At 39.9% G+C, this 57051-nt stretch carries 61 protein-coding genes and 1 pseudogene (2 of these 62 running past the window's edge); 9 read left to right on the plus strand and 53 right to left on the minus strand.

Annotation, left to right across the window (positions count from 1 at the left end; genetic code table 11):
- The 17 genes and pseudogenes from ACVX3R_RS05160 to ACVX3R_RS05240 all read right to left on the minus strand — a co-directional run.
- Positions 1 to 836 (minus strand): annotated as a pseudogene (locus ACVX3R_RS05160) (PTS transporter subunit EIIC) (its annotated part extends 145 nt beyond the left edge of the window); the annotation flags it as partial.
- Between the two features lie 79 nt (positions 837 to 915).
- Positions 916 to 1227, minus strand: a complete 312-nt coding sequence (locus tag ACVX3R_RS05165; protein ID WP_000739188.1) for a PTS lactose/cellobiose transporter subunit IIA — start codon at positions 1225 to 1227, stop codon at positions 916 to 918.
- A 12-nt stretch (positions 1228 to 1239) separates the two neighbouring features.
- On the minus strand, positions 1240 to 2640 hold the full coding sequence (lacG, locus tag ACVX3R_RS05170) for a 6-phospho-beta-galactosidase (protein ID WP_458794457.1): 1401 nt from the start codon (positions 2638 to 2640) through the stop codon (positions 1240 to 1242).
- A gap of 10 nt (positions 2641 to 2650) precedes the next feature.
- The gene (locus tag ACVX3R_RS05175) at positions 2651 to 3487 is read right to left on the minus strand and encodes a PRD domain-containing protein (RefSeq protein WP_458794458.1); all 837 of its coding nucleotides are present in this window, start codon (positions 3485 to 3487) and stop codon (positions 2651 to 2653) included.
- Between the two features lie 232 nt (positions 3488 to 3719).
- Complete coding sequence (gene lacD, locus ACVX3R_RS05180) at positions 3720 to 4700, minus strand: tagatose-bisphosphate aldolase (RefSeq protein ID WP_458794459.1); 981 nt, start codon at positions 4698 to 4700, stop codon at positions 3720 to 3722.
- 1 nt (position 4701) lies between these two features.
- A complete protein-coding gene (locus ACVX3R_RS05185; RefSeq protein WP_458794460.1) occupies positions 4702 to 5631 on the minus strand; it encodes a tagatose-6-phosphate kinase in 930 nt (309 codons plus the stop codon).
- Positions 5632 to 5641: 10 nt separating this feature from the next.
- Positions 5642 to 6157 carry a galactose-6-phosphate isomerase subunit LacB gene (lacB, locus tag ACVX3R_RS05190; protein ID WP_001216921.1) on the minus strand — a complete coding sequence of 172 codons (516 nt, stop codon included), beginning with the start codon at positions 6155 to 6157 and terminating at the stop codon, positions 5642 to 5644.
- A 30-nt stretch (positions 6158 to 6187) separates the two neighbouring features.
- Entirely contained in the window at positions 6188 to 6613 is a 426-nt protein-coding gene (gene lacA / locus ACVX3R_RS05195; RefSeq protein ID WP_000029276.1) for a galactose-6-phosphate isomerase subunit LacA, read from the minus strand.
- A 275-nt stretch (positions 6614 to 6888) separates the two neighbouring features.
- Positions 6889 to 7785, minus strand: coding sequence for an aldose 1-epimerase family protein (locus ACVX3R_RS05200; RefSeq protein ID WP_458794461.1), 897 nt, complete (start codon positions 7783 to 7785; stop codon positions 6889 to 6891).
- 103 nt (positions 7786 to 7888) lie between these two features.
- Entirely contained in the window at positions 7889 to 9364 is a 1476-nt protein-coding gene (locus ACVX3R_RS05205; protein WP_000382524.1) for a PTS galactitol transporter subunit IIC, read from the minus strand.
- A 55-nt stretch (positions 9365 to 9419) separates the two neighbouring features.
- On the minus strand, positions 9420 to 9725 hold the full coding sequence (locus ACVX3R_RS05210) for a PTS sugar transporter subunit IIB (protein WP_000590551.1): 306 nt from the start codon (positions 9723 to 9725) through the stop codon (positions 9420 to 9422).
- 37 nt (positions 9726 to 9762) lie between these two features.
- A complete protein-coding gene (locus ACVX3R_RS05215; RefSeq protein WP_247951958.1) occupies positions 9763 to 10239 on the minus strand; it encodes a PTS sugar transporter subunit IIA in 477 nt (158 codons plus the stop codon).
- A 191-nt stretch (positions 10240 to 10430) separates the two neighbouring features.
- Positions 10431 to 11120, minus strand: a complete 690-nt coding sequence (locus ACVX3R_RS05220) for a sugar phosphate nucleotidyltransferase (protein WP_268710872.1) — start codon at positions 11118 to 11120, stop codon at positions 10431 to 10433.
- A gap of 11 nt (positions 11121 to 11131) precedes the next feature.
- Complete coding sequence (locus ACVX3R_RS05225) at positions 11132 to 12010, minus strand: DMT family transporter (RefSeq protein WP_125840216.1); 879 nt, start codon at positions 12008 to 12010, stop codon at positions 11132 to 11134.
- 1 nt (position 12011) lies between these two features.
- A complete protein-coding gene (locus ACVX3R_RS05230; RefSeq protein ID WP_458794462.1) occupies positions 12012 to 12869 on the minus strand; it encodes a phosphotransferase in 858 nt (285 codons plus the stop codon).
- 16 nt (positions 12870 to 12885) lie between these two features.
- Positions 12886 to 13908: a ribitol-5-phosphate dehydrogenase gene (locus tag ACVX3R_RS05235; RefSeq protein ID WP_000609901.1), complete on the minus strand. Its 1023-nt coding sequence runs from the start codon at positions 13906 to 13908 to the stop codon at positions 12886 to 12888.
- 4 nt (positions 13909 to 13912) lie between these two features.
- A complete protein-coding gene (locus ACVX3R_RS05240; RefSeq protein ID WP_084867179.1) occupies positions 13913 to 14620 on the minus strand; it encodes an IspD/TarI family cytidylyltransferase in 708 nt (235 codons plus the stop codon).
- Positions 14621 to 15042: 422 nt separating this feature from the next.
- Here ACVX3R_RS05240 and ACVX3R_RS05245 point away from each other — a divergent pair, with 422 nt between their 5' ends.
- Positions 15043 to 15342 (plus strand): YbaB/EbfC family nucleoid-associated protein, encoded by a 300-nt coding sequence (locus ACVX3R_RS05245; protein ID WP_000981516.1) that lies wholly within the window; start codon positions 15043 to 15045, stop codon positions 15340 to 15342.
- Between the two features lie 38 nt (positions 15343 to 15380).
- On the opposite strand, the gene ACVX3R_RS05250 is transcribed toward ACVX3R_RS05245, so the two are convergent.
- From ACVX3R_RS05250 to glmU, 7 genes are all read right to left on the minus strand, one after another.
- Positions 15381 to 17144: a glycerophosphoryl diester phosphodiesterase membrane domain-containing protein gene (locus tag ACVX3R_RS05250; protein WP_458794463.1), complete on the minus strand. Its 1764-nt coding sequence runs from the start codon at positions 17142 to 17144 to the stop codon at positions 15381 to 15383.
- 8 nt (positions 17145 to 17152) lie between these two features.
- Positions 17153 to 17743 (minus strand): 3'-5' exonuclease, encoded by a 591-nt coding sequence (locus ACVX3R_RS05255; protein WP_458794464.1) that lies wholly within the window; start codon positions 17741 to 17743, stop codon positions 17153 to 17155.
- An 81-nt stretch (positions 17744 to 17824) separates the two neighbouring features.
- Complete coding sequence (rocS, locus tag ACVX3R_RS05260; protein ID WP_000021249.1) at positions 17825 to 18319, minus strand: chromosome segregation protein RocS; 495 nt, start codon at positions 18317 to 18319, stop codon at positions 17825 to 17827.
- A 76-nt stretch (positions 18320 to 18395) separates the two neighbouring features.
- Positions 18396 to 19088 carry a 5'-methylthioadenosine/adenosylhomocysteine nucleosidase gene (locus ACVX3R_RS05265; RefSeq protein ID WP_033584167.1) on the minus strand — a complete coding sequence of 231 codons (693 nt, stop codon included), beginning with the start codon at positions 19086 to 19088 and terminating at the stop codon, positions 18396 to 18398.
- Between the two features lie 16 nt (positions 19089 to 19104).
- The gene (macP, locus tag ACVX3R_RS05270) at positions 19105 to 19416 is read right to left on the minus strand and encodes a cell wall synthase accessory phosphoprotein MacP (RefSeq protein ID WP_000517856.1); all 312 of its coding nucleotides are present in this window, start codon (positions 19414 to 19416) and stop codon (positions 19105 to 19107) included.
- Between the two features lie 11 nt (positions 19417 to 19427).
- A complete protein-coding gene (locus ACVX3R_RS05275) occupies positions 19428 to 19973 on the minus strand; it encodes an NUDIX hydrolase (protein ID WP_458794465.1) in 546 nt (181 codons plus the stop codon).
- Between the two features lie 9 nt (positions 19974 to 19982).
- On the minus strand, positions 19983 to 21362 hold the full coding sequence (gene glmU / locus ACVX3R_RS05280) for a bifunctional UDP-N-acetylglucosamine diphosphorylase/glucosamine-1-phosphate N-acetyltransferase GlmU (RefSeq protein WP_458794466.1): 1380 nt from the start codon (positions 21360 to 21362) through the stop codon (positions 19983 to 19985).
- A gap of 155 nt (positions 21363 to 21517) precedes the next feature.
- Between glmU and ACVX3R_RS05285 the strand changes: the two genes are divergently transcribed.
- The 5 genes from ACVX3R_RS05285 to lysS all read left to right on the plus strand — a co-directional run bounded on the left by ACVX3R_RS05285 (position 21518) and on the right by lysS (position 25999).
- A complete protein-coding gene (locus tag ACVX3R_RS05285) occupies positions 21518 to 22318 on the plus strand; it encodes a glycoside hydrolase family 25 protein (protein ID WP_458794467.1) in 801 nt (266 codons plus the stop codon).
- A gap of 105 nt (positions 22319 to 22423) precedes the next feature.
- Positions 22424 to 23266, plus strand: coding sequence for a DUF368 domain-containing protein (locus tag ACVX3R_RS05290; protein ID WP_458794468.1), 843 nt, complete (start codon positions 22424 to 22426; stop codon positions 23264 to 23266).
- Entirely contained in the window at positions 23266 to 23748 is a 483-nt protein-coding gene (locus ACVX3R_RS05295) for an aminoacyl-tRNA deacylase (RefSeq protein WP_247951946.1), read from the plus strand. The genes ACVX3R_RS05290 and ACVX3R_RS05295 overlap by 1 nt, the downstream gene beginning before the upstream one ends.
- The gene (locus ACVX3R_RS05300) at positions 23748 to 24371 is read left to right on the plus strand and encodes a histidine phosphatase family protein (protein WP_458794469.1); all 624 of its coding nucleotides are present in this window, start codon (positions 23748 to 23750) and stop codon (positions 24369 to 24371) included. The genes ACVX3R_RS05295 and ACVX3R_RS05300 overlap by 1 nt, the downstream gene beginning before the upstream one ends.
- Before the next feature lie 137 nt (positions 24372 to 24508).
- Positions 24509 to 25999: a lysine--tRNA ligase gene (lysS, locus tag ACVX3R_RS05305; protein ID WP_458794470.1), complete on the plus strand. Its 1491-nt coding sequence runs from the start codon at positions 24509 to 24511 to the stop codon at positions 25997 to 25999.
- 180 nt (positions 26000 to 26179) lie between these two features.
- Here lysS and ACVX3R_RS05310 read toward each other — a convergent pair whose 3' ends face one another.
- The 5 genes from ACVX3R_RS05310 to ACVX3R_RS05330 form a co-directional block, all read right to left on the minus strand.
- Entirely contained in the window at positions 26180 to 27019 is an 840-nt protein-coding gene (locus tag ACVX3R_RS05310; RefSeq protein WP_458794471.1) for an amino acid ABC transporter substrate-binding protein, read from the minus strand.
- Between the two features lie 9 nt (positions 27020 to 27028).
- Positions 27029 to 27658 (minus strand): amino acid ABC transporter ATP-binding protein, encoded by a 630-nt coding sequence (locus tag ACVX3R_RS05315; protein WP_458794472.1) that lies wholly within the window; start codon positions 27656 to 27658, stop codon positions 27029 to 27031.
- Positions 27659 to 27668: 10 nt separating this feature from the next.
- A complete protein-coding gene (locus tag ACVX3R_RS05320) occupies positions 27669 to 28310 on the minus strand; it encodes an amino acid ABC transporter permease (RefSeq protein WP_000121160.1) in 642 nt (213 codons plus the stop codon).
- A 136-nt stretch (positions 28311 to 28446) separates the two neighbouring features.
- Positions 28447 to 29676, minus strand: coding sequence for a tetratricopeptide repeat protein (locus ACVX3R_RS05325; RefSeq protein ID WP_458794473.1), 1230 nt, complete (start codon positions 29674 to 29676; stop codon positions 28447 to 28449).
- Complete coding sequence (locus tag ACVX3R_RS05330) at positions 29666 to 30832, minus strand: AI-2E family transporter (RefSeq protein WP_458794474.1); 1167 nt, start codon at positions 30830 to 30832, stop codon at positions 29666 to 29668. The genes ACVX3R_RS05325 and ACVX3R_RS05330 overlap by 11 nt, the downstream gene beginning before the upstream one ends.
- Positions 30833 to 30976: 144 nt before the next feature.
- Between ACVX3R_RS05330 and ACVX3R_RS05335 the strand changes: the two genes are divergently transcribed.
- Positions 30977 to 31990, plus strand: a complete 1014-nt coding sequence (locus tag ACVX3R_RS05335) for a lactonase family protein (protein ID WP_458794475.1) — start codon at positions 30977 to 30979, stop codon at positions 31988 to 31990.
- A 43-nt stretch (positions 31991 to 32033) separates the two neighbouring features.
- Here ACVX3R_RS05335 and ACVX3R_RS05340 read toward each other — a convergent pair whose 3' ends face one another.
- The 11 genes from ACVX3R_RS05340 to ACVX3R_RS05390 all read right to left on the minus strand — a co-directional run bounded on the left by ACVX3R_RS05340 (position 32034) and on the right by ACVX3R_RS05390 (position 41039).
- Entirely contained in the window at positions 32034 to 32453 is a 420-nt protein-coding gene (locus ACVX3R_RS05340; protein WP_000940837.1) for a F0F1 ATP synthase subunit epsilon, read from the minus strand.
- Positions 32454 to 32463: 10 nt separating this feature from the next.
- Entirely contained in the window at positions 32464 to 33870 is a 1407-nt protein-coding gene (atpD, locus tag ACVX3R_RS05345) for a F0F1 ATP synthase subunit beta (RefSeq protein WP_000094371.1), read from the minus strand.
- A gap of 85 nt (positions 33871 to 33955) precedes the next feature.
- Complete coding sequence (locus ACVX3R_RS05350) at positions 33956 to 34834, minus strand: F0F1 ATP synthase subunit gamma (protein ID WP_061414282.1); 879 nt, start codon at positions 34832 to 34834, stop codon at positions 33956 to 33958.
- 15 nt (positions 34835 to 34849) lie between these two features.
- Positions 34850 to 36355: a F0F1 ATP synthase subunit alpha gene (gene atpA / locus ACVX3R_RS05355; protein ID WP_458794476.1), complete on the minus strand. Its 1506-nt coding sequence runs from the start codon at positions 36353 to 36355 to the stop codon at positions 34850 to 34852.
- Between the two features lie 14 nt (positions 36356 to 36369).
- Positions 36370 to 36906, minus strand: a complete 537-nt coding sequence (locus ACVX3R_RS05360; protein WP_458794477.1) for a F0F1 ATP synthase subunit delta — start codon at positions 36904 to 36906, stop codon at positions 36370 to 36372.
- Positions 36906 to 37400 carry a F0F1 ATP synthase subunit B gene (gene atpF / locus ACVX3R_RS05365; protein WP_000558543.1) on the minus strand — a complete coding sequence of 165 codons (495 nt, stop codon included), beginning with the start codon at positions 37398 to 37400 and terminating at the stop codon, positions 36906 to 36908. The genes ACVX3R_RS05360 and atpF overlap by 1 nt, the downstream gene beginning before the upstream one ends.
- Positions 37401 to 37413: 13 nt before the next feature.
- A complete protein-coding gene (gene atpB / locus ACVX3R_RS05370; RefSeq protein WP_458794478.1) occupies positions 37414 to 38127 on the minus strand; it encodes a F0F1 ATP synthase subunit A in 714 nt (237 codons plus the stop codon).
- A 34-nt stretch (positions 38128 to 38161) separates the two neighbouring features.
- Positions 38162 to 38362, minus strand: a complete 201-nt coding sequence (locus ACVX3R_RS05375; RefSeq protein WP_001054555.1) for a F0F1 ATP synthase subunit C — start codon at positions 38360 to 38362, stop codon at positions 38162 to 38164.
- 229 nt (positions 38363 to 38591) lie between these two features.
- On the minus strand, positions 38592 to 38903 hold the full coding sequence (locus ACVX3R_RS05380) for a CHY zinc finger protein (RefSeq protein ID WP_458794479.1): 312 nt from the start codon (positions 38901 to 38903) through the stop codon (positions 38592 to 38594).
- A 14-nt stretch (positions 38904 to 38917) separates the two neighbouring features.
- Positions 38918 to 40204, minus strand: a complete 1287-nt coding sequence (locus ACVX3R_RS05385; RefSeq protein WP_458794480.1) for a peptidase U32 family protein — start codon at positions 40202 to 40204, stop codon at positions 38918 to 38920.
- Between the two features lie 136 nt (positions 40205 to 40340).
- Positions 40341 to 41039, minus strand: a complete 699-nt coding sequence (locus ACVX3R_RS05390; RefSeq protein ID WP_125389371.1) for a GntR family transcriptional regulator — start codon at positions 41037 to 41039, stop codon at positions 40341 to 40343.
- 140 nt (positions 41040 to 41179) lie between these two features.
- Here ACVX3R_RS05390 and guaA point away from each other — a divergent pair, with 140 nt between their 5' ends.
- The gene (gene guaA / locus ACVX3R_RS05395) at positions 41180 to 42742 is read left to right on the plus strand and encodes a glutamine-hydrolyzing GMP synthase (RefSeq protein ID WP_038806148.1); all 1563 of its coding nucleotides are present in this window, start codon (positions 41180 to 41182) and stop codon (positions 42740 to 42742) included.
- A gap of 82 nt (positions 42743 to 42824) precedes the next feature.
- Here guaA and ffh read toward each other — a convergent pair whose 3' ends face one another.
- The 5 genes from ffh to ACVX3R_RS05420 form a co-directional block, all read right to left on the minus strand.
- Complete coding sequence (gene ffh, locus ACVX3R_RS05400) at positions 42825 to 44396, minus strand: signal recognition particle protein (RefSeq protein WP_458794481.1); 1572 nt, start codon at positions 44394 to 44396, stop codon at positions 42825 to 42827.
- A 19-nt stretch (positions 44397 to 44415) separates the two neighbouring features.
- The gene (locus ACVX3R_RS05405) at positions 44416 to 44631 is read right to left on the minus strand and encodes a hypothetical protein (RefSeq protein ID WP_045617008.1); all 216 of its coding nucleotides are present in this window, start codon (positions 44629 to 44631) and stop codon (positions 44416 to 44418) included.
- A gap of 2 nt (positions 44632 to 44633) precedes the next feature.
- Positions 44634 to 44966: a putative DNA-binding protein gene (locus tag ACVX3R_RS05410; RefSeq protein WP_268704301.1), complete on the minus strand. Its 333-nt coding sequence runs from the start codon at positions 44964 to 44966 to the stop codon at positions 44634 to 44636.
- Positions 44967 to 45107: 141 nt separating this feature from the next.
- The gene (gene tuf / locus ACVX3R_RS05415) at positions 45108 to 46304 is read right to left on the minus strand and encodes an elongation factor Tu (RefSeq protein ID WP_001040717.1); all 1197 of its coding nucleotides are present in this window, start codon (positions 46302 to 46304) and stop codon (positions 45108 to 45110) included.
- A gap of 227 nt (positions 46305 to 46531) precedes the next feature.
- On the minus strand, positions 46532 to 47641 hold the full coding sequence (locus tag ACVX3R_RS05420; protein WP_000489822.1) for an AI-2E family transporter: 1110 nt from the start codon (positions 47639 to 47641) through the stop codon (positions 46532 to 46534).
- A gap of 103 nt (positions 47642 to 47744) precedes the next feature.
- On the opposite strand from ACVX3R_RS05420, the gene pbp3 reads away from it, so the two are divergent.
- Positions 47745 to 48980 (plus strand): D-alanyl-D-alanine carboxypeptidase PBP3, encoded by a 1236-nt coding sequence (gene pbp3 / locus ACVX3R_RS05425; RefSeq protein WP_458794482.1) that lies wholly within the window; start codon positions 47745 to 47747, stop codon positions 48978 to 48980.
- A 34-nt stretch (positions 48981 to 49014) separates the two neighbouring features.
- Here pbp3 and sdbB read toward each other — a convergent pair whose 3' ends face one another.
- From sdbB to pfkA, 8 genes are all read right to left on the minus strand, one after another.
- Positions 49015 to 49560: a thiol-disulfide oxidoreductase-associated lipoprotein SdbB gene (gene sdbB / locus ACVX3R_RS05430; protein ID WP_458794483.1), complete on the minus strand. Its 546-nt coding sequence runs from the start codon at positions 49558 to 49560 to the stop codon at positions 49015 to 49017.
- A gap of 12 nt (positions 49561 to 49572) precedes the next feature.
- Positions 49573 to 50280, minus strand: coding sequence for a thiol-disulfide oxidoreductase-associated membrane protein CcdA2 (gene ccdA2 / locus ACVX3R_RS05435; protein ID WP_458794484.1), 708 nt, complete (start codon positions 50278 to 50280; stop codon positions 49573 to 49575).
- A gap of 131 nt (positions 50281 to 50411) precedes the next feature.
- Positions 50412 to 51272 (minus strand): methionyl aminopeptidase, encoded by an 861-nt coding sequence (locus tag ACVX3R_RS05440; protein ID WP_000631555.1) that lies wholly within the window; start codon positions 51270 to 51272, stop codon positions 50412 to 50414.
- 15 nt (positions 51273 to 51287) lie between these two features.
- Positions 51288 to 52565: a CBS-HotDog domain-containing transcription factor SpxR gene (spxR, locus tag ACVX3R_RS05445; RefSeq protein ID WP_308687609.1), complete on the minus strand. Its 1278-nt coding sequence runs from the start codon at positions 52563 to 52565 to the stop codon at positions 51288 to 51290.
- The gene (locus ACVX3R_RS05450; protein ID WP_458794485.1) at positions 52558 to 53109 is read right to left on the minus strand and encodes a GNAT family N-acetyltransferase; all 552 of its coding nucleotides are present in this window, start codon (positions 53107 to 53109) and stop codon (positions 52558 to 52560) included. The genes spxR and ACVX3R_RS05450 overlap by 8 nt, the downstream gene beginning before the upstream one ends.
- 15 nt (positions 53110 to 53124) lie before the next feature.
- Entirely contained in the window at positions 53125 to 54384 is a 1260-nt protein-coding gene (locus ACVX3R_RS05455) for a UDP-N-acetylglucosamine 1-carboxyvinyltransferase (protein WP_458794486.1), read from the minus strand.
- 157 nt (positions 54385 to 54541) lie between these two features.
- Entirely contained in the window at positions 54542 to 56047 is a 1506-nt protein-coding gene (gene pyk / locus ACVX3R_RS05460; protein WP_084920963.1) for a pyruvate kinase, read from the minus strand.
- Between the two features lie 64 nt (positions 56048 to 56111).
- On the minus strand, positions 56112 to 57051 hold the 3' portion of the coding sequence (gene pfkA / locus ACVX3R_RS05465) for a 6-phosphofructokinase (protein WP_000820880.1). It continues 68 nt past the right edge of the window; the window shows 940 of its 1008 coding nt (coding positions 69-1008); the start codon falls outside the window, past its right edge; it ends in the stop codon at positions 56112 to 56114.

Here is a 57051-nt window from a genome sequence, read left to right on the forward strand (position 1 = left end):
AAACCAACTGTCAAAACATTTGAAGCCTGTTCCCCTGCTTTAACTAATTGAAGGTTTGCTTCAACATTTGCATAGATAACTGCTACAATCGCTGGTTCTACGATAGATGGTCCGTGTACACCTACAAACCAGAAGAGAGCCATAGCACCCCAGATAATGGCAATTCCTAGATAACCATCAGCGGCGCTGAATAACGGTTGCATTAAACTGATTACAGCCTCCGCAAATGAATGACCAAAGAAATGGCGGATAAGCGTATCAATAATGACTGCTGCAAAAACTGCAAATGAGAATGGGAAGATATCTCGGAAGGTTTGGGAGATAGTCCCTGGCACTTCTTTAGGCATCTTAATCGTAATATCTTTCAAAACACAGAATTTATACATATTTACTGTGATAAAAGCTGCTACGAATGCTGCTAGAATTCCCTTTGTCCCCATGTAACCACTAGCAAGCCCCTTGTCTATTTGATCAACACTTAATAGGAGAAAACTAACGATAGAAGCTAGCATCACGGATACTGCATTAATCTTTTTGTTTGCAGGCATTTTTCTATTGACAGATTCAGCTAAACAACGTGCGGTTGTGGCAGAAACTAGGAGAGCAACTACTCCCATTGAATAGTTATATATTTTCCAAAGCCAAGCTGAAACGTCTTCGGGCAATTTAACACCAAGAACATCCGGTATGGAAGCGATCAAGATAAAAATACTTGAAAATAATATCGCTGGCATAGCTGCTAGGAAACCATCACGGATAGCGCCTAGATAAATGTTACGTGAGATCTTCTCAAAAAAGGGTTTTCCTTTTTCAATTTGTTGAATGAGTTTATTCATGATAAAACTCCCTACAATCAATGCCTAGTAGAAAGGGAGGAAAATTCTACTAAGCATTGGTTATATCCTTTCTTTTAAATTAATGATTTTTATAAAGTTCTATAAAATCCTGAATTAAATCACGAAGCAACAAGGTTGTCATCAGGTGATCCTGACCGTGGATAAAGATAAAACCAATATCCAAATCTTCACCAGCGGCTTCTTCTGCTAATAGTTTTGTCTGAGCATTATGGGCTTTCGCTAGATTCTCGTCAGCATCACGCATAGCTCGCTCTACATTGTCAAAGTTTCCAGACCTTGCTTCTTTTAATAGTTGCAACAGTGTACTGCGAGCATCACCTGAGTATGCAACAATTTCAAATCCAAGCATTTGTAATTCATTTTTTTTCATGTTTCAGTTCCTCTATTCTACAATTTTGGTCGTACTGATGTGATTGTACCAATAAGCCGATGCCTTAGGATACCGTTTCTGTGTTTCAAAATCGACATAAAACAGACCATAACGTTTATTGTATCCATTTGACCAAGAAAACAGATCCATCAATGACCATAAGAAGTAACCTTTAACATTAACACCTGCGCTAATTGCTTTTGAAATTGCTTGTAGATAAACTTTAAGGTATTCAATTCGAGGTTGATCCATGATGATTCCGTTATCAAATTGATCTTTATATCCCATACCATTTTCAGTGATGAAAATCTTATTGTAATGAGGATAGTCCGATTTGATTCGGAGCAATAAATCATATAATCCTTCTGGATAAATAATCCAATCCCAGTCGGTTCTTGGAATTCCCTCTTTGTATATACGTTCTCCAATTCCTTTTACTTTATAAACAGAGGTCCCTTTATCACCAGTACCATTATGGTGAATAGCATTTTCACCTGTATAAGCCTTCACAAAGTGGCATTGATAATGATTAATTCCTAGATAATCATTCCGATGACTTGCCTTTTTCATTTCTTCAAAATCACTATCTAAGAATTCATATGTTGCCTGATTTGCTTGACAAATCTCCTCTAGTGCATCGAGAGTCTCTTTTGAGTAATAGCCTAAGTATGTAGCATCTAGCAAAAAACGAATTGAAAGGGCATCATCTAGAAATGCTGCATGTTTGTCTTCTTCACTATCACTCGCAGGATATTTTGTTTCAAGAGAATGTACTACTCCAATTTCTCCTTGATAGCCACCATCTTTAAACAAGTTAACTACTCTGGCATGTGCATACATCATATTGTGCAGGCATTGAATTACTTTTGAAAGGTCATATTTAATTCCTGGTGGAAAAATACCGAGAAGGTATTGGTTTGTTGCTACTGGATAGATTTCATTAAAAGTACTCCAATGTAGAACTTCTGTAAATTCTTCAAAGCAGAACTTTGCATAATCTACAAATGCTTCAATTGTATCCCTATTTAGAAAATCTCCATTATCAAATAATACTTTTGGCGTATCAAAGTGATGGAGGGTTACAAAAGCTATAATCTGTCTTTTTTTACATTCTGCAAATACTTTATGATAATAGTCCACACCTTCCTGGTTCACTTCACCAGTACCATTTGGAAAGATACGACTCCAAGCTATAGACAAACGAAGTCCATTGACACCAAACTTTTCACACAGTTCAATATCCTTTGGATACTGATGATAAAAATCACTAGCGGGATCTGGACTAAAGCGCCCCTGTTCTGACAAAAATTCATCCCAGGCCACCGGACCTTTTCCTCCTTCTTGTGTTGCTCCTTCAACTTGATAGGCGGCTGTAGCTCCACCAAAAATAAAATCTTCTGGTAATTTGTACATGTTTTTCTCCTTATTTTAACAAGCGTTGAATATGTAAAACGAGATATACACGCTCACTTCTCGATAAATCAATGTTTAGTTCTCTTTCAATCACTTGGTAAATTCTCTGTCCAATCTGATAGGCCTTAGGATAATCCAACTTAACATGCTCTTCCAATGGTATTAACGGAGTCATATCTTGTTTATCATTCTGAAGACGATTTACTAGATAGGACAAATGAATCATCAAGCGATCATATAAATTACTATTTTCAGTATTTCTTTCAATATGAAATTTTGATAGTTCATTTTCAACTATGCTTAAAACTCTCTTTGCAACATTCTCGGTTAACTCTTCTGATAATTCATACTCACCTTTTGCATTGATATAATGCAAGGCAATCCTAGCAATTTCATCTTCAGGAAACACAATCGATAATTTCTTATTTAAAATTTTAATTGTATCTCGAGCCATTGAAAATTCTGTGACATATTCATTTGAAATATCAGGAAGATGACTTTTTTGATATGAACCACTTAATAATTTTTTATAGACAGAGTATAGGTGGTCAGTCAAAGTAACGTAGAGATATTCTTGGATGGGAAAGTGATACTTTTCGACGACTTCATCAATCGTACTATAGCCTATCGTTAGTATATCTAGTGGAATATCTCTTAAGAGAGTCTGAAAGTTTTCTCTGGACTCTTCTGTCTTCATTCGAAAGATCTTCTCTACTTGGTTTTCAGAAATTAAATCCCCCTTCTTCTTTCCAAATGTAATCCCCTTACCAATCACAATCACTTCTTCTCCTTTGTCATTTCTGACAAGCGAGACATTGTGATTCATTGGATTTAGAATTCGATACATGGCAACCTCCTTTTGTATCTTAAAGGTATATGAGTACAAAAAATGACCACAAATGAGGTTAGAAAATCTACTATTTTCTAATTCATCTGTGATCATGCCTAATATTACTTAGTAACACTCACTACTATTAATTTATGGTTTAATTATACCACTAAGATAAAAGATTGTAAACACTTTCAATCAAAAAAATTCCATTTTTAGACGAAAATGATCAAACAGTCTAATTAAAATCTTACACACGTTCAGTCCATGAAGTTGCTGTTGTTTTGAGAACTTTGTTGAGTTCGTCAATGTTCTCAAATCCAGTTGTTCGAAGCCATTCACGAGCTGCTGCTTCACCGTCTTTGATGTAGGCTTCAACTGATCCAGCCCATGTTGCACGTCCACAAAGAACACCGTTGAAGTTTGCGCCTGATTCGTGGGCAAAGACAAGCGTTTCTTGGAAGAGTTTAGCTGATACACCCGCACTCAAGTAGATGTATGGAAGATTTGTTGCTTCGTCTTGCGCTTTGAAGAAAGCTGCCGCTTCTTCACGAGTATGCACGATTTCACCATCGCCAAAGCCTTCAACGTATTTGACGTTGACTGGAACTTCCACTTTCAAAACGTCGATGTTAAAGCGTGGGTCTGAGAAGACCTTCATAGCACCGATAACCTTGTGTGGTTTTACTTTGGCGTATTCTGCAGAGCCAGCATCAGCGATTTTTTCATCGTAAGCGAGGATTTCAAGGAAGAATGGAATGTCTTCCGCCACACACTCTGAACCAATGCGTTCGATGTAAGCTTGTTTTTGTTGGTTGAGTTCGTCAGAGCTGTCTACATCGTAGTAAAGCAAGAATTTGACGGCATCTGCACCTTGTTCCTTGATGCGTTTGGCAGACCAAACATCCAAACAGTCAGGCAAGCGTTTGGTGCTTGTTGTGTCGTAGCCAGTTTTCTCATAAGCTAGGAGAAGACCAGCATTTGGATCAAGCGCTTTTGTAGCCGGAAGTCCATACTCAGGGTCGAGAAGCATAGAGGATGCGTATTTTGTCAATTCATCTGCAACCAAGACCTTGAGCTCTTCCATTTGAGCAACTGTTGGTTCTTCTGTTTGGTATTGAGCCATGAGACGTTTCAAAGCACCACGTTGGTCAAAGGCAAGAGCTGAGATGATTCCATTTTCATCTGAAAGTTTTTCTAAGCGTGCACGCTTTTGTTCTGTTAAAGCCATTTTATACCTCTTTTACTATTAATTGATCATATAAAGCTTGATAGTTGGCCATATTGACATGACCTGTCATCTTTTCTTGAGCGTTAAGCATACCAAGGACATTTGCCTTGATGAGGAGTTCTGCATCCGATTCCTTATGAAGAAGACCTGATGAAATACCTGCAACAGTAGAATCTCCAGATCCGACAGGATTGACTACCTGAATTCTTGGAATATCTACCTTGTAGAAAGTATCACCGTGTTTTGCAAAAGCACCATTTGCTCCAAGTGAAACGATTATCCACTCAATCCCTGCAAATAGAGGCTCTTGAAGAACTTCTTTTAATTCATCCAAATCCTCAGAAACTTCTTTCCCAAGAAGCTGAGACAATTCTTCGTTATTTGGTTTAATAACTGTTGGTTTGTGGGGTGATTCAAGAACCGCCTGAAGAGCTGCACCTGAGCAGTCCAAGACTACAGGTTTTCCTGCGCGATTAGCAAGTTCTACTAAGCTTACATAGTAGTCAACTGGAAGACCAGCTGGAAGACTACCTGAAATGGCCACTACTTCTACAGTGTCAAGAAGATTCTCGAAATGAGCCAAGAAATCTTGCCCTTCTTGTTCAAGAACTTCGGGACCTTTTTCAAGGATTTCTGTTTGGTTTTCACCGTGTAGAATAGCGATACAGTTACGAGTCTCTCCTTGAATGGAGAAGAAACGTTTCGTTACTTTATCGTCGATATGCTCTACTAAAAACTCACCAAGTTTACCACCGACCAAACCAGTAGCAGCAACAGAATCACCAAATTCTGAAAGAACTCGTGTAACATTGAGACCTTTACCACCAGCTGTCTTGGTCACGTCCACCACACGGTTGACAGTGTCAATTTTTAATTCATCCAAAGGATAAGAAATATCAATGGATGGATTCATTGTGACTGTTAAAATCATGCGTCACCTCTTAGTCGTGGTATTCACCGCGATCCCATTTTTCAAGGAATTCTGTAAAGAAGTTTGCATCTGCTTGATGAGCATTGTGAGTTTCAACGTGCTCGATTTTCGCAATCAATTTTTTATTTTCTTCTGATGGTTTGTATTCAGCATTGATGAAAGCTTCAATGATGTCGCACATGAGCAATTCACCAGTGATTTTACCACCAAAACCAATAACGTTGGCGTTCAATTGTTCTTTTGCATAAAGAGCTGTTGTCATATCACGAACCAAGGCAGAACGAACTCCTGGAACTTTATTTACAGCGTTGTTGATACCAACACCAGTACCACAGATACACACCCCAAGATCAGCTTGACCGCTTGTAACGGCTTCACCAACTTTTTTACCAAAGATTGGGTAGTGAGTACGTGTGTGGTCATAGGTACCAAAGTCGATAACTTCATATCCTTTTGATTTCAAAAATTCTGAAACCGCCATTTTTTCATCTGTTACGATGTGGTCACATCCAATTGCAATTCTCATTTTTAACTTACCTTTCTTACTGTAATCTAATTAGCACATTTTGTTCAACATGTCGACCCGAATTTGGTGACGTCCACCGTCGTATTTGCCGTTAACAAAGCCTTTAGCAATGTTCTTAGCCAATTCATCACCAACGATTTCTGCACCCATAGTGATCATACGTGAGTTGTTGTGTCCACGAGTCATATAAGCTGAACGTTCATCTGAAACTTCTGCAGCAACCATTCCTTTAATTTTAGTTGCGACCATAAATGGACCAGCACCATAAGCATCAATCACGATACCAAGGTTTTGTTCTTCTTTGTTTACTTCTGCAGCAACGGCAAGAGTCACATCAACAAAGTCTTGACCTTCAGCTGTAACATCCACAACGTGGAAGTTTTCTTTTTCCAAGAAGTCTTTCACAACTTCTTTCAATCTCAAACCTGCAGCATCTGCACCGATAACAATAGACATATTGTTTACTCCTTTTTATTTTTCTAGGCTAGTAAAGACTTTTATAACCTATAAAAGACTTTCTAGCAGTTTAGTGACAAATTTGATTGAATGAGATGAATAACACCTTATCCAAGTCCAGGAAACCAATTTCCTAGAAATAATTCTTCTCCACGAAAGAGAATATAACAAGTGATTATTTGTTTGTTACAAACATCATTTGTTGTTTACAAACATAATATACTCCTATTTATAGAAAAAGTCAACAGTAAATGTTTGTTTTTGTGGTTTTTTATCTAAAATATTTCAATATCAAAGCCAATTTGATCGACTTGGCCAGCTTCTAAGAGACGAACGTTTTTCTTATCTTCTAAATGATCTCCTTCTTCAAGGGATGTTGACAATCCAGACCATGGTTCAAACGCTATAAAAGGTCCCTTATTCAAAGTTGACCAAATGATGAGATTTGAAAACTCTTGGAAGTGTACTTTTAATCCCTTCTCATGTTTACGAGAACGAAGCGCGATTGTTCTAGATTGCAACTCATCCAAAGTCACTGCATCAACACTAAACAGATCGTAACTGAGGTCCACTTCCTTTTGTGAATCCAACCATGGACTTCTATCTTGAAAGTCTAACATGCCAGTTTCTGGGAAAGGCCGGGGAACAGAGCAAGTCACTTCTTTCTCAAACTCTAAATAGTAATCTTCATAAGTTTCGCCATCTAGTAGAGGACAATTAAAGCCTGGATGTCCACCAATAAAGAATGGCATTACTTTATTGGTTTCTTTATTGAAAATCTTGTATTGAGTACGAACTGTCTTGCCAGTAACCTTATAAGTGATTTCAAGGCGGAAATGATAAGGATAGTTCTGATAAGTATTCTCATCATCTTCGATCGCAAAGGTTACGCTGTTTTCTGTTTGATCAACTAATTCAAATTCTTTTTTGCGAACCAAACCATGTCGAGGAATAGTTCCTTTCGTCTCAGGTCCATCTGCGTGACTGTAGAAGGCTGTATCCTCTCTTAAAGAACCACAGATTGGAAAAAGTACAGGAGCTTGCCCACTCCAATAGGTGGCATCTCCCTGCCACAAGTACTCAACGCCATCTCGATCCTTGATGGACGACAAGGCACCACCAAAAGTTTTAAATTGGACCGTCGATTGCTCTGATTTTATTTCAATTACCATTATTTTCTCCGATTTCTTGATAGTTTATAAAAAAACTAGGCTGTCACTCCCCATTAGGAAACTGACAACCTAGTTTTCACAATTTACATTTTATAGGAGCGAATTATTTAGCATTTGCTGCGTATTCTTCGTTACGTTTAATCATTTGTTTTCTATACCAAGCAAAGATACCTACATAGAATACAAGGAAGACTACTGCGCCAAGGATTGCTTTAATATCACCTGTTGTGGCATTACCAATTGCCCAACCAAGAAGTTTTTCGATTGGTCCTTCAAGAGTTGAGTGAGTAATCAATTGAGTTTGACTCACACCTTCTGGGAAGGCACCCACACCTTTAGCAAGTTCAGTTGCAAATGGTGCAATAAGTGTACCTGAAAGAAGGAAGAGTGGCAACAAGAGAGTTCCAAAGATGATCATACGGAGCAATTTACCACGAGTAACTACCAAGAGAGCTGGAGTTACACCCATTGCGATGATACCTGCAAGTGGCAAGATACCATTTCCGACTTTAGAAAGAAGTACAGCTTCTACTAGCATGATTGGAGCAAGTACGTTGGCACAAGCCCAGATTTCAGCACGACCAGCGATGAAAGGCCAGTCAAGACCGATGTTGAATTTACGTCCTTGAAGACGTTTAGTAGCAACGTTTGTAATACCTTGTGAAAGTGGTTCTACGGCTGCGATGAACCAAGATCCGATAAGTGAGAAGAGCTCCAAGCAGACACCGGCAGTCAAACCAAGGCTCAACCAACCTTTAATAACAAGTTCCCAAGATGCTGCTTCTTCTACTCCAGCAACTGGATGTGGAGTTCCCATCAAACCGATAACAATACCAAGGATGAAACCGATGAAGAATTTAGATCCCCAGAAACCGATTTTTTTGTTCAATTTTGCAGCGTCAAAGTCGTATTTATCAAGACCAGGCAATACTTTATCAAAAATCTTATCCAAAACCATGATAACTGGGTTCATCATGTAGTTCATGTGAGTTGAAGTCATTGGTGATGAACTTGGTGCGTTAAGAAGGTCATCGAATGTTGGTTTCATCAGGTCAGAGTTGATGATTTTTAAAATACCTACAAGGACAACTGCTGCAGTTGCGATGAAAAGTGAAACTCCTTGGCTAACTCCATTGTTGTCTGCATACCATTTGATCAAAAGACCAGTGATTGACAAGTGCCAGATATCAAAGATATCAACGTCAAGTGTATCTGTTTTCTTCATTGCAAGCATCACAACGTTGACAATCAACATCACAAGCAAGAAGTAAAGTGTCCAAGCAGATCCCCAAGTGATGGTAGCAAGTGGGGCCCAACCAACGTCAGTGATGTTCAATTGAATACCAGTGTTTTCGACGAATTTCGCAAGTGATGCTGAGAAAGCTCCGTTGAGCATACCGATGATGGCACCGATACCTGTAAGGGCGATGGCAAGTTTAATACCACCTTCAAGCGCTTTGGAGAATTTCACTCCAAAAAGTAGGGCCAAAACTGTCAAAATGATCAGCATGATGATAGGGCCACCCATAGCCAAGATAGGTTTGAAGATATCGTTGGCCAGATTGATAATGACATCCATAATAGTTCCTCCCGTTTTTCTAAGTTATATGAATGTTAACAAGATAAAGAATTAATTAGCTTAGTCCATGTTCTTTGATAGCTGCTTCAATATTGTCAAATACTGGAGCGCTCATCGCTGGAATACGGAACAAGATTGGTCCAGCTTCAATTACTGGAATTCCTGGTTCAAAACCAAGGTCAGTTGCAGCGATTGGAGTAAAGATATCGTAGCCCTTGATAAGGTCTTCGTTTACATCTTTCACCATGACTGCATCACAGTGAACGTCATAACCACGGTTTGAAAGTTCTTCTTCTAGAGCACTTTTAATTTGGTGACTTGAGTTAACACCTGCACCGCAGGCAGCAAGAATTTTAATCATTTGGATTTCCTCCGATTTTATATTTTAATAGACAAGATTAAGCGGTTGCTTCAGCAATATAAGCATAAAGTTTTTCTGGTTCAGAAATTTTTGATAGATCTTCTAGATGATCCTTCCCTGTAAAGAAATCCATCAACTGAGCCAGAATATTCGTCTGACTTGAACTTGAGTTGTTAATGATAAAGAAGAGCAGTGAAACTTCAACCTCTCTATCAGGAGCAATCATATTGTGAAAAGTTACTGGTTTTTCTAATCGAACAACCACTACTTTCTCAGCTAGATTATGAACAATATCTGTATGAGGAATAGCCACATTTGGTAGATCTTTCCCCAAAAATTCCATATCTAAACCAGTTGGAAATGACTTCTCACGCGCGATCAAGGCTTCACGATAAGTTGGAGTGACAATTTTTCGTTCTTCCAACAAACTTGCAACCTGATTAAAAAGTTGTTCTTGATTATCCGCTTCTAAGCAAAACACCAGGTTTTTGTCAAAGAAATGATCTAATCCCATAACCTTTTCCCTTCTTTCAATTATCTTTTATGGTATAAGTATAACACTATATGAAATCGTTGTCAATATTTTTTGTTTTATTTTGTTCATTTTTTTGTAATTTTTGTTTTGTTTAAAGAATACAATCAATATCAAACATTTCTGTCTTAAAATCTACAAAAAAAAGAAGAGCCAAGCCTTCTTCTCTTTCCTTACTCAATAGTAGATAAAATCTCTTCTAACTTATGGTAATCTTTTACACTATCAATTTCATAGATGCTATTCCCTTCTAATTCTTCGACATAGACATCCAATTCTTTGATATTATCCTTAACCATATTGTCCCAGTAGAGATCAACAAATTCACCACTTGCATATGCTTTGTCAATAAAGCCAACAATCTTCTCAGCAGTTGGAGCATCCCAGAATGAAACTCCGCTCAAAATGCGACCAGCTTTGCTGTCAACAATGATGTCTTGAACCTTATAGTCATCACCATAAACCAAGAACCACTCGTTCGTACAGTCTTCACGATAAACGCTAAAATAGGTAGAACGTTTAAGATCGTTTCGAAACATATTTTTGAAAAGATAGTTATCTGCATCGATGACGTAGCTGTTAGCCAAATCTTCTTTTACTAGATAAAGTGAGTAAAAGTTATTGTAATCAGCATACTTGTCGTTAAAGACTAAACGGACACCATATTTTTCTTTTAGGTAGTCAAATTGTTCTTTGAGGTAACCGACAACGATGATAATCTCATCAATTCCTCTCTCTTTCAAAAACTCAATTTGGTATTCTACCAAGGGTTTTTGATTAACCTTAACCAAAGCTTTTGGGGTATTTTCAGTCATAGGGCGCAGACGAGTCCCTAAGCCCGCTGCTAAAATAATCGCTTTCACACGAATCTCCTTTATTCTTTAATAATAATATAAACACCAGCCATAACAATAAGTGAAGTGATAATTGTCAGCATATCTAGCGGTGCACCTAAGAAAACAGCTGCAAATAGGACAGTCCAAACTACATAGCTCACATTCAAACCTGTCGCTTTCGCAGGTTGTAAGCGATTAATGGCGATATAATAAGCTAAGTAGGAAATCATATCAAAGGCCGCAAAGACAATCAAGAGGCCGAATAATTGCCCATCTGCCACTTCTGCAAATGAATGGTGAGAAAAGAGCACAATCACAAGATAGGACAAGAATGAGGTTACTTGTCGGATTAACAAGGCTTCAATTTCACTTAATTCACTTTCCATAGCATAGGAGCTGAGAACACTTTCGCTCCCCCAGGCAATGGCACAGATAAGGGCACAAAGAATCCCAATGTAAAACGAGTTAACTTGTTCAACCTTGTAGGTTTGAGCAATGATCGCTGCAATAATCAAGAAAACACCGAATACTGTATTCTTTGAAACCTTGTGTTTCAAAATGAAGAAGGCGAGCAAAACTGAAATTGCTGGGTAAATAGCCGATACAGATGAAGCTAGAGAACTACCGATATATTTAACCGCATAAAGATTGGCCTGCATACCAATTGGTCCTGCTAGTAAAGCACCGATAATTACACTTACATTTCGAATATTTAAGAAAATCGAGAGGCGAACTTTTCCTTCTTTTACTAAAAGAAAAGCTAACAAGATAAAGATACTCAAGAAATCATGAGCGGCAGCCACCACAAAAGGTGAAAGATTTGTAAAAATTGAAAAGATATAAGCACTAATCGTTAGGCCTAATCCCCAGAAGATACCAGAGAGCAGACCAAAAGAAACGCCATTTTTATTCTTCATCCTAACCTCCATAATAAGTCAAACCTTCGACAGCTCTTTGGTAACGATTAACACCGTAATCTCCAAAATCAGCTCCTTGAGCTTCTTTATACACTGTCCACAAACTCCAGATAGTATCTTGCAAGATTTTATAGATACGAATCTTCTCACGTGATACTGGAGTTTTGTCACTCTCATAGTAGGTTAGAAAATCTTCTTCTTCCTGATTTGTAAATTCAGACTCTAAGAAAAGAGCTGCCAAATCCCACATCGGGTCATTCATAGAAGAGTATTCCCAGTCAATCAAATACAAACGACCTTGTGGTGACTCGATAAAGTTTTCTGGTACCAAATCAATATGACAGGACTTTCTATCAACACCCAAATCAGCCAGTCTTTTCTCGAGTGAAAATACATCTTTTCTTACAGCTTCATAGTTTTCATAAGGGACAGCTCCCTCAATCAAGGATTCATATTTTCTGATTTCCTCAAAAGGAGCAAACTCTCCTCTTAATTCTTTCCCTGAAGCATGGATGGTTTGTAAAATTGGTGCAATCTTTTCAAACTTGGTCTTGATGGATGTCGAATCTAGAGTTACTGCCGATTCGATGTACTCATTTACTTTGATCCCTGACTCAATATCAAAGAGATAATTCTTGACATCAAGATTCAAGCCTTTTAACAATTCAAGATTGTATTTTTCATCTTGACGATTGATGAGCTTTTCAGTCCCTTTTCCGAAAAATTTAACGATATAGGGTTTGGAGGTTGTTTTAACCAAATAATTCTGATTGGTCATACCACCTAGCTGTTCAACACTAAGGACTTCCTCTTCATCCGATAGCAAAGAAGAAATTTTTTCTTTGATGAGTTTCTCCACAAATAACCTCCATCTTCTACACTTCCCACTTAAATACTGTTTTGAAAGCAGTATTTAGGTCTGTAGCAAAGACACGGTGAATGTCCTTGATTTCTCTCACAGGTTCTTCAACATAAAGGATATTCTTCAGTCGATTCGCAAACTTTTTGACTTCCATCATTTGAATGGCCTTCTCAAAATCGACGCGTCCTGATCGGGACGATCCCACTAATAACAATCCTTTTTCCAAAGCATCTCGTGTATTGATATTAACCTTGTATTCGCTCACTCCCATCATGAGGATCGTTCCCTGTGGGCGAATATAACGGATCAAGTCATTGATAGCTGGGCCTGTACCATCACCACCGCAACACTCAAATCCATGATCAAAGGTCAAATCCTCTGGGATATTATCCGTGATGTAGCACTCTTTTGCAAAAGAGAAGAGCTCCAGTTTTTCCCAATGGCGACCAATTACGATAATCTCTGCTTCTGGCAAGGTGTAATTGATAATATTTGCAACTACAAAGGCCAAACTACCATCTCCGATAACAGCGATGCGCTCTCGCTTGCTATGAGCAAGATGCAGGAATCGATCCATAGCATGCATACCAACACTCACAAACTCAGTAATGGCTGCAACTGTGTCCTCAATGTCATTATAAGACACAACACGATCTTTTGGAAGAGAGACAAATTCTCGCATAAAGCCATCATAGCCACTAGATAGGAAATAGGTTCCTGTCATGTAGTTCTCATAGAATTCCTTGTCACTCTGCATAGGCGGTTGATTTGGAATCATGACTACCTTTTGACCGACTTCATAAGTCCCAGTTGGATCAGAAATAACAGTTCCACAAGACTCATGTATCATAGCCATAGGAAGCTTTTTAGCCAATATCTTTGGATCGCGTTTTCCTTGATAATAACGTTGATCTGCATGACAAACCGCCATATAATTTGGACGAATAAGGATATGATTCTCCTGATCAATGTCCTCTTCTTGGTATTTTACATTGATAAACTTTGGTTTTGTCAGTTGATAAATTTGATTAATCATAGCCTTAGTCTTTCTCAATCATGCTTTTCGCGATTTTCAAGTCTGTTACAGTTGTGATTTTAAGGTTTGAATATTCCCCTTTAGCTAGGGCAACGTCCTTCCCCTTGATAACAAAAATCTTACATGCATCCGTCAGGATTTCCTTTTCTTGATCAGATAGGGAACCATACAAATCCATGAAATCCTTGCAGCGGAAGGTTTGAGGTGTTTGACCCTGATAGAGGTGAGCACGATTTGGAATATCCGTGATAAATTGGCCATTAGTGCTTTCAACAATGGTATCAACCGCTTCTACTACTGTGTCAACTGCATCATGATCTTGAGCGAGTTTGATATTGTCCTGAATCATGCGAAGTGTGATAAAGGGACGAACAGAGTCGTGGGTAATCACAATATCTTCTGGAGTGATTGGACGGTAGGCATCAATGGCTTCTATAATCTTCTCGATACTGGTATTGCGATCAGCCCCACCTTTGGTAATGATGATGCGATCCTTGTGGAGAGAAAGATACTTGTCAACTAGGTCCTCAGCGTGTGACACCCAGTCTCCATGAACTCCAACTACAATTTTTTCAATACTTGGTTCCAAAACAAATTTTTCGATTGTGTGGATCAAAATAGGTCGATCACCCAACTCCAAGAATTGTTTTGGTAAATTACTGATTCCCATGCGTGTGCCAGTTCCTCCGGCTAGGATTCCTGCATAGATCATATATTTTCTCCTTTGTTTATTCTAAAAAACTCATCACTGTCTATTATATCACAATATATGCCTATCATGAAGAAAAGATAAAGAGCCACTATGTGAATCGACTCATTATTTAAGATGAAAAATGAACAATATTCAACAAAATCTGAAAAACCATAACAAATTAAGAAATAAATTTAGGTTATTCTCTATCCCCCTCATTCAACGTTCGGTTAATATAGAGTTCTTTAGAATATAATAGAAACCTTAAAGAAAACTTAAACATATTTTTAGAAATACAAGAAAAAGCTAGGAAAATTATGGCATCCATTTTTGTAAATTTAAGAAAGCAATCTCTACGATGTTTTAAACTATTGTTAGACTTTTGCTCCTAAAATTGGTAAAATAAAAAAGAAAATAATAGAAAAAGGAAACTATAGACCGCTATGATGAACATGCAGAACATGATGCGCCAAGCACAAAAACTTCAAAAACAAATGGAACAAAGTCAAGCAGAACTCGCTGCCATGGAATTTGTTGGAAAATCAGCTCAGGACCTTGTCCAAGCAACTCTGACTGGAGACAAAAAAGTTGTCAGCATTGACTTCAACCCAGCAGTTGTAGATCCAGAAGATCTCGAAACACTTTCTGACATGACTGTTCAAGCGATTAACGCTGCACTTGAACAAATTGACGAAACGACTAAGAAGAAACTCGGTGCTTTCGCTGGAAAATTGCCTTTCTAATCCACAAAAAAAGAGAAACAGATGTTTCTCTTTTTTTCTTAGAAATCAAAGAATTCCATTGCTTTCTTTAAGAGTAATTCCGTGTATTCTGGATCGTCTTGAGCCATTGTGACTTGTGACTGGACCATTTCAAGATCATCCGTTATCATGCCATCTGCTCCAAGTCTGACTGCCTTATCAAAGGACTCAGAACTATTCACAGTCCAAACATATAGTTTCTGATCTGTTGTCCAAAGTTTATTGACAAAGTATTCATCCAAAGTTGAATACTCCATGGTATAGCCAGTCGCCTTGGTTCTCGGAAACACACTATTATATGGCAGAATGAAGTACACTGGAATTTCAGAATCATAAGCCAAGACCTTATCAATCACATGGTAGTCTAGTGACTGCATCTGGTGACCATATTTCTTGATCGTCGTTCCATACTTTTCAAGGAAATGGTCCATCATTTGTGGGCTATCTTTTTTACTGGTTTTAATCTCAATCAGCAATTTTTGGTTTAATGTATTTGCACGTTCTAAATAATCATCAAAACTTGAAATCTTTGTTTGATAACCATTCTCGTAAATATCTGTATTTGTTAATTCATCCAGAGTTAAGTCTTGCGGTGTAGCATTAATTCTTGCTAGCGATTTAAGGTTAGCGTCGTGCATCATCACGAACTGACCGTCTTTCGTTTCTTGCACATCCATCTCGACGAGGTCTGGTTTTAGTTGGGCTGTCTTTTCTAAAGACTGTACCGTATTTTGAACACCATTTTTATTACTTACTCCTCTGTGTGAAATCACTAAAGGTGTATTGGTATCCGGAGACTCCAGATAGATATAACCTTCTAAAGCAAAAAAGATACTTGCACACCCCATGACACCCCATCTCATCAGATGATCTTTTTTTCGCCTTGGCATGATCTCCAACTCTTCTCCTGTCAGGAAGGAAACAAACTTCACTAGGAAATAAGTCAGAGTCATGTAATGGAGGTTTTTAATCAAGATAAAATTAATCACACCAAGAATCAAGGATTCTTTTTGAGTAAAGTTATCCATTACTGCCTGAGCAAAGAGCAAGGGAATTAACAAAACAAAGAAGAAGAGATAAGTTTTAATGATAATGAGTAGGAGATGCCAAGAGAAGAAAAGGACGTTTTTCTTCGTCTTTTGGAGACTATATTGCACACTTTCTCTTACTGTCTTTCTTTCAAAGAGTATCTTAGGAAGGGCAAACATGAAGCGAACAGAAATGTAGAGAAAGATCCAAGCGGATGCTATGATCAACAGCCCTACCAGCCAGTTCTTATCTTCTAGGTATGTAACGATAAAATCAGGGATAATAATTTTGTTGAGATAGTAGATTTTTAAAATTTTCCTAATAAAGGGGAGAAGCAAAGCAATGTAAAAAAAGACAAAGGCCATCTTACAAAAGCTCAATCGTTTGACAAATAGAAAGCTCTGGTGAAAGACTTTCCGACTATATTCAATCAGGGTTCTCTTTTCATGATAGAGAAGGTGACGCGCCCCGATAAACAAAAGACAGATTTGAAAATAAGCCACTAAAAGATTGATTGCTATTAAAATGAGAAAGGCTAAACTGACAAAAGGCGAGCCTTGTATAATCGCCCAAAAGTTATTGTAGGAGATAAACAAGTAACCTGTTTGTCTTAGAAGTATGCCAGCTATCCATGAATTCAATGGCAACCAAACAAACTCTACCATCATGAAAATCAAGAAAAATAGAAATAGTATTTTATCTAGGTTATAGTAAATTTTCCTAAAACCTAGCTTTTTAGGTTTTTCAGGTTTCATAGGCACTCCTAGTCTAAAAATTGAGATAAGTCTAAGCTATTAAAGGGATTCATAGAAAAACTACTCTGGTCTTCTAATAATAGCTTTCCTTCATCCGATTCCAAAAAAGCTTCGTAAACACGCGCCGTCATGCGGGCATCTTCTAAACTATTATGTGACTTCCCGTGAAAGCCTAAAAAATTCGCAACAGTTTGTAATTTAAGATTGGCTATGCCGTGTAAGTCAGAACTACGCCGTTCAAAAGCCTCATCATATAGATCAACCTTATACTGGTCACGATAGTCCAAGCCATGCTCCAAGAGAATAGGCAGATCACTTTTGGACGCATTGTAACCAACCATAGGTAAATTACCAACAAAAATCTGAAAATCCCCTAAAACTTGTTCCACCATTGGCGCATCTTTCAAGGTTTCAGCTGTGATTCCAGTCAAGCCATTGATAAAACTCTTCAAAGGTGCTGTAGTATGAACATAAGAATCAAAGGCACCTATTTCTTGACCATTTTGAAAGCGAACTGCTGATACTTGAATTAAATGGGTAACCCCTTCGTATTGATTGAACTCCAAATCAAAGGCAATATAATCTCTTAATTTTTCCATCTTTTACCTCAGTTCCGACTCAATTTAAACCATAAATAATAAAAGAAGCTATCAGGTTAGTGAATAACCCAAACAGCTTCTTTATTTTCCTCCAAATAAGCGAGCAAAAAAGCCTTTTTTGGTAGCTTGAACTTCTTCTTTTGCTTGGTCCAACTCTAGTTTCAAACTTTCTTGATCCTTCATAGCTTGAAGAGTTAATTGTTGCTGTTGGTCCAATTGTTTGTCCTTTTCAGCAATCTGTCGATCTTTAACACGCATCTGTTCATCTTTTTCTGCTAACTGCTGATCTTTGGCCTTGAGCTGCTCATATAAACGAAGAATTTCAGCGTTTTTCTCATCGACTAAGATTTCCATCAGTTCGCGTTGTTTGACATCATCACTTACTGGTTCATCTTCAAAAATCGTTTTTTTATAGATTTCTTCTAGCTTAATCAAGCCACTTCGAGTAACTACAGTTACACCTTTGTCATTTTTTTTCGTGTCCTCTTCTGGAAGTTCTTTGACACGATTGTTGATTGCTTGACGAGAAAGTCCTAGGACCTCTGCAATCTCACTGACGGTCATTTCAATACTCATAATATCCTCTGAAACGTTTTCTAGCTTTTCTTTACTTAAATCTTATCATAAGCTAAATAAACTGTCAAATTTCCGCTTAATCCATAACCTTTAAAAAGGCCAGTAAAACTTGGGCAGAACGACGTCCAGCTTCAATGATAAACTCATCAAAAGAGATAGAAGCCTCGTGATTGGCATTGTCGCTCATGGCACGAATGACTAGGAAAGGTAGGCCAAGAGCCTGAGCTGCCTGTGCAATCGCTGCCCCTTCCATTTCAACTGCTAAAACATCCGGAAAGTGGGATTTGATACTAGCAATCTTATCATCTCCAGCTATAAAACTGTCCCCTGTAGCAATCAATCCTAGGTGCCAGGTCTGTTCTAATTGAGATAAATTCTCTTTAATCCTAGCGATAAAGTTCTTATCGGATTCAAAGTAAAGAGGTTGACCAGCCATCTGACCATAAGCATAGCCAAAAGCAGTTACATCCACATCATGGTAAGCCAATTTATCCGCAATCACTACATCTCCAACGGCAATCCCTTCTGCAACTGCACCTGCTGATCCTGTATTGATAACGGCATCCACTTGGAAATGGTCAGCTAACACCGCTACACTCATAGCTGACATGACCTTTCCAATCCCACTCTGAACTAGAACAACTTCTGTCTTGCCAACAGTGCCAGTGTAGTAAGTATTTCCGAGGACTTGGACTTCTTGTGCTCTGTCTAGATTCTGAGTCAAGTGTAGGAGCTCTTCTGGCATTGCTGCAATGATTCCAATTTTCATTTTATTTCCTTTTCTATTACAAAAGTTTCATCGCCAACACAAGTAAAATCAAGAGAAGGATGACTGTAAATAAGATTCTGTTTAGTTTCGAGTTAAAAACATTCCTCTTAGTATTCTCAATGCGACGGCTCTTATGAATCGTTGGCTCTACTTCGATTGTTAAAGTATCTTGAATAGAATTATAGTCTCTAGAACGTGAATAACCAAAGTTTTGTGAAGAAGTTGATAAAATTTTAGTTTCCTCGTCATCTTGAAGAGGTGGCCCAGAGATTTTCTCCCCACGATTGGCACGTTCGATTATTTCATCTGTTAACAAAGGTTTTCCCATGGGCTACTCCTCTATTTCTCTTGCAATTCCCAGTACTGGATTGCCATAATCGTCTTGGCATCACAGATACGGCCAGACTGAATTAAGTTTTTTGCTTCCTCAAGGCTGACCTCTAGAACTTCCAAGGTTTCATCATCATCTTGCGGACGAGGATTTTCCACCTTAGTTAAATCTCTTGCGAGGTAGAGTTTTAATTTTTCATTACAAAAACCAATAGCAGAGTAGAAATCATATAGAAGCTCTAACTTACCCGTATAGGCAACTTCCTCCTCCAATTCACGAAGAGCCGCCGACATGGGATCTGCATTTTCACCAATTTCCAGTTTACCAGCAGGAATTTCATAAGAGATAGCTTCAATAGCTTTTCGGTATTGCTTAACAAGGACGATTTTATCCTCAGCTGTCACAGCTAGAACACATACGCCTCCATTGTGAAAAATCAGATCACGTTGGGCAGTTCCCTTCCCTTCGGGTAGTTCCACCTGATCTTGCACTAGCTTAAAAATAGGACCTTGATAGATTTCCTTCCGGCTAATCGTTTTTTCTTCAAATTCCATGATAGACTCCTACTGATTCTTAGGATGATGAGGCAAACGTAGTGCATATTCATCTTTATTAACTTGACGTCCACGTCCAATAGCAATGGCGTCAGCTGGAACATCTTTTGTAATCGTTGAACCAGCTCCAACTAGTGAATTATCACCAAGTTCCACTGGAGCAATGATGGTTGAGTTTGATCCAACAAAGACATTATTGCCAATGACAGTCTTGTACTTATTCTTCCCGTCGTAGTTAACTGTAATCGTGCCTGCGCCAAAGTTAACATGGCTACCTACCTCACAGTTTCCGATATAGGTCAAATGACCTGCCTTGGTATTTTCACCGATTGAAGATCCTTTTACTTCAACAAAGTTTCCAATGTGAACTTGGGAAGCTAGACTTGAGCCTGGACGAATATGAGCATACGGACCGACTGTCACACCATCTGCAACTGTACTTTCCTCAATCATGGAATTCGTAATCACAGCTCCAGCTCCGATAGCGCTATCCACGATATAAGTTCCATTTCCCAAGACAGTTTCCGCCCCAATCTTCGTTTGACCTTTCAAGGTAACGTTGGCTTCGATTTGGACTTCAGGAGCAATCTCGACATCAACATCGATGTAAGTTGCTTCTGGATTGACAAAACTAACACCATTAACCATATGCTTTTGGTTGATACGACGGCGCATCACTGCTTCCGCAGTGGCAAGAGCCACACGGTCGTTTACCCCAAGACTTTCATCAAAATCCTTGAGAGTATAGGCGCCAACCTTCTCACCCGCATTACGGAAAATACCAATCACATCAGTAATATAGTATTCACCTTGGGCATTGTTGGTGTTGATGTTTTTAAGGGCCTCAAAAAGACGTTCATTGTCAAATACATATGTTCCTGTATTGATTTCCTTAATTTGCTTTTCAAAGTCTGTAGCATCTTTCTGCTCCACAATGCGAAGAACTTCAGCGTTATCGTTACGGACGATACGACCATACCCAAAAGGATCAGCTGCTTCAGCCGTTAAAATAGTCGCCACATTTTTGTGATTGATATGGAAATCCAAGAGGTTTTTCAAGCTTTCACCTGTAATCAGAGGAGTATCCCCAGCGATAACCAAGGTGTGGCCAGTACGATTTTGGAGAATGGGTTCTGCCATCATGACAGCATGCCCTGTGCCTAGTTGTTCTGATTGGGTAACAAAGTCTGTCTGACCAGCCAATACTTGCTCAACTAGCTCAGCCTTGTGACCAACTACAGTAACTGTTTTTTCAGGTTGAATAGCACCAACACTACGAAAAACATGTTCCAACATCGAAATTCCTGCTACTTTGTGAAGTACCTTTGGAAGATCTGATTTCATGCGAGTACCTTTACCTGCTGCTAAAATAATGGCATAATTTGACATAATCTTCTCTTTTCTCTAGAAATTCCCTTATATTATACCATAATTTACTTCCTTAGGAGTAAACAAACAGAGAAATAGGGGAAAACATGCTAGTTCATTCATCTTTTCAACGTTTTCTTTGATTTTTTTATCTATTTACGTTAAACTAATTAGATATGAGAAAAGAGATTCATCCAGCTATTATTTTTAGTCTATTCACCATTGTTATAGCTATTTTAATCTTTAATAAACCAGCTTATGAAGACCATTCGGTCAAGTCAAAAAGCAACACTGTCCAAGTTGAAAACCAGGCCTTGCATAATCTTGATAAACCCATTATTGACATTTCTGGTTGGCAAAGACCGGAGGAGATAAACTACGATATTTTATCTCAAAATATTTCTGGAGCTATTGTTCGTGTGCACAGTGGTACTCAACACACGGAAGCAAATGATGCGGCCTTTATCAACGGAGTTGATAAATCCTATAAAAATCACATTTCAGAATTTCAAAAGCGCAATGTCCCCGTAGCCGTTTATGCTTATCTAGCTGGTACGAACAAAGAAGAAATGGAAAAAGCGGCTGAAGTTTTCTACAATTCTGCTTCTCCATACAATCCTAGTTATTACTGGCTTGACGTTGAGGAAAAAACAATGGCCGACATGAATGACGGAGTCGAAGCTTTTCGGGCTAAACTTGAATCGCTGGGCGCTAAAAATATCGGGATTTACATTGGTGTCTATTTCATGCAAGAACATAGCATCAATACGGAAAATTTCTCTGCCGTCTGGATTCCTTCTTATGGGACAGACTCAGGCTACTTTGAGGCCACACCCAATACTGATTTAGACTATGACCTTCATCAGTATACTTCCAAAGGAAAAATTGCAGGATTTGAACATCACCTAGACATCAATCTCATTTCTACTGATAAGGAAAAAGAAGACACCTTCAGAAAGCTATTTTTAAAACCATAAAGCAAGTGAAAGTCGCAACTTTTTCACTTGCTTTTTCATTTTTTTGCCGTCTGTGTTATAATTGATAAGACAGAGAAAGAAATTTATGAAATTGAGGAGTCTAATATGTTTTCATGGATTGCACGAGTTATTAAAGGAATCGTCATCGCCTTAGGATTTATCCTACCAGGAATTTCTGGCGGTGTTTTAGCAGCTATTTTGGGAATTTACGAGCGAATGATTGGCTTTCTTGCTCATCCCTTTAAAGATTTTAAAGAGAATGTCCTTTACTTTATCCCAGTAGCTATCGGGATGTTGCTTGGGATTGGTTTATTTTCCTATCCGATCGAGTATTTGCTAGAAAATTACCAAGTCTATGTTTTGTGGAGCTTTGCTGGAGCTATCATCGGTACAGTTCCTAGCCTCCTTAAAGAATCTACTAGGGAGTCTGATCGTGATAAGATTGACCTAGTCTGGTTCTGGACTACCTTTATCATTTCAGGATTTAGCCTCTACGCTCTCAATTTTGTCGTAGGTTCACTCAGTGCTAGTTTTGTAAACTTCATCTTGGCAGGTGTTCTTTTAGCTCTTGGTGTCTTGGTGCCTGGTTTAAGTCCATCAAATCTACTCTTGATTTTAGGACTGTACGCTCCGATGCTAACTGGCTTTAAGACCTTCGATTTATTTGGTACCTTCCTTCCTATCGGGATTGGTGCAGGAGCAACTCTTATTATCTTTTCAAAATTAATGGACCATGCCTTGAACAACTACCACTCCCGTGTTTATCACTTTATTATTGGGATTGTGCTATCAAGCACCCTCTTGATTTTGATTCCAAATGCTGGAAGTTCTGAAAGCATCCAATACACTGGACTTTCTATCGTGAGCTATGTTCTCATCGCCTTCTTCTTTGCGCTTGGCATTTGGCTTGGTATCTGGATGAGTCAATTGGAGGATAAGTATAAATAATGGCAAAAAAAGTAAAGATTAAAAAAACTCTTGTCGAGCAGATCTTAACCAAAGCAGGAATTGAGCACACAGGGATTCAAATCAATGCGCTTGAGGGAGAACTTCCTTCGGAATATGATCGAACTCACATCTTTAAAACCTTGGCTCTATTAGGAGACAAAACGGGGCCAATCATCGGAATCGTTCCCATAACAGAACACCTCGCTGAAAAAAAATTAGCAAAGGTTTCTGGTAATAAAAAAGTGAGTATGATTCCACAAAAAGACCTAGAAAAAACGACAGGCTATATTCATGGGGCAAATAACCCCGTCGGCATTCGCCAAAAACACAACTATCCTATTTTTATTGATAAAACAGCTTTAGATTTAGACAAATTGATCGTCTCTGCTGGGGAAGTCGGGCATAGTATCATTATTGCTCCACAAGACTTGGCTAGCTTTGTGAAAGCAGATTTTGCAGATATCTTGGAGGAAAACAACTGATGAAACTCTATTTTGTGCGTCATGGCCGAACTATCTGGAATCTTGAAGGACGTTTCCAAGGTGCTGGAGGGGACTCACCTCTTCTTCCTGAGTCTATTGATACCTTAAAGGCGCTCGGTCAATATCTCAGCAATATCCCTTTCGATGAGATTTATTCAAGTGATTTACCAAGAGCGGTCAAATCTGCTAAAATTATCCAAAGTCAACTCCAGACGCAATGTCCTTTAGAGACTATTCCTGACCTGCGTGAATGGCATCTCGGAAAACTAGAGGGATTAAAAATTGCAACATTAGAGGCCATCTACCCACAACAAATCAAAGCTTTTCGTACAAACTTAGCTAAGTTCGATACAAGAATGTTTGAAGCAGAATCCCTCTACTCTACAACTCAACGTACCATTCAATTTATCAAATCTCTGAAGGGGAGTAAAGCTGAGAGAGTTCTAATCGTTGGTCATGGTGCGAATCTCACTGCTAGTCTTCGTACCCTTCTAGGTTATAAAGAACCCCTTCTTCGAAAAGATGGTGGTTTAGCCAATGCTAGTCTAACAGTTTTAGAAACCAAGGATTTTGAAACCTTCACTCTTGAAAGGTGGAATGACACTTCCTATCAAGGAAAATAATGGAACTTGATCTTAATGGTCAAGTTCTTTTTAGTTTTCAAAGAATATCCGTGAATTTCTTGACTATTTATGATAAAATGGGAGTATCGCAAAAAAGACTCATCGTATCAAATTTTGAGTAAAATTAGGAGGATTTCATGTCTACAGAACATATGGAAGAACTAAATGACCAGCAGATCGTTCGCCGTGAAAAAATGGCTGCGCTCCGTGAACAAGGAATTGATCCTTTCGGAAAACGTTTTGAACGTACTGCTAACTCTCAAGAACTAAAAGACAAATTTGCAGAACTCGATAAAGAACAATTACATGAATTAAACGAAACTGCTACTATCGCTGGACGTTTAGTTAGTAAACGTGGTAAAGGTAAAGTCGGCTTCGCCCATCTTCAAGACCGAGAAGGTCAAATCCAAATCTACGTTCGTAAAGATGCTGTTGGTGAAGAAAACTATGGAATCTTTAAGAAGGCTGACCTAGGAGACTTCCTCGGTGTCGAAGGTGAAGTCATGCGTACAGATATGGGAGAGCTCTCTATCAAGGCAACCCACATTACACACTTATCTAAAGCACTTCGCCCACTACCAGAGAAATTCCACGGTTTGACTGACGTTGAAACAATTTACCGTAAACGTTACCTTGATTTAATTTCAAATCGCGAAAGTTTTGAACGCTTTGTCACTCGTTCAAAAATCATCTCTGAAATTCGTCGTTATCTAGATGGACATGATTTTCTTGAAGTGGAAACACCTGTACTTCACAACGAGGCCGGTGGTGCTGCTGCCAAACCATTTATTACACACCACAATGCTCAAAATATTGACATGGTGCTTCGGATAGCTCTAGAACTTCATCTCAAACGTCTAATTGTCGGTGGTATGGAACGCGTCTATGAGATTGGCCGTATCTTCCGTAACGAAGGAATGGATGCAACTCATAATCCTGAATTTACTATGATTGAGGTTTACCAAGCTTATGCCGATTTCCATGATATTATGGATTTGACAGAAGGTATTATCCAGCATGCTGCAAAGGCTGTCAAAGGTGATGGTCCAGTCAACTACCAAGGTACTGAAATCAAAATCAATGAACCATTTAAACGTGTTCACATGGTGGATGCTATCAAAGAAATTACTGGTGTAGACTTCTGGCAAGATATGACTTTCGAGGAAGCCAAAGCTATCGCTGCTGAGAAGAAAGTTCCAGTTGAGAAACACTACACTGAAGTTGGTCACATCATCAATGCCTTCTTTGAAGAATTTGTCGAAGAAACATTGATCCAACCAACCTTCGTTTATGGGCATCCAGTAGCTGTCTCTCCACTTGCTAAGAAAAACCCTGAAGACGAGCGCTTTACTGACCGTTTTGAGCTCTTTATCATGACTAAGGAGTACGGTAATGCCTATTCTGAGTTAAACGACCCAATCGATCAACTTAGTCGCTTTGAAGCCCAAGCTAAAGCCAAAGAACTTGGTGATGATGAGGCAACAGGTATCGACTACGACTACATCGAGGCTCTTGAATACGGTATGCCACCAACAGGTGGTTTGGGTATCGGTATCGACCGTCTCTGCATGCTCCTCACTGATACAACCACTATCCGTGACGTATTGCTTTTCCCAACAATGAAATAATACTCTTCGAAAATCAAATTCAAACACGTCAGCGTTGCCTTGCCGTACTCAAGTACAGCCTGCGGCTAGCTTCCTAGTTTGCTCTTTGATTTTCATTGAGTATAAACCCTTATCCTCTGGTACTTGCCAGAGGATTTTTCGATACAAAAAGAGACTGAGGAAAAACTCAATCTCTTTTTCTTATTCTTGATTTTTAACTTGACTGGTGGCTACATCTTCCCCAAACCATTTCTGGCTGATTTCCTGGAATTTTCCTTCTTGGTATAGTGAGATAAAGGCTTGGTTCAAGGCAGCTAGCAATGTTTTATCAGCAGGTCTAACACCAACTGCAAAAGCTTCACTTTCAAATCCAGCTGAAAAGACATTATAGTCGCTTAATATCCCTTCGGACTGGAGATAATAATTAGCATATACCCGGTCAATCACCAAGGCATCAATCCGATCATTTTTCAAATCAATCAATGCTTCATTGAAACTTTGGTATTGATTGGCCTTCTGGTCTTTCACTCTATTCTTAAGTAGTTCTGGTTGTCCTTCAAAATTCAAATAACCAGAAGATCCAGCCTGAGCCCCTAAAACTTTGTCAGTCATATCCTGAACTGAGTGGATATTTTGAGACTTTTTAGAGACCAAAACTTGTTGATTTTCCATGTAAGGAATGGTAAAGGCAACCTTCTCTTTCCGTTCATCTGTAGCTGTATAGCCATTCCAGATGGCATCAATGGTACCATTTTGTAGTTCGGTTTCTTTCATATCCCAATCGATGGGTTGAAATTTAATCTGAATTCCTAGCTTTTCAGAGACAGCTTGGGCTAGGTCAATATCAAAGCCCGCGTACTGGCCATTCTTTTCCTCAAATCCCATAGGAACAAAGGTATTGTCAAAGCCAATGGTAATGCTACCCTGCTTTTGATATTTGGCCCAATTATCCTGATTTGGATCACTTGCCTTCTGAGTACAAGCTGTCAGGAAGAAGCTAAAGAACAGAGCAAGTACAAGGGCAATTTTCTTTCTCTTCATAGGCACCTCCTACTTTGGATCAACCTTAAGGATCTGATCAGCAATGTTTTCTGCAAACTGAAGGTCGTGGGTAACAACAATCTGAGTCATCCCACGCTCTTTATTTTGAAGGATAAGTTTTTCTACTTCTAATCGCAACTCTGGATCTAAGGCTGATGTAGGCTCATCATATCCAATAATTTCTGGGTTTATCATCATGGCGCGTGCTAAAGCCACCCGTTGTTTTTGCCCACCTGAAAGCGAGAAAGGAAAGGCATCTGCATACCCTGCTAACCCAAGTTGTTCTAACAAACCACGCGCCTTCTTCTCAGCAACTTCCTTCTCCATGTTCATTGTTTTTATAGGCGACAGAGTTAAGTTATCTAAAACTGACAAATGCGGAAAGAGTTGAAAATCTTGGAAAACAAATCCTAGAAGATTGCGCTTTTCTAGTTCGTCTATAGCTAGCGATTCGCCGTTATAGTAGATTTCTCCAGAATCGATGGTCTCCAGTCCAGCTAGCATACGTAATAGGGTTGTCTTTCCGCCTCCTGATGGACCTACGATTGCGAGGATTTGCTTCTCTGGAATTGATAGGCTGAAATTGGTTAAGATTTGTTTGCCACCAAAGGCTTTGTTGATGTTTCGTAATTCTAACATAGCAATCCTCCTATCTGTAATAACTGTACTTCTTCTCAAGTTTTTTCGCTACAATGGTTACAAGACCAATCATGATCAAATAAATCGCTCCAGCTAAAAACATAGGCACAAGGCTGGCATCTCGATTGGCTGCTGTACGACTAGCCAAAATCAAATCTGAAATCCCAAGGGCATAAACCAATGAAGTATCCTTGACCAAACTCATAATCTCATTAAAAACACTCGGTAAGACAATTTTTGTAACCTGAGGCAAAATAATATAGCGCACTGTGTCAAAAGGACTAAACTTCAAGACCTTAGCAGCCTCATACTGCCCTTTGGGAATGGTTTCAATTCCTCCACGAAAGATTTCAGCAAAGTAGGCTGCATAGTTCAATACAAAAGCAATTACAGCAGCTGGCAAACGATCTAAACGTATCCCAACACTAGGGAGCACATAGTAAATAAAGATTAATTGCAAAAGCAAGGGAGTTCCTCGCATTACCCAAATATAAAGGTCAATAAGATAATGGAGGGGTTTCCAACGGACCTGCAAAGCAAAGGCAACGACAATACCTAAGGGAATTGAAAAAATTAAAACTAGAGCAAAGACTTGAAGTGTCATACTTGCACCGTTTAACAAACTTGGTAATATCTCAAACATATAAGACATACTGCACCTCCTAAAAATAATTGTTCCTATTATAGCATAAATAAACAATTTAGCAAGAGTTTTTGTAAAAAAATTCCATTTCTCCTAAAAAAACGTATCTGACAAATTGACGGATACGTTTTTAAAGAGATAACTTTTAAAGTGTTTCTAAGAGTTCTTGCATCTGAACATCATCTGGAACGAGTTTTAAATAGGCTTCAACTTGTATCTTGGCCTCTTCAAAATATCCCAATTCACGCAAAAGATAAGTATACTGCTCCAGAAACTCAGGATTATCCTTGAGGTCAGACGATAACTCCTGATAAAGCTCATAAGCCTTATCTAAATCCTCAATTTTTTGGTAAGAACGTGCAATCATCCACCTAGTCAAGAGATTTTCAGGTTCTTGACTTTGGAGAGCAATGATATCTTCATACCGCTCTTGTTCCATATAAATAGTTGCAAGACGAAGGAAAATTTCTTCTGTATCCTCTGCATCATCCTTAGCAGTAATGAGAAACTGCTCTGCAGCACTAGGATCATGCAATTCGTACGAGAACTGAGAAGCAGCTAGTAAGAGCCGAGTCTCAAATGGATTTTTCTCCAGTCCTTTTTTAACGATACGAAGGGCTTCTTCCACCTGATGTTCCTTGTGCAAGGCTTGACTGTACCCGTATTCATATCCTTCAAAATCAGGTGAAATGGTATCAATCTGCTTAAAGTAAAGAACAGATTTTTGATACTCTTCTTGGTCAAAGTAAAGACTAGCCAGTTCAAAGGCAGTTTGATCATCGTATTCTAGTTCTAAGGCTTTTTCTAAGAATTCAGTTGCAGCTTCAAACTTACCTAACTGGGCATAAGCATAGCCAATTCGCTGATAAGTTGAGACGCCCGTTTGCTCATAGATAGAGCGATTGTCTAATTGAGCATAACCCTGAATAGCTTCCTGATAATTCCCTAACTCGCTATCCAACTCAGCCAAACCAAAAACTAATAAGGGATCGTCTGAGTAGTTTAAGGCTTCCAGTAACTTTTCTCGTGCTACATCTGTCAATCCTTCCAACTGGTAGAGGTCTGCCTTCAAGGTCAAGGCCGATACGTACCAGTCACTTTCGGGTATGATTTCCTCAAGGTAAGCAAAGGCTTCCTCAACATTGCCATCCTCGCTAGCAATGCTGGCTAAGTTCAGATTCACTTCTGGAAATTCTGTAACGATATTTTGGTAAATTTCTTTTGCTTGAGGATAAAAGCCAATTCCCTCTAGATAGCTTGCTAGTTCATAGAGAACCTCACTTGAATCTGTTTCAAGGGCTTTGTGAAAACACTGATCTGCTTTACTTAAATCTTGTTCATCCAAAGCCTTGAGCATACGTTGACTATTGTTCACTCTTGATTTCCTCTCCTTCTTCTTCATACAAACCGCTGACTTCTTTATACCAGTTAAAGATAGCTGAGATAACGACCTTGGCAGAGGCATAGACAGGAATTCCCAGCAAGACTCCCCAGATACCAAACATAGATCCTGAAGTCAGGAGAACAAAGAGGACATTGATCGGATGGATGTTTAACTGACTACCTAAAATAAGCGGAGAAACGAAGCGACCTTCAATCGTTTGTTCAACAATAAAGACAATAATCACTTTCAAAAGCATGACAGGCCCCGCTATTAAGCCTAAAACCAGAGCAGGCAACATCGCTAGAAAACTACCTAGGTAAGGTACTAGATTGAGAATACCAGCCGTAATCCCCAGGGTCACAGCATATCTGAGACCAATAATCTTAAAGAAGATAATAAACATAATCGCCACGATAATAGCAACTGTAACCTGCCCTCTGACGTAGTTTGACAACTGTTTATTAACATCTGACAAAACTTGTCCTACTGGTTCCTTTAACTTCGTAGGAATAAACTTGGTCAAATAATCTCGCAAACCTTTTCCATCGCGTAAAAGATAAAAGAGCATGAAAGGTACGATAATGACCGCTACAATAACCTGGGATACACTGCTGACAAAGGCACTCACCCAGTTAACGGCTTGGGAAGAGATTTTGCTCGCCCACATGGTCGCCTCAGTAGAAATATTGGCAAGAACCTGCTCCAACTGTGGCCTAAAATCATCTGGTAAACGTTTAGTTACAAGGTCATTGATCACCTTATCAGCATCTTCCAGGTATGTCGGCACATTCTTCGCAAAATTTAAGACTTGACGTTGCAGATTTGGAATAGCAACCGCCAGCCCCCAAATGATAAAGAGACCAATTATAACAAAGAGAATACTAATGGCAAGAACACGATTGATTTTGTGTTTCTCCATCCAGTCAACAATCGGATTGAGGAGATAATAAAGTAAACCAGATAAAATAACTGGCAACATGACAACTCCTAGAAAATCTAAAACTGGTAAAAAAATAAAACTAATCTTACTTAGAATGAAAAGGTTCAAGCCCAGTAACAAGGTTACCAAGAATACAGTAATAGCTTTATTATCTAAAAACCACTTGAAGAACCAAGATAGGCTAAAATGTTTCTCTTTATGTTCCATAAATACATCCTTTCTGTCATTCTCTCATTATACCATTTTTAGACTAAAATAACTCTTTTTTAAAGTGCTTACATAGATTAAATGAACACTTCCTGACTGTCATTTTGTGGTATAATAAATTTATCATTATTAAGAGGTATGGACATGAAAGAAACTGTTTATTTTGGAACTTACACTCGTCGCTTATCTAAAGGGATTTACAAGGCAGATTTTAATACAGAAACAGGCCAGCTTACAAATCTTGAACTCTTTGCTGCTGAACCAAGTCCGACCTACCTTGCCTTTGACCAACAGCAACACTTATACACCGTAGGGAGCCAGGATGGTTTGGGTGGAATCGCTGCTTACAAGACCGACGGCACCTTATTAAATCATGTGGTGGAAGAAGGCGCTCCTCATTGTTATGTGGCAGTAGATGAAAAACGTAGTCTCGTTTACGGAGCCAACTATCATAAGGGGCAAGTACTGGTTTATAAACGTCAAACGGATGGTAGCCTCATCCAAACGGATCTAGATCAGCATAGTGGACAAGGTCCTCATGAAAATCAAACTTCTCCTCATGTCCACTTTACAGATCTAACACCTGACCAGTATCTCGTCACATGTGATTTAGGTACGGATGAAGTAACGACCTACGATGTTAGTCCAGAAGGAAAACTAAGTAAACTCTATACTTATCATAGCCAAGCTGGAGCAGGGGCTCGCCATATCGTTTTCCATCATCATTATAAGATTGCCTACCTCATCTGTGAACTCAACAGTACCATTGAAGTCTTGATTTACGATGGTGTTGGTGAATTTGAACGCATGCAAGTCATTTCGACCTTGCCAGACGGATATGAGGGATTTAATGCTACTGCTGCCATTCGTCTTTCAAAAGACGGCAAATACCTCTATGCATCCAACCGAGGTCATGATTCCATTGCAGTCTATACAATTCTCGCTGATGGTAGTTTGGAATTATTAGAGATTGTTCCAAGTCATGGTAAAACACCACGTGATTTCGACCTTACTCCTGACCAAGAATTTCTAATTGCAGTTCACCAAGATTCAGATAATGCAACCGTCTTTAAACGTAATCCCGAAACTGGTCGATTAGCTGAGCTTTCTAACGATTTCCAAGTTCCTGAAGCTGTTTGCATCACATTTAAACATTAATGTAAAATAAAAATGAACTTGCTTAAGCAAGTTCATTTTTATTTTATAGTTTATTTCCGACATTGATACGGTTAATGGCGCGTTGCAAAGCAACCTTAGCTCGCCGTTCTTGGTCAATCAAGTGTTTATCTTGTGCTTCTTCAATCTCACGTTCAGCACGAAGTTTAGCACGTTGAGCACGGCTAATATCGATATCACGAGCACGTTCTGCTGAGTCTGCTACAATAGTAATGATGTCATTGGCAATCTCGATAATTCCTCCGTTCACTGCAATCCAGTTCACATGAGTATCATCATCAATTCGTTTTACCTTTACTTCATCAACTGCTAAAACCGCAATCATATTTTCATGTCGTGGCAAGATCCCCATCTCACCATCCAGAGTTCGTACCGATACAAAGCTGGCATGGTGATCATAGACGAGGCCATCTGGTGTCACGATCTGGACAGTTAAATGAGCCATAGATCACCTCTTAAAATCCCATTTTCTCAGCTTTTGCAATCACATCTTCGATTGAACCGACACCACGGAAGGCATCTTCTGGTAGATGGTCATGTTTTCCTTCAAGGATTTCCTTAAAGCCGCGAACTGTTTCCGCTACTGGTACATAAGAACCAGGTTGGCCAGTAAATTGTTCGGCAACGTTAAAGTTTTGAGACAAGAAGAACTGGATACGACGGGCACGAGCAACCAAAGTCTTTTCTTCATCAGAGAGTTCATCCATACCAAGGATAGCAATGATATCTTGCAATTCATGGTAACGTTGAAGGACACGTTTGACCTCAGCAGCAACTGCATAGTGCTCCTCACCAACAATCTCAGGTGCCAAGGCACGAGAGCTTGAAGCTAGAGGATCAACGGCTGGGTAGATACCCAACTGTACCAACTTACGTTCCAAGTTTGTAGTTGAATCCAAGTGAGCGAAGGCTGTTGCTGGCGCAGGGTCAGTATAGTCATCCGCTGGCACGTAGATAGCCTGAATAGAGGTTACAGAACCCTTCTTCGTTGATGTGATACGTTCTTGCAATTGACCCATTTCCGTAGCAAGTGTTGGTTGGTAACCAACGGCTGAAGGCATACGACCCAAAAGGGCAGATACTTCTGAACCAGCCTGAGTGAAACGGAAGATATTATCGATAAAGAGAAGCACATCTTGGCCTTCTACATCACGGAAGTATTCAGCGATTGTCAAACCAGTAAGGGCAACACGCATACGTGCTCCAGGTGGTTCATTCATCTGACCAAATACCATGGCTGTTTTCTCGATAACACCTGATTCTTTCATTTCCCAGTAAAGGTCGTTCCCTTCACGAGTACGTTCCCCAACACCAGTAAATACTGAAATACCACCGTGTTCTTGGGCAATATTGTGAATCAATTCTTGGATCAAGACAGTTTTACCAACTCCGGCACCACCGAAAAGTCCAACTTTACCACCTTTTAGGTAAGGGGCAAGAAGGTCGATAACCTTGATCCCTGTTTCCAAGATTTCAGATGAGGTAGACAATTCATCAAAAGTTGGAGCTTTCTTATGAATTGGCTGACGCTCAGCGTCTTCAGCGAAAGGAGCATCCAAGTCAATCGTATCTCCCAAAACGTTGAAGACACGTCCCAAAGTTTCTTTACCTACTGGTACAGAGATTGGACGGCCTGTGTCCAAAACTTCCATTCCACGAGTCAAACCATCTGTTGATTCCATGGCGATCGTACGAACCATACCATCACCCAACTCCAAGGCTACTTCAAGGACGATTTTTGTTTTTCTTTCGTCATTTTTGTAGACGACAAGTGCATTATTAATCTCAGGAAGTGTTTCACCTGCTGCGAACAAGACGTCGACAACGGGTCCAATAACCTGAGCAATTTTACCTGAACTCATCTCCTTCTCCTATTCTATATAAGATACTGTCGGTTCCTAGTTCACCTAGGTCCTAAGTTCATTTTGATACGAGAGAGGCAAAGCCTTATTCTAAGGCACTAGCCCCCGCTACAATTTCTGTAATTTCTTGTGTAATCGCCGCCTGTCTGGCACGGTTATACTGGATTGTCAAATCATTGATGACTTTCTTGGCATTATCAGTCGCCGTTTGCATGGCTGTCATACCTGCAGCATTCTCAGCTGTCTTGGCATCGATTATAGCCCCGTATATCATACTTTCTGCAAACTGAGGTAACAACTGCTCTAGAATCTCATCACGACTCGTTTCCAACTCAAAGGTCAAGCTATACTCTTCATCCGCTTCATTTGGATCTAAGTCAACAATCGGCAGCATTTGTTCCACACGCATTTGACTTGTGAGAGTATTGACATGATGATTGTAGCAGACGTATAATTCATCAAAAAGTTCGTTTTGGTACATCTCAATCGTTTTTGAAATAATTTTACGAACTTCATCAAAACTAGGTTGATCTGCCAAGCCACGTAGTTCATAGATTGGCTGAATGCCACGAGCCTTAAAGAAATCAGCTCCCATCCCACCGATACAGATTATCTCAAAACCTTTACCATCTGGATGGTATTCTTCTTTCAGCTCCATAACGGCTTTAAGGATGGAAGCATTATAACCTCCAACCAAGCCACGGTCTGAAGTGATAACGATATAGCCTGTTTTCTTAACTGGACGACTGATGAGCATCGGATTGGTTGAACCACCAGATCCGTTACCATGCAGAATATCCGTCAAAAGCTTACGAACTTTCTGAGCGTAAACTTGGAAGTTGCGAGCCGCTTCTTCAGAGCGACCTAGTTTAGCAGCCGATACCATTTGCATGGCATTAGTGATTTGACTAGTATTTTTTGTTGAGGCGATTTTTGTTTTAATATCATTTAGAGATACTGCCATCTGACACCTCTATTCTTATTGGAAGCTGGATTGATTGAGAAACTCTGTAATCGCAGCATCCAAGACTGCTTCTTCTGGCAAGTCTTTTGTTTCACGAATAGTTTCCAAAATCTCTGGATGTTGTGCATCAAAGAAATCATGAAACTCTTCCTCAAAACGAACAATGTCATCTACAGGAATCGTATCCAAGAAACCATGTGTCAAAGCATAGAGAATGGTTACTTGTTTCTCAACAGGTAATGGTTTGTGAACTGGTTGTTTCAGAACTTCAACGGTACGACGTCCACGATTTAACTTAGCTTGAGTAGCCGCATCCAGATCAGAACCAAACTTAGTGAAGGCTTCCAACTCACGATATGAAGCAAGGTCGATACGAAGTGTACCAGCAACCTTCTTCATAGCTTTGATTTGTGCAGAACCACCTACACGAGATACAGATGAACCCGCATCGATGGCTGGACGAATACCTGCATTGAAGAGACCATCGCCAAGGAAGATTTGACCATCTGTGATTGAAATCACGTTGGTTGCGATATAAGCAGAGATATCTCCTGCTTGTGTTTCGATAAATGGTAGGGCTGTGATTGAACCACCACCAAGCTCGTCAGAAACTTTAGCTGAGCGCTCAAGCAAACGGCTGTGGAGGTAGAAAACATCCCCTGGGAAGGCTTCACGACCTGGTGGACGACGAAGCAAGAGAGAAAGTTCACGATAAGCTACCGCTTGTTTTGAAAGATCATCATAAACGATCAAAACATGCTTACCTTGGTACATAAACTCTTCTGCCATAGCCACCCCAGCATAAGGAGCTAGGAAGAGCAATGGAGATGGTTGTGAAGCAGAGGCTGTCACAACGATTGTGTAGTCCAAGGCACCGTACTGACGAAGTGTTTCTACTTGCGTACGAACTGTTGATTCTTTTTGTCCAATCGCTACATAGATACAGATCATATCTTGACCTTTTTGGTTCAAGATCGTATCAATTGCAATAGTTGTTTTCCCTGTCTGACGGTCACCGATGATCAACTCACGTTGACCACGACCAATCGGTACAAGGGCGTCAATAGCTTTCAAACCTGTTTGCAATGGTTCTGATACAGACTTACGCTCCATAACACCAGGAGCTGGTGCTTCCACTGGACGAGTCTTGTCAGTATGGATTTCTCCAAGACCGTCAACTGGACGACCAAGTGGGTCAACAACACGTCCAATCAGGCTATCACCCACAGGGACCTCCATGATTTTACCTGTACGGCGAATGGTATCACCTTCACGAATATCTGTAAAGTCTCCAAGGATGATAATCCCAACGTCTGTAGACTCCAAGTTTTGCGCCATCCCATAAGAGCCGTTTTCAAAAATCAACAGCTCTCCACTCATGGCATTTTCAAGACCGTGAGCACGCGCAATTCCGTCCCCGATATAGGTTACAACACCTGTTTCAGACACATCAAAATTGGGTTTGAAATTTTCAATTTGTTGCTTAATTAAAGCGCTGATTTCTTGTGCGTTAATTGCCAAAAGAACACCACTTTCTATTTCAAATTTTCTTTAACAACTCGAAGTTGTTGTTTAATACTCACATCAATTGTCTTGTGATTAGCAAAAATGACAAAACCACCAATGAGTCCTTCATCAATTTGTTCTTTGATACTCCGTACTTTCAGAGACATTTTTTTCTCTATCAAGGGAAGCAAACGTTCCTTCTGTTCGTCCGTTAAAGGATGAGCTGAAGAAATCGTAACTACAAAATGATTGGTTTCTCTTTCAAGACGATTCAAACAATCAACAATGATATCATAAAAAAGATTTGCTCTGTGATTGTAAATCAGAACCTGAATAAAGTTTTGCATTAAAGGTGAGACAGAGTCTTGAAAAAAAACAACTGTTTTTTCCTTATCAGACTCATCAACTGCCACCTGAGCTAAAAAAGAAGGTAAGCCCGTTTCTTCTGCGACTTGCTTGATTTGATCCAAGTCTGAAAAAATCCGGTCCTCTTCTCCTTTTTCAATCACTAATTGGACAAAAGGCATGCTGTACTTTTCAATTACCTTTGCTGTTTTCTTGTCCATTAGGCTTCTCCTAGCTGATCGATATATTGATCAATGAGTTCCTTATGAGCATGACTGTCAAGGTTTTTTGAGATGATTTTACCAGCGAGACTAATCGTCAAATCTGCCACCTCGCCCTTAACACTTTGCAAAGCTTCAGCTTTATTCTGAGCAATTTCTTGATTCGCCTTCTCTTTTAAGCGACCTGCTTCTACTTTAGCATCAGCCAGAATATCTGCTTTGCTCTTTTCTGCAGTCTCTTTAGCATTTTCAATGATTGTTTTGGCTTCGTTGCGACTACCAGCCAATTCATCTTCACGTTTTTGGGCAAGAGTTTCTGCTTTTTGACGAGCCTGTTCAGCTCCATCAATATCAGCAGCAATTTTATTTGCCCTTTCTTCGAAGACACTTGTCAAGTTTGACCACGCATATTTCTTAACTAAGACAATCAAAAGGATAAAAGAGCCAGCGATTAAAATAAAGTTACCAATTAATTCACCTACTGTTACGTGCATCTGTTACTCCTTTCTACTCTTCATCATTAATTTTATTTCCTAGATACATAGAAGACAAGACTGTGAATACATAAGCCTGAACACAGGAAATAAACACAGAAAACGCCGTCCAGACTAGATTGGTAACAAATGCGACTGGATACCAATAAAGAGCCTGATGTGAAAGTGTGATAAGCAGACTAGCCATCACTTCTCCGGCAAAGATATTTCCGAATACCCGCAAAGCAAGTGATAGGAAATTCGTGACTTCTTCAAGGAGATTCATCGGTGTCATAAATCCTGGGGTAACAAAGCCTTTCAGATATTTTTTAACACCACGGCGACGAATTCCTTCTATATGGGTCATCAGGATAATTCCAAATGACAAAGCCAAGTCAAACTGGAGATTTGCAGTTGGCGATGTCCAAAGGTTTGTCCCATCTGTAGTTTGAAGTTTCGCCATCAAACCAAGATTGTTTGCGATAACCATAAAAAGAAATAAACACAAGTAAAAGAGTGAGTAATCTTTCATGTACCGAGAACCTACGTTGGGTTCTGTAAATCCGACTACAAAGTCATAGAGATACTCTAGTGCATTTTGCTTTCCTTTGGGTTTCACAGTCATATTACGACTTGCCCAATAGATAAAGCCAAAAATCAGTGCCACAGACAACAAAGTCAATGCTGTCAAGGTTAAATCAAAGGTAACAGGACCAATATTGATGGTTGGATTGATACTTTCTTCCATCTAGAATCCTCCCTTTTCCATTTTATACTTCTCTTTATTTGATGATAAATGAAAATACGAGAGTTACAAAGAATGTTCCTTCGATAAAGGCAATCCCCATGATCATTAAGCTACGCAATTGTGGAATGATGTCTGGTTGGCGAGCTGCTGACTTGAACAAACCGTTCATCAACATACCTTCTGCAAGGGATACACCCATACAGGCAAGACAAAGACCGAAAAATGTTAAATTCATGATGAATTCTCCTTTTATTTAAAATTTACTTATTTAGTTTAGTCCTAAAATTTTGATTTGTCAACTTTTTACTCATATTGAAAGCGTTTCAGATGATTTATTTCTATTTTTGCCATTTTTATCCTATTATATAGAAAAATTTCTCATTTTAGAGCGAGTGTTTTTCCACTTTCACTCTGTTTTCCTAAATAAAATGCAAAATCCAAGTTTAAAACTTGGATCTTGCATTTTATTTGAAATAGTAGGAATAGTGTTGTTTACAACCTGGATTAAATGGGGATTTGCAATAAGGGCAAGTTATCTGCTTTTGATATTCTTGAAATGTTATTGTCCTCTTACAAGCCCCACATAAAATCGGTCGATCCTCCGCAAGCGTCAAGGGGTAAGGTGAAAACAAATGCGTTTCTATAGCATTGTGGCACTGATAGCAAGCATAGTATTTTTTACACTCATAGCACTGGAGGGAAATAATATCCTTTTCACCGTGATAGTGAACACATCTGCTTTCATTATCTACCAACAATCCTTGCACTTGAATCATTCACTTTTCCTTCTCTAGGCACGAACTGTGACACTTGTCCCGTCTTCCTTATAGAGATTGATAAGACCTTCCTTAAGAGCGCGGACCATGTCACCTGCCTGAACAGGTTGGGGAACCTTGATGGTCAAGAGTTCCATTGGATTTGGAGCACGGTCGATTTTATTTCCTTTAGAATCGTGAAGATTTTCGATATAGGTTTCAAAATGACGGAAACCTGGTCCGTAAAACTCAACTTGATCGCCTTCGTTAATTACATTCCGTTGACGAATAGTTGCTGTCTGGGTTGCTTCATCATAAGCTACCACTTCAGCAACAAACTTGTATTCAGGGATTTTACGGCGTGCACCAAACAACTGTTCATTTTCTGTAGGTGTACTATAATAGAAACCTGTTGCCAATTCACGTTGGGCAACCTTCCACATCTCATCTACCAAGTCTTGTTTGATAGCTTCAAATTTTTCTGGGCTTTCAAGGTAAGCATCCACAGCCGCCTTGTAACAGTTGGTCACAGTTGAAACATAGTGGATGGACTTCATACGACCTTCAATTTTTAGACTATCTACACCATTTTCAATCATATCTGGAATATGGTCAATCATAGACATGTCAACGGCTGACATCGAAAATTCTTCTGGGATTTCACCCTTAAGGCTCTTACGTTCTTGGCCAAAAGGCATATCGTAGAGATCGTATTTCCAACGGCAAGATTGAGAACAACCACCACGGTTAGCATCACGCATACTCATGTGGTTTGAAAGCGTACAGCGACCTGAGTAAGAAATACACATGGCTCCATGGACAAAGGCCTCAATCTCCACGTCTGTACGTTTGCGAATCTCTGCCAATTCTTCCATTGAAACTTCACGAGCCAAAACCACGCGAGTTAGACCAAGTTCTTTCCAGAACTCTAGCGTTTCATAGTTAGTCGCACTGGCTTGAGTTGAAAGATGGATTTCAAGACCTGGTGCTTCTGTTGCTGCAATCATGATCAAGGCCGGATCTGACACGATAACTGCCGCAATCCCAATGTCTCGCAACTTACGGAACCACTCACCAGCCCCAGCTTCGTTTCCTTCGTGCATAACCATGTTGGCAGCCACATAGACCTTGGCACCATGCTTGGCAGCGAACTGCACACCTTCTTCCATCTGTTCAAAAGTGAAGTTTCCTGCACGGCTACGAAGACCATAAGCTTGTCCACCTATAAAAACAGCATCAGCTCCATACCGAACAGCCACTTTTAGCTTCTCTAAAGTCCCTGCAGGCGATAAAACCTCAGGACGTTTTAATGTTTTTGTCATGTTTTCTCCTATTTGCAATATAAAAGTTTGACGTTTTTCCTTCTCATTTTATAGTAAATAATGAATAAAATCAAGCCTAGGCAAATTGTTTTGACAATTCTAATCTTCTTAGAAACGAAAAACTAGTCTTCTGAGACTAGTTGTTTTCAAGATAAAATTCAAAACGTTCACCCACATACTGACTCTTGACATATTCAAAAGCTGTCCCATCATCGAGATAGGAAACCTGAGTCAAGGCTAAAATGGCATGCCCCTTTTCGACTTCTAGATAGTGAGCAATTTTTTCCTTAGCTAATCTCGCATAAATGGTCTGTTGGGATTTTCCAATTCGGTAACCATGTTCTTGCAAGGTTTGGAAGAAATGACTGGTGATTTCTTCTTTTTTGAAATCCTTAATGAATTTCTCAGGAATGGATGCGACTTCATAGACTAGCGGAACTTGGTCAGCGTAACGCACCCGTTCCATGCGAATAATATTCTCTGTCGGAGTAATCCCTAGCTTTGCGACCTCTTGCTCATTTGGAATGGTTCTTCTGTAAGAAATAAGTTGGCTAGAAGGTACTTTGCCCTGAGATTTGACAATCTCCGTAAAACTGGTCGTCCCCCGCATTTTTTCTTGGACACGAGTGCTAGAGACAAAAGTCCCACTTCCTACACGACGCTCCAAAACTCCTTCCTCAACTAAGAGAGAGATAGCCTGGCGTAATGTCATCCGGCTAACTTGAAACTGTTCAGCTAAATCTCGCTCACTTGGAAGTCTCTCACCAATTTTCCAATGATGCTCATCTATATCCTTCTTGATTTGATCGTGGATTTTCATATAAGCTGGTAGCATGATTCTCACTTCTTTTCTTTATTTTCTCCATTGTACCGTATTTGCTAAGAAAAAGTCAAACTTTGCCTTGTTTAGTTGGTAATTCGCCCCTATTTGTGATAAAATATTGAAAAAGATATTTCTTTTGAGAAAGGAAAAAGATGAGCAACATTTCAACTGATTTGCAAGATGTCGAAAAAATCATCGTGCTGGACTATGGTAGCCAATACAACCAGCTGATTTCACGCCGTATTCGTGAAATTGGTGTTTTTTCTGAGCTAAAAAGTCACAAAATCTCAGCTGCAGAGGTTCGTGCGATTAACCCTGTAGGGATCATCCTCTCTGGTGGACCAAACTCTGTATACGAAGATGGTTCATTTGATATTGACCCAGAAATTTTTGAACTTGGCATTCCAATTTTAGGAATCTGCTATGGTATGCAACTTTTAACTCATAAACTTGGAGGAAAAGTTGTCCCTGCAGGTGATGCTGGTAACCGTGAGTATGGCCAATCACCACTTACTCATACCACTTCTGCCCTCTTTGAAGGAACACCAGAAGAACAGATTGTTTTGATGAGCCATGGCGATGCTGTTACAGAGATTCCAGCTGATTTTGTTCGTACTGGTACTTCTGCTGACTGTCCTTATGCAGCCATTGAAAACCCAGAAAAGCACATCTATGGTATCCAATTCCACCCAGAAGTGCGCCATTCTGTATACGGAAATGATATCCTTCGCAACTTTGCCCTTAACATCTGTAAAGCTAAGGGTGACTGGTCAATGGACAACTTTATCGATATGCAGATCAAGAAAATCCGTGAAACTGTAGGTGACAAGCGTGTTCTTCTCGGTCTATCAGGTGGTGTTGACTCTTCTGTTGTTGGAGTTCTTCTTCAAAAAGCAATCGGTGATCAATTGATCTGTATCTTTGTAGACCACGGTCTTCTCCGTAAGGGAGAGGCTGACCAAGTTATGGACATGCTTGGTGGTAAGTTTGGTTTGAACATTGTCAAAGCAGATGCTGCTAAACGCTTCCTTGACAAACTTGCAGGTGTTTCTGACCCTGAGCAAAAACGTAAAATCATCGGTAACGAATTTGTTTATGTCTTTGATGACGAAGCTAGCAAGCTAAAAGATGTGAAATTCCTTGCTCAAGGAACGCTTTACACTGACGTGATTGAGTCTGGTACAGATACTGCTCAAACCATCAAGTCGCACCACAACGTTGGTGGTCTTCCAGAAGACATGCAATTTGAATTGATTGAACCATTGAACACTCTTTATAAAGACGAAGTCCGTGCCCTCGGTACAGAGCTTGGTATGCCAGACCACATCGTATGGCGCCAACCATTCCCAGGACCAGGACTTGCTATCCGTGTCATGGGTGAAATCACTGAAGAAAAACTAGAAACTGTTCGTGAGTCTGATGCTATCCTGCGTGAAGAAATCGCTAAAGCTGGTCTTGACCGCGATATCTGGCAATACTTCACTGTCAACACAGGTGTTCGTTCAGTTGGTGTTATGGGTGATGGTCGTACTTATGACTACACAATCGCCATTCGTGCGATCACTTCTATCGATGGTATGACAGCTGACTTTGCCAAGATTCCTTGGGAAGTCCTTCAAAAGATTTCTGTACGTATCGTCAACGAAGTGGACCACGTTAACCGCATCGTCTACGATATTACAAGTAAACCACCTGCAACCGTTGAGTGGGAATAGGCCAATCGCACTTAAAAAGAACTCTGAATCAGATTCAGAGTTCTTTTTTATATGCAGGGAAAGCATTTCTGCTTTCCTTTTTTTATTTGCGTTTCTTCTTCGCTTTTTTCATTTTGTTGGCCATGCGTTTCATAGACTGTTTCATGGCAAATTCACCGATTTTACCTTTGAGACCTCCACCAAACATCTGGCTCATATCTGGCATGCCTGCGCCTCCTAGACCTGACATATCCGGCATTCCACCTTGTCCCATCATGCCTTCAAGGGCAGAAATATCCATTCCTCCCATATTTGGCATATTTTTTGGAAGGTTATTTGGATTGATTCCCATTTGCTTCATCATCTTGTTCATATCTCCAGACATGACACCTTGCATGAGCTGTTTGGCCTGGTTAAAGTCCTTGATAAATTTATTAACTTCGACAAAGGTATTTCCAGAACCTGCAGCGATACGACGGCGACGACTTGGATTTAACAAATCAGGGTTTTCACGTTCTTCAAGTGTCATGGAAGATACAATGGCACGTTTGCGCGCAATCTGGCGCTCATCCACCTTCATATTTTGAAGGGCTGGATTGTTAGCCATACCTGGGATCATCTTGAGCAAGTCTTCCATTGGCCCCATGTTTTGTACCTGATCCAATTGATCAATGAAATCATTGAAATCGAAGGTGTTTTCACGCATCTTCTCAGCCATTTCAAGGGCTTTTTGCTCATCGTATTCCTGAGAAGCTTTCTCAATCAAGGTCAACATATCCCCCATACCAAGGATACGGCTTGACATACGGTCTGGGTGGAAGGTTTCAATATCTGTGATCTTTTCACCCGTACCAGTAAACTTGATTGGTTTACCAGTGATATGACGAACGGATAGAGCCGCACCACCACGTGTGTCCCCATCAATCTTGGTAAGGATGACACCAGTTACTTCCAACTGAGCATTAAACTCACGGGCAACATTAGCTGCTTCCTGACCAATCATGGCATCAACAACGAGTAGAATTTCGTTTGGTTGGGCCAATGCTTTTACGTCACGAAGCTCATTCATTAGGAGCTCATCAATCTGCAAACGACCTGCCGTATCGATCAAGACATAGTCGTTGTGATTGGCTTGTGCTTGCTCCAAACCTTGGCGAACAATCTCAACAGCTGGAACCTCTGTTCCAAGTGCAAAGACAGGAACATCAATTTGTTGTCCAAGCGTTTTCAACTGATCGATGGCTGCTGGACGATAAATATCTGCCGCAATCATCAAAGGACGAGCATTTTCTTCCTTCTTGAGTTTATTAGCCAATTTACCGGCAAAGGTTGTTTTACCAGCCCCCTGCAAACCGACCATCATGATGATAGTTGGAATTTTGGGTGACTTGATAATTTCTGCCGTATCAGAACCTAAAACAGCTGTCAGTTCTTCATCAACGATTTTGATAATCTGTTGAGCAGGATTAAGGGTATCAATGACTTCATGTCCAACTGCACGCTCACGAACCTTCTTGATAAAGTCCTTCACAACAGGCAAGGCAACGTCGGCCTCAAGCAAGGCCAAACGAATCTCTTTAGTTGCTTCTTGAACATCAGCCTCAGAGATTTTTCCCTTTTTACGTAGATTTTTAAAGACGTTCTGCAAACGTTCTGTTAAACTTTCAAATGCCATTTTTTTCTCCTATATTTCATTAATTCGGTGGAAAACGTCCAAAATCTTGTAAACAAACAAGTTCTTCTGGAGTGACTTCTTTCATTATCTCATTTGGATATCCCCAACAGCTAAAGCCCTCTTGAAGAGCTCGAGAGATAGAATCAGGCGAGAGGATTTGTAGTCTTGTGGGAAAAGGAGCCTCAGCAGCTAATAGTTTACAGGGTATACCTTTGTAGATGACTATACTCCCCATACTTATTCTCTATTATCAATGCTTGTTAAGACTTCTATCTGATCCTGCAGAAAGTCATCCTTGGGATAACGCTCCAAGATCTGGTCAAAAATCTGACTGCGGACAATGTAGTCTGAGTACATGTGCAATTTCATCTCATAATCTTCTAGAATCTTTTCTGTCCGCTTGATATTATCATAGACAGCCTGACGACTGACACCAAACTCTTCAGCAATCTCAGCAAGACTGTAGTCATCAGCATAGTAGAGTTCAATATAGTTCATCTGCTTGTCTGTCAAAAGCGCAGCATAAAATTCAAAAAGCGCATTCATACGATTGGTTTTTTCAATTTCCATAATTTTTATTATACCAAAAAAACGATTTTACTGCTAGAGTAGAAGCACTTCAAATAGAACAAGAATAAAAAAAGAACCTTGCAAGGCAAGATTCTTTTAGTGTCTGACTTAAATAATTGTTCTTCTGGGAACTTAATCGAATTAAGCTTCGATTTCTGTAACCATACCTGAACCAACAGTACGTCCACCCTCACGGATAGAGAATGTAGTACCTTGTTCTACGGCGATTGGGTGGATCAACTCAACGTCGATAGTCACGTTATCACCAGGCATTACCATTTCAGTACCTGCTGGAAGTTCGATTGAACCTGTAACGTCAGTAGTACGGAAGTAGAATTGTGGGCGGTAGTTGTTGAAGAATGGAGTGTGACGTCCACCTTCTTCTTTAGTAAGGATGTAGACTTCACCTTTGAATTTAGTGTGTGGGTTGATTGAACCTGGTTTAGCGATAACTTGTCCACGTTCGATTTCGTCACGTTGAATACCACGAAGAAGAACACCTACGTTATCTCCGGCAAGACCTTCATCAAGTTGTTTACGGAACATTTCAACACCAGTAACAACTGCTTTTTGAGTTTCGTCTTTGATACCAACGATTTCAATTTCGTCGTTGACACGAACAGTACCACGGTCGATACGTCCTGAAGCAACAGTACCACGTCCAGTGATTGAAAATACGTCTTCGACTGGGAGAAGCAATGGTTTATCTGTATCACGTTCTGGTTCTGGGATGTACTCATCAACAGTATCCATCAATTCCATGATGATATCTTCGTATTTAGTATCACCTTCAAGTGCTTTAAGAGCTGAACCTTGGATAACTGGAAGATCGTCACCTGGGAAGTCGTATTCTGACAAGAGGTCACGGATTTCCATTTCAACCAATTCAAGCAATTCTTCGTCGTCTACCAAGTCAACTTTGTTCATGAAGACGATAAGGTGTTTAACACCAACTTGACGTGAAAGAAGGATGTGTTCACGAGTTTGTGGCATTGGTCCGTCAGTTGAAGCTACTACAAGGATAGCTCCGTCCATTTGAGCAGCACCAGTGATCATGTTTTTAACGTAGTCCGCGTGTCCTGGAGCGTCGATGTGAGCATAGTGACGTTTTGCAGTTTCATACTCAACGTGCGCAGTGTTGATAGTGATACCGCGTTCGCGTTCTTCTGGAGCAGCATCAATAGACGCATAGTCTTTAGGTTGGTTAACTGCTGAAGGCAAGCGACGTGCCAAAACAGTTGTGATAGCTGCAGTCAAAGTAGTTTTACCGTGGTCAACGTGTCCGATAGTACCAATGTTAACGTGTGGTTTACTACGATCGTATTTTTCTTTTGCCATTTGAGTAAAAGCCTCCAATAAAATATATTTTATAGATAGACAGTAGGCAATACAGTCTAACTTTCCTTACTATTTTATCAAATTTCTGCTAAATTGCAAGTGTTTTACACATATTTTGTGAATTAATCTGGATCTTACAAAGTGCTGTTCTTCTGCTTCTTTATACAATTAAAGCTTATTTCATTCTAGCTGTATTATGCTCACAAAAAAATCAGGTTTCCCTGATTCTAAATGGATTCTGATTTTTCCAGTTCTTTAGCTTCCTTATGATTTTCATATAATTTTGCCAAGAACTTAGTGATTTCTTTGAGAATAGAGTAGGTTGGCACTGCTACAATCATCCCTATGACGCCGTAAATATTACTTGACAATAAGAGAAGCACCAAAATCGTAATCGGGTGTACTTTCATAACCCCTCCAACGATACGTGGATAAAGAACATTTCCATCGATTTGCTGAATAATAAGCATATAGGCAACCGCAATCAGCATACGATGAGGATCCGTGAATACATTGGCAATCACCATCGGAATCAAGCCAATGCTTGGGCCAACATAAGGAATCAAATTTGCAATTCCAGAGAAAATAGCAAAAACTAGGGCGTACTTTAATCCGATAACGCTATAACCAATATAGGCTAAACATCCAATAATAACCGCATCAATCGCAATTCCGCTGATATAACGTGCTATGGTTGTATTGAGATTGGTTAAAAGGCTAGAAAGATTTAATTTGTCATGTTTTAAGACGGTACGTTCCAACATCGGTAGCAACTTATGACCATCCAACAAGAAATAAATCAAGAAGACGGGGGTCATAATGAGAATCAGAACCGTGCTAAACAAGGCTGAAAGAACGCTTCCTAAACTATTGCTGACGCTATTAAGGATATTCTGGAGGATATCCACATAGGAGAGATTAAGTTGTTGGATTGTTTGTTGAATATCAATATTTTGGAAGACTGGATTCATGGACAAATCGATGATCAAATCTTGTAGTCTACTATAGATGTTTTGACTAGAAATAATCAAGCTGGTCAACTGATTAATCAAAATCGGCAAGAGATAAACGACCCCAACCACGATAGCACCAATTAAAGCACAGAGAGTGACCAAGACACCAATTAGACGATTAATCTTACATCTCTTTTCCAAAAAGGTAACGATTGGATTGGTAATGTAGTAAAAAAATCCACCTAACAAAAATGGAATCATGATGGTATTCACAACCGTCACGAAAGGAGTAATAATCGCTCCCATCTCTCTCCAAAGATAGAAAATCAGTGTTAATAATAAAATTTCAGCTGTCCAAAAAAATAATTTGTTTCTACGGAACATAGGCATCCTCCTCTATTTATTTTATCATATTTCTTCAAAAGATAAGATGGCTTTAGTATAAAAGCGAGAATATTTTTTTTCTTTATGATAAAATAAAGCTAATATGAAAAAAATAATTCTATCTTTTATAACACTTTTTGTTTTTGGAACAGTTTCTACTGTTTCTGCTCAGGAGTTTGATGTTGCTGCTAAACATGCCATTGCTGTCGAGGCTACAACTGGAAAAATCCTCTACGAGAAAGATGCAAATCAGCCTGTAGAAATTGCTTCTATTACCAAACTTGTTACAGTCTATTTGGTCTATGAGGCCTTGGAACAAGGAACCATCAGCCTATCTACACCTGTCGATATTTCGGACTATCCTTACAAACTTACAACCAATTCTGAGGCGAGTAACGTCCCTATGGAAGCTCGAAATTATACTGTTGCACAATTATTAGAGGCTACAATGGTATCCAGTGCAAACAGTGCTGCGATTGCGCTAGCAGAAAAAATTGCTGGTTCTGAGAAAGACTTTGTAGACAAAATGAGGGCTAAACTTCTTGAATGGGGAATTCAAGATGCAACTATTGTAAATACAACTGGTTTAAATAATGAGACCCTTGGTGATAATATCTATCCTGGTTCTAAAAAAGATGATGAAAACAAGTTGAGTGCCTACGACGTTGCAATCGTCGCTCGTAACCTCATACGAGATTATCCTCAAGTTTTGGAAATCACCAAAAAGCCAACTTCTACTTTTGCTGGACTTGAAATCCACTCAACCAACTATATGTTGGAAGGAATGCCAGCCTATCGTGGTGGTGTCGACGGTTTGAAAACAGGTACTACCGACAAAGCCGGTGCTTCTTTCGTTGGAACAACCGTTGAGAAAGGGATGCGTATCATTACGGTTGTTTTAAATGCAGACCAGCAAGATAGCAACCCTTATGCACGTTTTACTGCAACTTCTTCACTTTTAGATTATGTTTCTGCGAACTTTGCTTTAAAAACTGTCGTTCAGAAAGGCGAAACCTATAAAGATAGTAAAGTGACAGTCCTTGATGGGAGAGAAGATAAGGTAGCTGCAATTGCTAAGTCAGATATTGCAATCGTCCAACGAGTTGGAAGTGAAAAAACATCAGCTCTTCAATTCACACCAAAATCAGAAATAGCCCCACTGGAAGAAGGCAAGGTTGTCGGTACTCTAACCTATGACGATCAGGATTTGGTCGGTCAAGGTTATCTCACTTCTGAAAAACCTTCTTTTGAAATGGTCGCTGAAAAGAAAGTAGAAAAAGCCTTCTTTTTGAAAGTTTGGTGGAATCAATTTATCCGCTTTATCAATGAAAAACTATAAAAAAATCGCGAAGAATCGCGATTTTTTCTTTATTTCATTTCATCTCTTTAAATGCTGCTTCCGCATCTGCATTGCTAATAGCACCGAACTGAATTTTCCCGATTTTACCTTGACTGTCAATCAAGTATTCCGTTGGAATACTACGAATTTGGTAGGCTTGAAAGGCAGTTGCTTGGGTATCATACAAGACTGGTATATCCTTATACCCTTGTTCTTGAAACCATTTTGGAAAGTCTTGAACTGTTTTTTCACCTTGTAGACCTGGTGCAATGACACTCAAGATTTCAAAGTCTCGATCTTGTTTGGCAGCTAATTCCATCAGCTCAGGCATGCTTTTTTTACATGGTCCACACCAAGAAGCCCAGAATTTCAAATAGACCTTTTTCCCTTTGTAGTCCGATAACTTCACTTCTTTGCCATCCATGGACTGTAAGGTGAAGTCTGGTGCATCTTTACCCACTGCGATTTGTTGTACAGCAGGTTGTTTTGGACTGCTTGTCTGTTTGGTTTCTTTTTCACCACAGGCAATCAACAAGAATAGAGACATGAGGCTCAATCCAGTAAAAATAACTTTTTTCATCTTTTTCTCCTTTTATCCAAGAATTCCTGACAAGGCATTTAACTGCCCTAACATTAATAATAATCCCATCAAAATAATCAAGGCTCCCCCAATTTTCTTTAGTAGGATCATGTGGGGTTTTAATTTACTAAAATAGGGCATAATCCAGCCCGAAGCTAAGGCCAAAACAAGGAAAGGAAGCGCCATCCCCAATGTGTACACTAAGGTTAGTATGGCTCCTTGCCAAGCACCATTCCCTCCTGAAGCCGCTAGAGCTAAGACCGAACTTAAGACTGGTCCAATACAAGGAGTCCAGCCAAAACTAAAGGTTATCCCAAGTAAAAAGGCTGATAGATAGTGATTTGACTTTGATTGTTTGAAGGTGACTGTCTTTTGAACTTCCAGTTTATTGAAATGCAAGATTTCCATCTGGTGAAGCCCTAAAAGAATAATGACTGTCCCCATAGCATAACGAAACCAGTCTGCATAGAGCATGTGCCCTAGGAATCCAGCTCCAAATCCTAAAATAAAGAAAATGAGGGAAATTCCAGCAATAAAGCACAAGGTCCGAATTAAACCTGACCATGCAACGTCTCTTCCAAAAAAGCGAAAACTTTTCGAATTTCCGTGATCATCTAGCAGAATACCAGCATAGACAGGTAGTAAAGGGAAGATACAGGGTGAAAAGAAGGACAGGATACCTGCTAAAAAAACGGATACTAGAAATATAATCGACTCCAACGAATTACCTACTTTCTCAAAATTCTAATCTTATTTTACTATAAAAGAAAAAAATTGTAAGAAGTCTGCTACGCTTATCTTTTTTATCTCGACTAGGTACAAAAAAAGGAGCTAAGCTCCCTTTTATCGTTCTAATATGTTCCTTCTTCACCTTGACTAGTCAAGATAACAGGACCGTCTTTGGTAATCACGAATTGATGTTCATATTGGCAAGATAGGCCACCATCTATAGTCTTATGAGCCCAGCCAGTCTTCATATCTGTATCAATTTCCCAGTCACCAGTATTGATCATGGGTTCAATGGTTAGTACCATTCCTTCACGAAGACGGAGTCCACGGCCTGCAATACCGTAGTTAGGAACCATTGGCTCTTCGTGCATTGTTGGACCAACACCATGACCAACCAAATCACGTACGACACCGTAACCGCGACTTTCAGCGTATTCTTGAATGGCCGCACCGATATCACCGATACGATTTCCAACAACCGCTTTCTCAATCCCTATATACATAGCTTCCTTGGTCACGTCCATCAAGTTTTTCACTTCTTCAGACGGTGTACCAACCGCATAAGCCCAACATGAGTCTGCTAAACCACCAGTATAGCTTTGGGTGTATTTTTTCATTTGCTCAACATTATTAAAGTTGAGTTTAGATACATTGAGGTCGGATTTGGCTATCGGACCACCCAGTACCATGTCAACCTTGAGCAAATCGCCATCTTTCAAGATGTAATGACGTGGAAAAGCGTGAGCTACTTCGTCGTTGAGAGAGCAACAAGTGGCATAGGGGTAATCCATAACTGCACCATCCACACCAATCTGTAAAGGAAGGAAATTCTCCTCTTTACAACGTCGACGAACGTACTCTTCCACCTCCCACATATCCACGCCTGGCTTAATCAAATCACGTAAGCCGATATGGATACTTGCTAGGAAATCACCAGCCTTGTCCATGGCTTCGATTTCACGTGCTGATTTTAAAGTTATCATTTTTTCTCCTAGATTCTAATTAATTTTAACCGTAACATTTGCTTTTGAAACAATCTGATGACCATGATAAATATCATAATCAATAATAGCTGAGCGTCTCGTGTGGTGAATAATACGAGCCTGAATCCGCAAAGTATCATCTATCTGTACAGCCTGCAAGAAATAAATCAACATCTGTTCAATGATGAGATTACGTCCGCTATTCACAACCAGGTCTTGGGTCATATGGTTGAGGATTTCAGCCAAGACTCCATTAGCAAGGACCCCATTTTTCTCCAACATGAAGGGCTCAACAGTTATGACGACTTCATCATGATGGTAAGATAGTTTTTGCCCGATTTGCTCTGAGAAAGTCGGCAAAGCAGAAACTTGGGAACGACTCATCTTTTCCATGACATCTCGTCGCGTTACAACACCGAGTAGGGTTTGGTTGCTTCTAACAACGGGAACCATCTCAAAGTCTTCTGCTATCATTCGTTGACTGACATTGGCAATATTGGTCGCTAACCCTGTTACGAAGATACTGCGCGTCATCACCTTGTCAATCGTCGTGCTGGGAGACTTGTCTCCTGCGTCACGCATAGTAACAACCCCAACAACCACTTGGTGTTGGTTAACAACTGGAAAACGGCTACTTCTGTTCTTACGAACCAAGTCTAGATAGTCTTTGACTGTATCGGTTTCTCTCAAAAACCCATACTCATGACTGGGACGATAGAGCTTTTCAACTGTCAGAATATCGGTTTTGATTTGAACATTTGAGAGAGCTTTGTTAATCATGGTTGCTACTGTAAAAGTGTCATCTTTACTTCTTAGAACTGGAATCCCTTTTTTATTAGCCAACTCAAGAACATCATCCTGAACATGAAAACCACCTGTCACAAGGACCGCATTTTCATTTTCCAAGGCTAGAAGTTGAATACGAGTACGGTCACCTACGATCACAAGACCACCATCATGGAGATAGGATCGGATATTCTGCTCTGTCATGGCCCCAATGGAAAATTTGCTAAACTCTCTCTCCAGTCCTTCCTGACCGGCTAAAACCTCAGAGGAGGTGACTTCAGCGATTTCAGCATAGGTTAGCCGTTCAATAGCCACTTTCTTTGGCTTAACTCGTATGGTTCCACTACGTGGCCGAGTTTCAACGATGCCACGATTTTCAGCTTCTTTGATAGCTCGGTAGGCGGTTCCGTCACTAACACCTAGATGATTAGAGATACTGCGAACACTAACTCTTTTCCCAATTGGCAACGATTCCAAATAGGACAAGATTTCCTGGTGTTTACTCATTGAATTCTCCTTTTATGTATCGAAATTCAAGATAGTCCCTCATTTTTCGTGTATAGCGATCGCTCCCCTTAAACTGTCGGAAGAGACTAAAGCCCGATTTTAAGGCTACTTTTTGACTAGCTTGATTCTCCAGATGAGTGATGATGGATAATTGTTTTAAACCAAATTCTTCAAAGGAAAGCTGACGAAGCTTGGTAACTACTTCTGTCATATAACCTTGTGACCAAGAATCCTTTTTTAAGAAATAACCAATTTCTGCTTCTTTTTTGATTTCATCAATCTTTTCAAATTTAATGGAGCCAATCATTTCCTGATTTCCTTGGAGACAAATAGCCCAAACACCTAGAGGAGCCTTCATAAAATAGTTGGCAAGCGCGTATTGACTTTCTTCTAAACTTGATTGACTGGGAAAAATAAACTGTAAATTTTCAGGATTGGAAGCAATCTCGAAAAACGCTTGACTGTCACTAAAAAAGAAAGGACGCAAATACAAGCGCTCCGTTTCAAAAAAAGAAAACATTGCTAATTTGGTCCAAATATTCATAATCACCTCAACGGCTTAGTCTTCAACGAGTGTAATATCCGCTCCAAGACTACGCAATTTTTCAATAATATTTGAATAGCCACGCAGGATAAACTCAATATTTGTAATTTCAGTTTTACCTTCAGCCATCAAACCAGCAATAACAAGCGCTGCACCAGCTCGCAAGTCTGTAGCTTTTACGCTTGCACCGTGCAACCTACGACCACCGTTGTAGATAATATGATCATTCGTAGTCGTAATATCCGCATCCATTTTTGCTAATTCAAAAACATGGTTAACACGTTTTTCATAGATCGTATCAATAATGGTTCCACGACCTTGAGCAGTCAGCAATAGCGGAGTTATAGGCTGTTGCAAATCGGTTGCAAATCCAGGATAAGGAGCTGTTTTGATATTGATGGCCTTCAAATCAGACTGTTCTTCAACGAAGATGCTGTCTTCTGAGACCGTCATATGAACGCCCATTTCCTCTAGTTTGGCGATAAAGCCTTCTAAGTGTTCATAGAGAACGTTGTTAATGCGAATTCCTTTTCCTACCGCTGCAGCAAGTGAAATATAGGTTCCAGCTTCGATACGGTCTGGAATGACTTGGTGATGCGTTCCATGAAGTTTCTCAACACCATCAATAATGATAATATCAGTCCCCGCACCACGAATGTGGGCCCCCATATTGTTCAAAAGGGTAGCGACATCGATAATTTCCGGTTCACGAGCCGCATTTTCAATGACAGTGCGTCCCTTAGCTTTAACCGCAGCAATCATAGTGTTAATCGTTGCACCAACGCTAACAGTATCCATATAAATACTTGCGCCATGAAGTCCCTTACCTTGGGCAGATAAATTCATATTATCTCCCTCATAGCTGACCTTAGCACCCATGGCTTCAAAGGCTTTTAAGTGAAGGTCAATCGGACGAGGCCCCAGATCACATCCACCAGGAAGTCCAACTGTAGCTTCACCAAAGCGACCTAAAAGACTTCCGTAGAAATAATAAGAAGCACGTAAGCTATTAATCTTACCATAAGGCATAGGAATGTTTTGAACGCCTCTTGGATCAATTTCCAAGACATCGTCATAACGCTTAACAGTTGCCCCCATAATCTCCATGATTTCGACAAGACTAGCAACGTCTGAAATATCTGGAACACAATCTAAAGTGACAATATCATCTGATAAGATAATAGCTGGAATAAGTGCTACAACACTATTTTTAGCACCACTAATGGTGATCTCACCTTGCAATGGACGTCCACCATTGATGACAATTTTTCTCATGTTTTACTCTTTCAAAATTTACTAAAAAGGTCTTTTCGTTCTATTATACCACAATTTTCAATTTTTTCCCATTCCTATTGATTAAACATTCCATTTCGATAAAAAAGCCTATCATTCAAGCTGAACAGCTTGATATGATAGGCTTTGTAATGTTAGATTAGCGTACAGTGCGGATGCGCATTGTGTTTGTACGAACAGCTTCGCCAAGTGGTACACCTGCAACGATAACAATATCATCACCAGATTCTACCAAACCTTGCTCAACTGCAATTCTTTCAGCGAGATCAAACATATCATCAGTGTTTGATGGGCGATCAGTGGTTACTGGAATAACTCCCCAGTTAAGCATCAAACCACGCTGAGTCAATTCATCGAAAGTGATTGCCAAGATATCAGCATCTGGACGGTATTTAGAAATCAAACGAGCAGTGTGACCTGTCTTAGTAAGAGTAACCACCAACTTGATATTCATAGAATTTGTCGCATCCTTAACAGCTGAAGCCATAACCTCAGTCTTAGAATTACGTGACAAGTTAACAGATGACAAGCGACCGTATTCTTTTAAAAGAGTTTGAGCATTTTTGTCAATAGTTGCCATCGTAGTAACTGACTCAAGTGGATATTTACCATTTGCAGACTCACCTGAAAGCATTGTAGCGTCGGTTCCGTCGATAACAGCGTTAAACACATCTGATACTTCTGAACGCGTTGCACGTGGTTTTTCAGTCATAGTTTCAAGCATGTTTGTTGCTGTGATAGCGACTTTACCAGCTGCATTTACTTTTGTAATAATCATTTTTTGGTAAACTGGAACCATTTCGAATGGTACTTCAATACCCATGTCACCACGGGCGATCATGATACCGTCAGCAGCTTCAATGATTTCATCCAAGTTGTCAATACCTTGTTGGTTTTCGATTTTAGCGAACAATTGAACGTGACCGTTACCAGTTTCTTCACAGATTGCACGAACTTCGTTAACGTCTTTTGCAGTACGGACGAATGAAATCGCGATGAAGTTAATACCTTGTTCAAGACCAAAGCGGATATCATCGTTATCACGTTCAGCAAGAGCTGGGAAAGGAATTTTAGTGTTAGGGATATTTACACCTTTTTGTTTAGCGATCACACCGTCATTTTCCACTTCAACTACAAATTCACGAGTTGCATCGTCTTTTTCTACAACGCGAAGACCAAGTTTACCATCGTCAACCAATACTTGGCGACCAACTTCAACGTCATCATAGATGTCAAGAGCACCAGCAACGTTCAAAGCAATCACTTCACGAGTTGATTTGATTCCTTGTTTAGTTGCAACACGGATTTTTTCACCAGTTTTGTATGAGTACTCTTTAGCTTCACCTTCGAACAACTCAGTACGGATTTCTGGTCCTTTAGTATCAAGAAGGAAACCAACTTTCTTACCTGCAAGTTTTTCTGCAAGTTTAACAGTTGCCATACGTTCACCTTGTTCTTGGTGGTCACCGTGTGAGAAGTTGAAACGGAAAGTGTTAGCTCCCGCTTCAATCAATTTAGCAATGTTTTTTGCTGAAGCTTCAACGTCAAGTTTTTCACCCCAGTATCCGTCATCACCGAATTTCTTTCCACCACGGATTTCAACCGCAGGACCCAAAGTTGCAACGATTTTTACACGTTTATTCATGATTTGTGACTCCTTTATATAATTTGACCTTTTATGGTCATTTTACCAGATTAGTTAAAGTTGATTATGACAAGCTCTTGTTCAAGCTAGCAAGTCCAAGGTCAGCTTTGTGAGGGTTGTTAACAACGATTTTGCCATCAGCTGTTAGGCTGAACAAGGCTCCTTCTTCTGCTGTTCCAAGAATTGGATTCTCAACCATTTTTTCGTTACGGATACCAACAGCGACACCACCGATTCCTTGTTTGAGAAGTTTAACAGCGTGTGCTCCCATACGTGACGCTAATACACGGTCGCGAGCGGTTGGTGAACCACCACGTTGGATATGTCCAAGCTCAGTCACACGAAGGTCACTAGTATCTCCTGCTTCCTTGAGTTTCTTACCGAATTCATCGGCAGACATAACCCCCTCGGCCAAAACGATGATGTTGTGTTTTTTACCGCATTCATAACCAGCTTTGATACTAGCTACGATATCTTCCATCTTGAAGCCTTCTTCAGGGATAATGATTTCATCAGCACCAGTTGCAATACCTGCCCAAAGTGCGATATCACCAGCATTACGTCCCATTACTTCAACAACGAAAGTACGACGGTGACTTGATGATGTATCACGAATCTTATCGATTGCATCCATTGCAGTCGTAACTGCAGTATCAAATCCGATTGTGAAGTCAGTACCTACGATATCGTTATCGATTGTACCTGGAAGTCCGATAGCAGGGAATCCATGCTCAGTCAAGCGCATAGCTCCGTGATAAGAACCGTCACCACCGATAACAACGACACCTTCGATACCGTGTTTTTTCAACTGCTCAATCCCTTTAAGTTGACCTTCAAGTTGTGCAAACTCAGGGTAACGAGCAGAGTGAAGGAAAGTACCACCACGGGAAATGATGTCTCCTACGGAAGCAGCATCAAGTGGATAAATTTCGCCGGCAACCATACCAGCGTATCCATCATAGATACCAAATACTTCCATTCCTTCTGAGATTGCTTGGCGAACT

The sequence above is a fragment of the Streptococcus sp. 517s genome, assembly GCF_054445985.1.

What these genes read in the sequence shown, in the direction of transcription:
- ACVX3R_RS05295 (WP_247951946.1), top strand. Translation starts at nt 23,266, where the DNA reads ATGGCAAAAAAAGTAAAGATTAAAAAAACTCTTGTCGAGCAGATCTTA.
- ACVX3R_RS05315 (WP_458794472.1), bottom strand. Translation starts at nt 27,658, where the DNA reads ATGTTAGAATTACGAAACATCAACAAAGCCTTTGGTGGCAAACAAATC.
- macP (WP_000517856.1), bottom strand. Translation starts at nt 19,416, where the DNA reads ATGGGAAAACCTTTGTTAACAGATGAAATAATCGAACGTGCCAATCGT.
- ACVX3R_RS05320 (WP_000121160.1), bottom strand. Translation starts at nt 28,310, where the DNA reads ATGTCTTATATGTTTGAGATATTACCAAGTTTGTTAAACGGTGCAAGT.
- ACVX3R_RS05440 (WP_000631555.1), bottom strand. Translation starts at nt 51,272, where the DNA reads ATGATAACTTTAAAATCAGCACGTGAAATCGAAGCCATGGACAAGGCT.
- ACVX3R_RS05350 (WP_061414282.1), bottom strand. Translation starts at nt 34,834, where the DNA reads ATGGCAGTATCTCTAAATGATATTAAAACAAAAATCGCCTCAACAAAA.
- ACVX3R_RS05420 (WP_000489822.1), bottom strand. Translation starts at nt 47,641, where the DNA reads ATGTTCCGTAGAAACAAATTATTTTTTTGGACAGCTGAAATTTTATTA.
- lacD (WP_458794459.1), bottom strand. Translation starts at nt 4,700, where the DNA reads ATGGCTTTAACAGAACAAAAGCGTGCACGCTTAGAAAAACTTTCAGAT.
- ACVX3R_RS05290 (WP_458794468.1), top strand. Translation starts at nt 22,424, where the DNA reads ATGTTTTCATGGATTGCACGAGTTATTAAAGGAATCGTCATCGCCTTA.
- lacB (WP_001216921.1), bottom strand. Translation starts at nt 6,157, where the DNA reads ATGAGAATTGCAATTGGATGTGACCACATCGTAACAGATGAAAAAATG.
- ACVX3R_RS05455 (WP_458794486.1), bottom strand. Translation starts at nt 54,384, where the DNA reads ATGAGAAAAATTGTCATCAATGGTGGACGTCCATTGCAAGGTGAGATC.
- ACVX3R_RS05240 (WP_084867179.1), bottom strand. Translation starts at nt 14,620, where the DNA reads ATGATCTATGCAGGAATCCTAGCCGGAGGAACTGGCACACGCATGGGA.
- atpB (WP_458794478.1), bottom strand. Translation starts at nt 38,127, where the DNA reads ATGGAAGAAAGTATCAATCCAACCATCAATATTGGTCCTGTTACCTTT.
- ACVX3R_RS05330 (WP_458794474.1), bottom strand. Translation starts at nt 30,832, where the DNA reads ATGGAACATAAAGAGAAACATTTTAGCCTATCTTGGTTCTTCAAGTGG.
- ACVX3R_RS05235 (WP_000609901.1), bottom strand. Translation starts at nt 13,908, where the DNA reads ATGATTAATCAAATTTATCAACTGACAAAACCAAAGTTTATCAATGTA.
- ACVX3R_RS05310 (WP_458794471.1), bottom strand. Translation starts at nt 27,019, where the DNA reads ATGAAGAGAAAGAAAATTGCCCTTGTACTTGCTCTGTTCTTTAGCTTC.
- ACVX3R_RS05285 (WP_458794467.1), top strand. Translation starts at nt 21,518, where the DNA reads ATGAGAAAAGAGATTCATCCAGCTATTATTTTTAGTCTATTCACCATT.
- tuf (WP_001040717.1), bottom strand. Translation starts at nt 46,304, where the DNA reads ATGGCAAAAGAAAAATACGATCGTAGTAAACCACACGTTAACATTGGT.
- ACVX3R_RS05450 (WP_458794485.1), bottom strand. Translation starts at nt 53,109, where the DNA reads ATGAATATTTGGACCAAATTAGCAATGTTTTCTTTTTTTGAAACGGAG.
- ACVX3R_RS05390 (WP_125389371.1), bottom strand. Translation starts at nt 41,039, where the DNA reads ATGCTACCAGCTTATATGAAAATCCACGATCAAATCAAGAAGGATATA.
- ACVX3R_RS05205 (WP_000382524.1), bottom strand. Translation starts at nt 9,364, where the DNA reads ATGGATGTCATTATCAATCTGGCCAACGATATCTTCAAACCTATCTTG.
- ACVX3R_RS05300 (WP_458794469.1), top strand. Translation starts at nt 23,748, where the DNA reads ATGAAACTCTATTTTGTGCGTCATGGCCGAACTATCTGGAATCTTGAA.
- atpF (WP_000558543.1), bottom strand. Translation starts at nt 37,400, where the DNA reads ATGCACGTAACAGTAGGTGAATTAATTGGTAACTTTATTTTAATCGCT.
- ACVX3R_RS05360 (WP_458794477.1), bottom strand. Translation starts at nt 36,906, where the DNA reads ATGGACAAGAAAACAGCAAAGGTAATTGAAAAGTACAGCATGCCTTTT.
- ACVX3R_RS05165 (WP_000739188.1), bottom strand. Translation starts at nt 1,227, where the DNA reads ATGAAAAAAAATGAATTACAAATGCTTGGATTTGAAATTGTTGCATAC.
- ACVX3R_RS05200 (WP_458794461.1), bottom strand. Translation starts at nt 7,785, where the DNA reads ATGGTAATTGAAATAAAATCAGAGCAATCGACGGTCCAATTTAAAACT.
- lacG (WP_458794457.1), bottom strand. Translation starts at nt 2,640, where the DNA reads ATGTACAAATTACCAGAAGATTTTATTTTTGGTGGAGCTACAGCCGCC.
- ACVX3R_RS05185 (WP_458794460.1), bottom strand. Translation starts at nt 5,631, where the DNA reads ATGATTTTAACAGTCACAATGAATCCATCCATTGATATTTCTTATCCT.
- ffh (WP_458794481.1), bottom strand. Translation starts at nt 44,396, where the DNA reads ATGGCATTTGAAAGTTTAACAGAACGTTTGCAGAACGTCTTTAAAAAT.
- pyk (WP_084920963.1), bottom strand. Translation starts at nt 56,047, where the DNA reads ATGAATAAACGTGTAAAAATCGTTGCAACTTTGGGTCCTGCGGTTGAA.
- lysS (WP_458794470.1), top strand. Translation starts at nt 24,509, where the DNA reads ATGTCTACAGAACATATGGAAGAACTAAATGACCAGCAGATCGTTCGC.
- sdbB (WP_458794483.1), bottom strand. Translation starts at nt 49,560, where the DNA reads ATGAAAAAAGTTATTTTTACTGGATTGAGCCTCATGTCTCTATTCTTG.
- ACVX3R_RS05405 (WP_045617008.1), bottom strand. Translation starts at nt 44,631, where the DNA reads ATGGGGAGTATAGTCATCTACAAAGGTATACCCTGTAAACTATTAGCT.
- spxR (WP_308687609.1), bottom strand. Translation starts at nt 52,565, where the DNA reads ATGAGTAAACACCAGGAAATCTTGTCCTATTTGGAATCGTTGCCAATT.
- atpD (WP_000094371.1), bottom strand. Translation starts at nt 33,870, where the DNA reads ATGAGTTCAGGTAAAATTGCTCAGGTTATTGGACCCGTTGTCGACGTC.
- ACVX3R_RS05385 (WP_458794480.1), bottom strand. Translation starts at nt 40,204, where the DNA reads ATGACAAAAACATTAAAACGTCCTGAGGTTTTATCGCCTGCAGGGACT.
- glmU (WP_458794466.1), bottom strand. Translation starts at nt 21,362, where the DNA reads ATGTCAAATTATGCCATTATTTTAGCAGCAGGTAAAGGTACTCGCATG.
- ACVX3R_RS05275 (WP_458794465.1), bottom strand. Translation starts at nt 19,973, where the DNA reads ATGGAATTTGAAGAAAAAACGATTAGCCGGAAGGAAATCTATCAAGGT.
- ACVX3R_RS05210 (WP_000590551.1), bottom strand. Translation starts at nt 9,725, where the DNA reads ATGATTAAAATTCTTGCTGCCTGCGGTGCAGGTGTTAACTCAAGTCAC.
- ACVX3R_RS05245 (WP_000981516.1), top strand. Translation starts at nt 15,043, where the DNA reads ATGATGAACATGCAGAACATGATGCGCCAAGCACAAAAACTTCAAAAA.
- ACVX3R_RS05335 (WP_458794475.1), top strand. Translation starts at nt 30,977, where the DNA reads ATGAAAGAAACTGTTTATTTTGGAACTTACACTCGTCGCTTATCTAAA.
- ACVX3R_RS05255 (WP_458794464.1), bottom strand. Translation starts at nt 17,743, where the DNA reads ATGGAAAAATTAAGAGATTATATTGCCTTTGATTTGGAGTTCAATCAA.
- ACVX3R_RS05410 (WP_268704301.1), bottom strand. Translation starts at nt 44,966, where the DNA reads ATGGAAATTGAAAAAACCAATCGTATGAATGCGCTTTTTGAATTTTAT.
- ACVX3R_RS05265 (WP_033584167.1), bottom strand. Translation starts at nt 19,088, where the DNA reads ATGAAAATTGGAATCATTGCAGCAATGCCAGAAGAGCTCCTACACTTG.
- ACVX3R_RS05175 (WP_458794458.1), bottom strand. Translation starts at nt 3,487, where the DNA reads ATGTATCGAATTCTAAATCCAATGAATCACAATGTCTCGCTTGTCAGA.
- ACVX3R_RS05375 (WP_001054555.1), bottom strand. Translation starts at nt 38,362, where the DNA reads ATGAATTTAACATTTTTCGGTCTTTGTCTTGCCTGTATGGGTGTATCC.
- ACVX3R_RS05250 (WP_458794463.1), bottom strand. Translation starts at nt 17,144, where the DNA reads ATGAAACCTGAAAAACCTAAAAAGCTAGGTTTTAGGAAAATTTACTAT.
- pbp3 (WP_458794482.1), top strand. Translation starts at nt 47,745, where the DNA reads ATGAAAAAAATAATTCTATCTTTTATAACACTTTTTGTTTTTGGAACA.
- ACVX3R_RS05340 (WP_000940837.1), bottom strand. Translation starts at nt 32,453, where the DNA reads ATGGCTCATTTAACTGTCCAGATCGTGACACCAGATGGCCTCGTCTAT.
- lacA (WP_000029276.1), bottom strand. Translation starts at nt 6,613, where the DNA reads ATGTCTATTGTTATCGGTGCAGATGCTGCAGGTTTGAGATTGAAAGAA.
- guaA (WP_038806148.1), top strand. Translation starts at nt 41,180, where the DNA reads ATGAGCAACATTTCAACTGATTTGCAAGATGTCGAAAAAATCATCGTG.
- rocS (WP_000021249.1), bottom strand. Translation starts at nt 18,319, where the DNA reads ATGAGTATTGAAATGACCGTCAGTGAGATTGCAGAGGTCCTAGGACTT.
- ACVX3R_RS05380 (WP_458794479.1), bottom strand. Translation starts at nt 38,903, where the DNA reads ATGATTCAAGTGCAAGGATTGTTGGTAGATAATGAAAGCAGATGTGTT.
- ACVX3R_RS05225 (WP_125840216.1), bottom strand. Translation starts at nt 12,010, where the DNA reads ATGAAGAATAAAAATGGCGTTTCTTTTGGTCTGCTCTCTGGTATCTTC.
- ACVX3R_RS05215 (WP_247951958.1), bottom strand. Translation starts at nt 10,239, where the DNA reads ATGGGATTAGATCATTTCTTTGACAAAAACCTGGTGTTTTGCTTAGAA.